This is a genomic window from Pseudoalteromonas sp. P1-30, from assembly GCF_001400005.1.
GTDB lineage: Bacteria > Pseudomonadota > Gammaproteobacteria > Enterobacterales > Alteromonadaceae > Pseudoalteromonas > Pseudoalteromonas atlantica.
Genome location: NZ_LKBC01000001.1, coordinates 748,597 through 791,192 on the forward strand (window position 1 = coordinate 748,597; position 42,596 = coordinate 791,192).

A 42,596-nucleotide genomic window follows, 5' to 3' on the forward strand; every position below is an offset into this window, starting at 1 on the left:
AACGCAGATAGCGACACATTTAGCCCCTGAAAATGATTAAGTATTAATATGGGTTGGTATTATTACTTAAATAACGCCTTAAGCGCCGCTTTATTTTTTACAATATGCGCATTAATAGTGTTAACTTCTTCTAAAGAAATCGTTTTTTTGCTCATCATAAAATGCACATTATTTACGTTAATAGGCGCTACTTGCTCAACGGGTAAAATAGCCGTGTATTTATTAGCAAAATGGTGCGCCACTAACGAATCGTCTACTACAAAATCTACCCGCTTTTTATTTAATAAAGCAAAGCGTTTATCGGCATCGCTGGTAAGTACTATTTGCTTGTTATATTTATCGCTTAACGTTTTAAACGTGTGCCCTAAAAAGCTGCCGCGATTAACGCCGGCTGTTAAGCCTTTTTTAAATAACTGCTCTAACGAACTAATATTTGCCGAGCCAGCATGTTTATACAACAACATTACTTCTTCGCGATAAGGCAAACTAAAGTGGGCGTAAGCTTGGCGCTCACGGGTTTTACTTGCTGCAAACATTAAATCTACACGGCCGTGTTTTAGCTCTTCTAAGGCGCGTAAGGAGTTAGGTAATAACGTAAAATTTATACAAAAAGGGGAGTCTTTAAAAATGGTTTTAATTATATCTATTTCAACACCCGTTAACGTATTGTTTTTTAGTACCACATACGGCGGCCAGTAGCGCTCGTTGGTGCCTACATTAATGGTTTTATCGCATGCTTGGGCTTTAGCGCTAAATAACCCCAAACACGTTACCCACACCAATAAAAACACACGCGTACAGCTCAAAACATTCATTCAAACAGCGCCTTAAGTGCCGCTTTATTTTTAGTTATATGCGCGTTAATAATTTTAACCTCATCAGGCGTTACTGTTCTTTTGCTTAGCATTAAGTGTATTTGGTCTTTATTAATAGCGGGTACGGTAGGCGCTTTCATTAAGCTGTTACCACGCTTACTTAAATAATTGCCTACTAGCTCATCTTCTATTGCGTAATCTATACGCTGTTTATTAAGCATTTCAAAGCGCTTACTGGTTGCGCTGGTGTATTCTATTTGTTTTTTATGGCTTTTTTTATACTGCTCAAACTCTTCGCCGTAATAACTACCAAAGTTAGCGCCTATGGTTAAACCTTGGTTAAAAATATCAGCTAAGTTTTTAACCTTGTGTTGATTGTTTTTGTTTTCGTATAAACGCATTACCTCGGTGCGGTAGGCCTTTGTATAGTGAACGTATTTAGCGCGCTCACTGGTGTAACTTGCCGCCCAGCCTATGTCTATTCGGCCATGGCGCAGCTCGGTAAAAGCCCGTTTAGAGTTAGGCAGCATTTTTATTTCAAAACAAAAAGGCGAGTCTTTAAAAATAATAGTTAACGCATCCACCTCTTTACCCTGCAACTGGCCGCTAATGCCCATTACATACGGCGGCCAAAAAGCATCATGCGAGGCAACGCTAAGCGTTCTTTCGCAGGCAAGCACACCCCAAGAGGTACTAAACAACACACACAATAATAAGGTTATTAATTTATTCATTAAGTCTCTGAGGTAAGCTTTTTTTGTACGTTATTAAAACAGTATAACCTAGCAAAATAATATAATGGTGAAGGAATCATTAAAGTTGTAAAAAAATGTATATAAAAAGGAGAGGGTTTTACGATTGGAGAAATGATTAGTGCAAAATTCAATATAGTAAAAGCTGACTTCACAGTTGCGGCTACCTCACCCTGCATATAGTTTGCAGTTTATATACATACTAAGTAGTTATTCAGTGCAGGTGTTACGCAATCATAAAGACAGAAGGAGGATCTAGTTTAAAAAACTAAATCCTCAATACTTTTAGCATTCCTAAAACTTTTAGAGCCTTGCATGACATGATATGCCCATGCTTTTGTATTTTCTTGACTAGTGTGTTCTGGGTATAGCATTTGTAAAGTCATTTCAGTAGCTAATGTAGTTTCGCCCAACCAAGTAACTTTATCTAAAGAAAGAGTACCATCTAGATCTATTGGCTCATTGTTATAGCGGTTTCCACTTTCAACGGATATAAAAAACGCCATCCTAGCCAGTATATTAGGTGTTACTTTTGTTCTGCCCTTTAATCGTCTTAAAAATTCATCTGTTTCTTTGGTTAGCTTCATGCCTCTGTTAGGTAAAATCATATTGCGCTCACCTCTTCTTTTTCCCAAAAATATCCCGTTGAAACAGAAGATGTTTTTGTGACTTGATCAAAACTAATGTCATATTTACAAGAAATAGAATCTTTCATTTGGCCAATATATTGTTCATTTACTTCAGTATCGGTGGATAAAATAATGACCTGTTCAGAAGCATTCGGAAAATAATGTTGAACAAGCTTATCTCTATGATTTGAATCGAGCCTGCCTAAAGGTGTATCTATAACTACAGGTAATTTTTTACCAGAAACACTAGCAAGTGCATCCAACATAGCAATAGCAAAAATTTGCTTTTCACCTGCAGAAAATCCATTTTTATCGATGTTATTGCCGAAGTCATCTACCAAAACGACATTATAGCTATGAGGGTCAATACTAATATTTAGTTTAACATCTTCTTTTCTATTAAGTTTTTTATAAGATTCTATAAACTTAGTTTCAATTTCTGTCAGTTTTAATTTAACCAGTTCATTCGAAAACTCATCAAGTAAAGTAATAGTTCTACTTGCTCTTATAGCAGAATCTTCTTCGCCAAACGCTGTTTTCATTTCTTTTTGAAGCTTAACTAATTTGCTTGTTAAATCTTGAGCACTTTTAAACAGAGTTTTTGCGTCAAATAAAATCGCCTTATACTCTTTAACAAAAGTGCTTTTCTCTTTCTCTAAAACCCTTAATTTGTCAAAAGAAACTTGCAATTGTTCCTGCTCAGGAGCTCTTGATACATTTATTGAAGCATTTTCAATTGTGCTTTGTAGCTTTACTAACTCTAGTTTTAACTCTTTAGCATTTTGTGAAGAAATAAGTGCTTGCTGATTTACTTGTGCATGGAGTAATGCGCTTTGTTGTTCACTTAAATCAAAACTTATCAAGTTAGCCCCAGGTTGACTGTAGTCATCGGCGGCCTCTAATAATTGAGCTTTTAAAGCAAAAAAATCTTTTGAGCTATATTGATTTAAAAAGCCATCAAGCTGATTTTTAAAAGCTACTTTTTTGGCCGAGTCTTGCGTCTTTGTTATTTCATTAAGCAAAGTAGTTAGGGTTTTTTGCGCTAAGCTCAAAGCATAATCGCCTTCAAGTTCATGCTGTAAGCGGCTTTCAAGTACTGCTTTATTTTGAATATTAAGATCTATTGATTTCTGAGTATTTTCGCGGCTAGATGCCCAAGCTCCTCCTCCAGATAATAACTCCTGCTCTGCTAAAGTTATTTTGCTGTTGAGTTCTGTAATGCTGTTAAATATTAAGTCAGCTTCATTTCGCTTTAAAAGAGCTTTTGATAGTAATTCATCTTTCTCAGCTTCTAATTCATGATATTGCTCTTTTAATTTTTCTTCACTTGCTGCTATACCAGCTTTGCGCAGATAAATTCTTAAATCTTCTTTTAAACGAGTAACTATATCTAAGCCAAGTAAACGTTTTATTGCATGCTGTAAAATTATGCCTGAGTTATCTTCAGCAAGCTCAGCTATTTTCTCACCATCGAAAAAGACTAAATCAGCTATTCCCGCAGGGATCAACTCTATTAAGAATGCTTGAGCTTGCTCATAGTTAAGCTCAAACTTTTCTACACCATCTTCTACAATAACAAGTTCGTCAATTTTACCGTATTGCCACTGACGTTTTACGCAATAACTATAGCAAACACCTTGCCTTACATAATCAAACTCAAGCTCTAAATATGCTCTTTTATTATCAGTTTTACCGTCACTGTTATTAATAAGTTTTTGTAGTTCTCCAATAAATGCAGGATTTGAAAGGTTGCCTGAAAAAGCTTGTCTCCCTAGTAGGGCGAATCTTATTGCAGTCAAAATACTTGTCTTACCTGCGCCGTTTAAGCCGCCGAACAGAATAATGGGTTTATGTTTTTGAGGTTTTAAATCAATTTCATGTCTACCTGCAAATACTCTAAAGTTATTTAAACGTAGCTTATTAATAATCATTTTTATAAATCACTGTTTATAAGCGAGTCAATTCCGTCTAACTCAGCTTGAATTTCATTTATATCTTGTAGTAACGAATATTGTAAAACTTTCTCTGATTCGCGCTTTTGCTTTGCTTCATCTACACTGCCCCAGTCTTGGCGTAATATTTTATCTAAACGATTAAAAATGCCTTGGCGCTTGCCTAAACCAGATACACTGAGCTCTAAATCAATTAGCTTTTTAACTAGCTCGGCATCCACCTGATGAACGTGAGCCATATGATCTATCATTTCAGATTCAACATTAGTAAAGGTATTACCATCATCTTCCAAAAATTCAACAGGCCCATTGGGATATACACGTTTATAAATTTTAGGTAAGTCGTCGGCCCAGTCGGGTGTTAGCGGATCATTTCGCCATTGGTGACGTATTTCATGGAGTTCGGCTTCTGTAATTAATGAAACTTCACGGCCTTGCTCATTAATTTCTTTTTCCATGGTTAGTAGGTGTTCTAACCACTCTTTACGTAGGTGTAAAAAGTAAGGCCCATGAATAAACTCGATGTCTTTTTCTTCTTGCATACCGTGTTTAACGCTCACTTTACCGTCGCGTCTTCTGTTTTGGCGGTACAATCCTTTTACACTGGGCTCAGTAGTTGAGTGCAAAAAGTTTCTAAAAGAGGCCAAAGGTTGTAACCAAGTTTCACCGTTAGCTATAAGTCCATCAATTGCTTTATCCTTAGTAACAACAGTGCAGCTCCAACAACCAAAACGAGATTTACCACACCCAGGTGATGAGGCTGTTTCAACCAATGGGCACTCGCCACTAGTTGAGTTCGTACTATCATAAAGCTCCACTAAAGCGATATTGGAAGTACCCCAAGGTGTTTCCCAAGGGCCTAGTTCTTCATATTGCCCTGGCGCAATTTGTTGTCCTAACAGATGCCAAACCTCTTGTACTTGCCAATCTTTTATTGGAGCATACCGGCGATAATGAGGGTCGGTTTCATCAAAATACTCTTTGCCTGAATGATACTTTTCTAATATATCTTCACGGTTTTTACTTTCTTGAGAGCGAGAACCAATAACAACGATAGGAGCTTGTTCAGCGCTAAACTCAGTTTTAGCAAAGTCTTTAAAAGGGTTTAGTTTTATTTTTTCAGTACACCAACGGTTTAGCTTTAAATTAGGTGCAGGGTAACCACGCCCAAGTAAACGAGACCAAAATGTATCACTGGCCTTAGGGGTAATAATACGAGTTTCTATTGGCAAGTCAGTGATGCTAGCTGCCCTTTGCAATGTATTTAAAGCATGCAGTGCTTTTTGTAAGTAAATAGGCACTTCAGCTAAGGTATCGCAAAATACAACGTAAACTTTATTAGTACGTTGTTCAGGGCTTAAACCAAGTAGAGCTAAATACACAAGCGTTAATATAGCGGTTGAATCTTTACCGCCGCTAAAAGCTACAACCCAAGGTTGGTTTTCACGCATGTATAAATATTGAATCTCTGCAAGTTGCTCCTTTAAAGGGCGCTCGGCAAAGATTTGGTCTTCGATAAAATCCATGTAGTCATGGATATCGTCATAATTTTGAAATTCAAACATGATTACTACTAAACTCTTCTTCTAGTTTTTTATCATTGCCTTCAAGTTGTAAATCAAGAGCCTGCCTTAAAATATTAGCAGTGAGTTTAATATTACTAGAAGCTTTGGACAATTTTCCGTGGTGCAATGCTCTATTGTCCCATATAGGGTTGCTCTTTCGCCAATCTATTTTGCTTAACTTTTGCAGAACGTGCTGCCAATCTCTAGGGTGCTGAGCAATTAACGACTTACCCATACGCCCTAACGCATGCAAACCAATGCCATGAGCATGAATATACTCTTGCCTAAAATTAGCAGGAGAGAGCTCTTTATTATGTACTTGTTGCCATTCAGTTATAACGCCAAAACACGCTTGCCAAAAACTAACGGCAATTTGTAAATCACCATCTTCAAAATGTGACTTTGCATTTTTACTGAGGAGTATTTGGCTTGCTTGTTTAATACTACTTAAAGTGAATAACTTGGCACTTTTGGGCGAAACAGTCGATTGTTCCATTTCAGTAAAACCCACAAAAGGCTTTATCTCTGTTGCTAGGTAACGTGCAACACCTGCAGACGAATCCCTAAAATCATATAACGCACTAATTGAAGGGCTAGGCTTTACAGCATACTTATTTAAATCGGCAAACATTTGTTGGCTACGCTTCAAGCCTTCATCAACAAAAAATAACACAGATATATTATCTTGACCTAGCTCAGGCATTTCTTTTAATGCTTCTTCAATCGCGGCACGTCGATGTTGTCCATCATTAATCAGTATTTCAGCGTCCATAGGAACTTGTAATACACCTAAGTCGTGAGCTCCTTCATGAGGTATAAACCGCACTTCAGTACCAACAGATGCGGTTAGCGATGAAAACACATATTCTTTTGGGTTATCAACTAAATAACGAACCATTTCAGGGAGCCGTGTCCGATTTAAGGTACGTTGTGCCCGCAGTTCTGCAGGCACTTCTTCTTCATCAAATAAAAATATTTTAGGAATAATTCTAAGTGGGCAAGTAGCAATATAAAAAGGGCGACCTGCTTGTTGTCCTCTTACTGCTGGGAATGAATAGCAATATTTGTTTTCAAACATAATTAAATCTAGTTTGTTATTTTTAGCAAAGTATAACACTTTGAATGGTAACTTATAATCATTTGTTTGTTAAAAATAACAAAGCTTTTATTCATTCAGTTTGCATTAACTTTTTATTTGGGTGTTTGTTCCTTTTTCGACTTTGAATTATTTATAGTTATGATTTAATGAATAATAATCTAAAAAGGATATTTAAATGCCAACTAAAACAGATGTAAATAAAAATACTATTGAACTAAATCTTGATATGCCAACAGACGTTATTAGTCTTGGAAACAATCAACTTTTTCAGATTGACGCAAAAGCTTCTTTTGAACTAAAGATTAGTGGTTTTTTAAAAAATATAAAGTTGAAAAGTGAAGATGATAGTGAGCTCTTTTATGAGCGTGCTCATAATGCAATTACTATTTGCGGTGCTAGGGGGACTGGTAAATCTACATTTATAAGAAATATTTTAGATGATTTGGCTAATGACAAGGATGGTGAAAATTTAGTTTTACCAGTAATAGACCCTACTTTAGTATCTTCTAAAGAAAATGTTCTTGTACTAATAATATCATTGATCAAAACAAAGATAGACAAGTCCTTCCCTAATACAAATATCTCTAACGAAAAATATTCAATATGGCAAAAAACATTAACGGATTTAGCCGGTGGATTGTGTCAAATAGATGGTATAGGTGCTCAGACAAACTATGGGGATGAATGGGAAGATAAAAATTATGTTTTAGAGTCTGGCCTACAAAAAGCAAAGCAAGGTCTTAGCTTAGAAGTTGCTTTGAATCAGTTTATCAAATCGTCACTTGAACTAATGGGGAAAGAGGCTCTTGTTATTACATTTGATGATATTGATACTCAATTTGAAAGAGGATGGCCGGTCTTAGAAACTGTAAGAAAATACTTAACACACAAGCAATTAATAATAATAATTTCTGGTGATATTGATTTGTATAGAACTCTTATTAGAAGAGCTGTATTAGAATCCATAGGTGACACTGTTCTGAATTATGATAGACCAAATAATAAATTTCATAATCATCAAAATACTTGGGAAAGTGATCCTTTAATACAGAAAATTGATCGATTAGAAGAACAATATTTATTAAAAGTTCTTAAACCTGAGAATCGTATTCATATGAAGAGTCTACGTAAAATGGTTGAGGAAAAAGGTGACTCTTTGTCTTTTCAAGTTACTGCAGGACAGGGTAATAGTGAGAGTTTGCAAAGTTATCTTAATAAAATTTTTAATAAAATCTTAGGTAGAAATAATAAGAATCAGATTTATATCGATGCGATTCTCAGCTTGCCAGCTAGAACTATTTGGCAATTTCTAAAAACGACTCAAGAGCTCACTAAAGAGCAAAGTTACGAAGAGTTAAGAAATGCTCTTACAAATGTCAATCATAGACTGACGGATATATTTTCTTCAGCCCTATTATCACAAAATATTGATACAGATGGATTAATGAGCTCAACTTCATTTGAAAATAGAGTTTTTAATGCTTACTGGCATTGGCTAAGTGCAAATAAGCTACAGAACAAGCTAGAGCCATACTTACCAACATATGAACACTTTAATCAAAATCAGTTAGCAATTACTTTTTCATCTTTGACGGCTCTTACTAAGTATATATCGCCGAAAAGTTTTATAGCTTGCTCTTTAAGAAATAGTTCGGTTAATTTTATATTTCAATTCATTCCTAACATGGATAAAGAGCTGTTTGAATATCTAAACACTCAAAACTCACCGGAGCTATACGATTTTAGCTTACGTGCATCCTCTATTATTTCTCACTTATCGAGTAGCATGAGAGTATTGGCTATTAGTGTTCCGGATAACCAAAGTTTTACAATAAATAGTGCCTTGAAAAGGGTTTGGGGATACAAACCATCAAAAGACCCCAAGGGCAAAGAAAAACGAGTCATTCTAAAAGACTTTGTTGCAAAGATAGACTTTGAGAAGAGTCGCATTGAGGCACAGAAAAATATTTATCTTAGAGAGTATTGGAAAGTAATCGAATTACAAAATGATAAGTTATCTGGGCAAAAAGGTATTTTCAATAGGTTATCAGACTTACCTTCAACATTTGGTGGGCTTCCTAATTTAGTTCACTTACTGACTGTGAAAACAAACACTAGTCAAGGTGAACGAAAAAGCTATATTTGTTTTCCTTTGTTGATTGCTAGTATCGCTGAAATTTTAATAGTCGAAACAGAAGACGAGATTACAGAAAAATTAAAAGATCTTGTAGATAAAGAAATATTACCAAAGCCGGTGTTTCTTGATGATGAAGCAAGTCTAATTGACGATGGAGAGGAAGACGAGCTTGACTTCGATACAGAAGGAAAAAATACGTGGGGCCAATTTTTTGAAGCTTTAAGTATATGGATTGCTGAAACTAAAAAAAGGTTCCAAACAATTTCAGTTTCTCAACAAACTTTAGAGAGCGCCTTAAAAAGATATTATAAAAATGCGGATTCAATGTGCCAAGAGAATAGAAAGTTAGATCCCTACTTGGGTAACCTCTTACATCGTCATTTAATTGCTTTTTTAAGTGCATTACACTTTGAAGAGAATAAGCATTCACTTAATTCTAAAAAGTTAAATAGTAAATCCAATCCGACCTCGGACCGTGTATTTATCGAAAATCTTGGGAAAGATGAGTTAGAGAAGCAGAGCTCCTTAGATTTAAGCGAATACCCACTATTAGATGTTTTTTTATCATGTCCGTTGATTGGCGTCTTTTTATATCCATACTCTGAAAAGAAAGTCGTTCATTATCAAGGCATTAATTGGTTTAATACTCATGTGGCCCAATTTTATTCTTACACTGGTGCTAACCAAGAAAAACTAGATTACAAGTCTGCAATAACTGCAACATGGAAGAATAGTGATAATGAAGTAAGTTTCCATGGTCTGTGGGATATTCTCAATAGCGTACCACTTAACACTAGTGAAAAATTTAAGAATGTAGCAAGTATATTTAAAGAGGTCACAGTAAATAAAGAAGCGACTTCAAAACAAAAGCAAGATGATGAAAACGCAGTCGCTAATAAAAACGAATCCGATAATCAAAATGAAAACAACATACCAGACGATAATGAAAACAACACACTAGGCGATAAAAAATAATGCCTCAAGAGTTACTTAGAGAAAGTTTTCGAAACTCCGAAGCTCTAAGGCTTTATACTGAGAATGGCTTTATTTTACCAAGTCAGCTAAGTCAATTATTGTTTCAGGGGGTACATCGTCGAAATGCTAAACGACCGGATTACTTAATAAAAAATAGACAAAGCTTATTATTGAATACAAAAGGTAGTAGCCTATCAGACTTCCTACTTAAGGTATTAAGCAAGTTAGCTTCTCGATATGTAGAGCCAACTACAAATGGTCAACTTCTTGTAAAAACAGATTTATTTAGCGAGTGGCAAGAGTTAATCACAGAGGTACCGCCAATAATAGCGGTTGCCGAGTCTTTAAGAGAAAGATATGGTTCACCAAATATATTTAGCCGTACGGAATTACTTGATTACATTGAAAAAGTAATATCACCACAAGTTAGATATAGCGTACTACCTTCAATTAAAGATCCTAGATTAGATGAGTTGATAGAGCGGCTCCAGTTAGATGACTTACATGTTCATTTAAGCGGTTCAACAGAAATAGAGCAAGTGTGGAGAGTTGCACTTGAAAAGCCAAAAACATTTGCTAACACCCTGTTATGGGCAAAAGATAATAACTTAGTTAAAGAGCAGTATATTGCCGATGAATTGGGATTTAATCAAAGAAAACAGTTTAAACGATTAAGAACGGCTAAGCTTTTAAGGGGGGCATTATTAAAAAAAGTCTTTAGCCCTGATGAGAGTATTAATATTGTGAGTATTAATATGGCTGGAAGTTTTAATGCAATTGATACAGTCGAGCAAGATGGGTTAAAGGCTTTTGTACAGTTTAAAAACTTATTGAGTCATATAGATAAAAAAAATAAAACTCCATTAGCTGAGGAAACTTTATTTTTAATACTAATTTTTGACTACTTAAGTTCGCATAGAGACGATGATGAGTTTGCTCAAGCTCTTTATTATTATCTACTGCTAAAGTGTCAATTTATGCGATTAATTGTGCAGCAAACTCAAAATATAGGTTTTGAACAGTTTCAAAAAATTACTTTTAATCAGATGCGGCGCTCGGCCGAAGTTGAATTTGTTTCTCGTTTCCATCAATTTTCCTATAAAGAAAAAAGTGATATAGCTTTATTGGAGGGTCGTTATGCACCCAGTCTAAAACTAGAAGATAATATAGCTACGTTAAAGTCTATTTTAAAAGATTTTGATAAATTCAATAGTGAAAAAAAATCTAACTCGGCTAATAATACTGTTCCTTATGGTTTACTTGATTTACTGAGCTCTGCTCAGCAAAGTAGAGGGAGTCTTAAGCTTGGCTTACTTGCTCATTTTATAAAGAAACCAGATAGCAGATTGATAAAGCTAAAAAAAAGAGAGCATGATTTTGGCTGGACATGTAGGCAGTTCTCTCTAAGAAATGAAATAGAAAAAACTCGTCGAGCTATGGTTGCATTGACAAATAGGTATAGCGGGTTGAATGAATTTTTATTTGGCTTTGATGCGGCGTCTAATGAGTTAGATGCAGGACCTGAAACATTTGCACCTGTGTTTAGACGACTTAGAGCTGATGGTTATCACAATTTTACTTTTCATGCAGGTGAAGATTTTGTTCATCTATTATCGGGGATCAGAACTGTCGCCGAAGCAATCGACTTCTTAGAGCTAAAAACAGGTAATCGAATTGGTCACGGAACGGCAATTGGAATAAATCCAACACTTTGGCGTGACAGAATTGGTAGTACCCTTGTTATGAAGCAAGGAGAGAGATTGGACGACTTAGTATTTTCATATCGTATATTGTGTGAAAGTAATATTGAAGGACGCATATTGCATTTAATGGAAGGCGAAATTCGTAAACTTTCAGCAAAAATATATAAAAAAGGATATTCGGCACAAGATCTTTATGATGCTTGGAAATTACGCTACTTAGACCCTATTTTAGCTTTTGAATTAAAACGTGCGTGCAACAGTTACCTACGAGATGACATCCGCAAGGAGTTAGCGCATATTGAAACCATTAAAGCTGAGCGAGAAGTTGCTTTCGAGATATTCGAAAAATATCATGGTATTAATAACACGAACTATGTTTATGAATATGAAGAATTGATAGAAGTTGATCTTACTTGCCCTTGCGAAAAAGCATTTACATATGAAGTTTTTCGTATGCTACAAAAATATGTATTAGGTAAAATTAATCGTCGCCACATGGCTATTGAGTCCCTCCCAACAAGTAACGTACGAATTAGTTTTTATGAAAATCACAGTGAGCACCATATCTTTGATTGGTTAGGTGTAACCGAAGAAAAAGGCATGGAAGTGCCCGTTGTATTAGGTTCTGATGACCCTGGTATATTTTCAACAAATCTGCGTAATGAATATGCACATATTCTTATCGAGTTGGATAAACGTTTACCTCCTATGGATGCAATTGCAAAGTTAGAGCAAATAGTGCGTAACGGCAAAATCTGGCGTTTTAAAAAATTGAGCTATTAAAATGAAAAATGAAAAAGTAAAATATAAGAACTCACCCCAATGGCATGATTTTACAAATTATAAAACCTTTGAACGCCAATGTAGCAATTACTCTGATTATTTAAATAGTTACGTTAACTGGTTTGCTAAAAAAAGTAACGTTTGTCGTTTTGCAATGAAACAAGGGTTATTTTTAGCCATGTTCGCAGGCTCGTTATTTTGTATAAATAAATTTGAAGGCAGTTATGACGGTATTGAATTATGGCTTTTAGTATCGTTACCATGCTTAATTTTAACTATTAGTTTACTCCCTGACTTTGTTACAGATAGAGGCGTTATCAAGTCAAAATCTAACTGGTGTTTTATCACAATTTATTTTGTGCCAGCTTTATTAAAAGAACTGGAGTTAAATTGGGAAGCCTGTGTTATTCCTTTACTAGGTATTGGCTTAGGGATGACATTTATATTCTACTTAATAAATAGATTAGAGGGTTACACACGTGCGTGGTCGCGTTACAGGACAGCACAATATAAAGTATCTTTAATTAGCTGCCAAAAACAAACAGGATTACTCACTGAAAAACAAGCACTTTATCGTTTGCACCACGTAATAAATAGTGAAGTTGAATCACGCCATAAAGAGATTATTAGCGACTTACATTTTTTTGGTGATAAAGTTAATGGCTTGATCGGTAAACAAGCAAGCTTGTAGATATTTAAGGATGAATATGTCAAAAATGACGATTGTTGAGGCGGCAAAGGAGGCTCTTTATTTATTAGGAGCAGCAAGTAGCCTAAAACAAATTTATAGTAAGATTATGGAGCGTTCATTTTATAAGTTCGGTGCAAAAGATCCACTTGCTGTTTTGCGAGTTCAAATAGAAAGGCATTGTGAGCAAACATCGTGGTCTTGCGAAGCAAAAAATAAATTTTTTATAAAAGATGAAAAAGGTCTGTATTCGTTAGTTAGCTATAAACAGAAAATGCCTGTACCCGACCAAATAGCAGAAAGTGCTTTAGATAATTTGAGTTTAGTTAAAGAGCTCGCCAAAAAACTAAAACAGACAACAATTAACCATATTATTGATCATCTATATAGCTTAGAACCTGAAGAATTTGAACTATTTTGCCAGCGGTTCTTAGATAGGTATGGATTCGAGGATATGATAGTTACTCAACGCGGCCGTGACGGCGGAATAGATGTTCACGGTTACTTAGAAGTAGGAATTTCACAATTGCATGTTGCAGCGCAATGTAAACGTTATAAGCGCACTAATAGAGTGTCGCGTCCTGATATTTCACAGTTTAGGGGGGACATTCAGGGCGAGTACCAGCAAGGCATTTTTATAACCACTAGTGAATTTACAAAAGAAGCTCAAGATATAGCCTTCAAGAGAGGTTGTGTGCCTATTGTGTTAATTGACGGGCAAACACTTGCTGAGATAATGATTGACCGCGAAATTGGAGTAACAAGAAGTAATATTCCAATTTATGATTTTGAGATTGATTTAGTTTGAATTTGATACACGAAAACTCAAGGAATAAATATGTTTTTTAAGACAACGGTTTGGAGTTCGGGAAAGCCTAATAACATTACTGGTGCTGGTTTTGGCATAAGAATCCCAAAAGAAATTAAAGAAAATATTTTTAGTGAGCAATGGGGCCACGTATTAATCAAAACTAATAATAACTCCTTTAAAGTTGATATTACACCAGGCTTTTGGAACAAGTGTAATGAGCTGCGAAATCCACAAATAGGACTATGGTTAATTGAAAATAAATTAAACCATTGGAAAAGTGGTTTTCCTTCTGAGGTAGGGGTAGAGTACCTTGGCAGTCAAGACTTTAAGTTAACTACAATATAGTCTAGGAGTTAGGTTTTTTAGTACCAAAAAACCTATCCCCATTTAATTCCACACCCCAATAGTCAAACACCTTAAGTAAAATAGGCCAGTTGGGCCACTCTGCTTTGGTTACTCCTTTGAGCATATCGGCTAATTTTTTATCAAAGCGTTGTTGGCTTTTGTATTCACTACTGCTTTTTTGTAAATAATCTATTTTGTTATAAAAGGGCTGGTAGGGGTAAGCCTCGCCGTAGTAAAAATAGTCTATATCTTGCTCTAGCATTTTGACTTTTATTCGCTCAGTGAGCAGTGGCAGCTTTTTATTAAAGTCATCGTATTTTAAAAATGTCACTTTGCCTGAGCGCATATGTATTTTTACTAAATCTACGTCGTCTATATCGCCATACAATTGCACGGCACAGCCTATGTAAACACGCAGTATTGCGGGGAGTTGGTTTAAGTAACGAGTGGGTAAAATATATGAGTGGTTGTCGTGTAACTCACCGAGCTGAATTTGCTCAAAGGCTTGGTAACAGTAATTGCCAATATTAGCAGGCTCTGCAATCGAGAAAAGCAGTTGCTTTGCTTGCTCTAATGCTTGGTTGTAATCGCTAAAATGTACTTTTAAATCTCGCGTCAGCCTTGCAGGCATATGGCTTTTAGCTTGACGTTTACCAAATAGGCTAAGTGCAAAATAAACCAGTAAATCATGTTTTCGTTTTTGTTTCGCTTGCTCAAATTCATTTTGTTCATAGTAATTTTGCAGCAAGCTAAATGCTTTGTTGTGGCTGACAAAGTATTTGCGCAATGTTGTACTTTGTTCAAACTCATCGTTTGCAGGTAAACGGCCTAAGTGCAGGCAATGTTGCCAAAAATCATCAAGCAGAGTTTTGTGTTTTTCAAACAAGGTTTTTTGCTGGGCTTTGGGTAAAGCTTTTGGCTGCGGCCTTTGGGTTATATGTTGCCAATTATAATTTTGAAATTGCAGCTCTAAATGATGTGCCTCTTCTAATTGCGGGCATTTAAAAATAGCAATTATGCCTTGCCCCAACGCCATTGTTTTAACGTTAAGGGCTTGCTCTATGTAGGCTCTTATTTGGGCTTGGCTATAGTATTTTTGAAAGGTGTTCCATTTAGTGATTACGCCGTCTTTATATTGTTTGAAGTGTTCTTGCTTAGTTTCGTTAGCAAGCATTACTGATACTAAAAGGAGTTTTTGTGTGTACTGATAGGCTGCTTTTAATGTGTCTTTTCGCTCTTGTTGATCTTCAATTACATTGAGTACAAAGCCCAAATTAACAATATCACTTTTTTGTTTATTTCCGTTTGGCCTGTGTACTGGGTCCCATGCGTTAATATTTAACCCGTGTGCTTCTAGTTCTGTTGCGTCATCGGCTAGGCCGCAGCCGTAATCGAGTATTGAATAATCACCATTTAAATAACCGTGCTTTGCTAGTTTTTGAAAAGGCGCAGAAAGCCTATCACGATTTATAGCTGTTAAATGTCGCTTTATTGTTTGTGCTTCATTTTCAACTATAGGCTCTGGTAACTCAGCTACTTTGTGTAATCTGCCTTGCTCATCAAGTTTAAAGCCTTTGCGCTTTATTGAGTTTTCCCATTGCTGTTTAAAACCAATACTCTTGGTGTTTTGGTACAGGTCTATTCGCTCACCTTCGTCGGTAATATCTTTAAATACTTGGTAGAGCGGGTAACTTGGTAGTACAAAGGTTTCTTTACGGTGCAAAATAGGCGGATTATTTGAGCTACTGTAGTTTGTTGTTTTTATTGTTAGCTCATCTGCGTCAATTGTATAACTGGTATGGAGTGCGGGGTATGCGTATTCATCAAAATCTGGGTAATTAAGTAAGGTAAATTTTAAATCACGCTTGTAAAGTTTAATTATGTTCCAAGTTTGCTGTACATCAAGCCTGTTTATTGTATTTATTATAAAGCTTAATAATTCAGGTGCTAGTGCTTCTTGTAATGAGCTTTTATGTAAATAAATGGCAGTTGGTAGTGATTTACCATGTTTAAGGTTCTTTATGAAAGCGCGATATTTTAGAAAACTTAGCTTTGGCGAAGAGTTAGTATCCATCAAAGTTACTCAAACCTTTAAAATAATTTTAATATACCTAACGGTAATACCAACAACAAATTTAAAGGCTAATGCAAGGAGCGCTCTGCTGTGACAATACTTGAAGTTGAATTAATAATAAGTAATAGCAGACCTTATTTGAAAATAACGCCCCTTGGTTGCCATCGCCAACGCGATATAAGGAAATAAAAACACAGAGCGCGAGCAAGCTTCGCGCCTACGTCGAGTGCTAACGGCAAAGCTTGGTGTAACCTTGTAGACGCGCATTGCTTTCGTTTAAAAGCAGGGCTTTTACGGTGTTGATTTATTAAGTAATGAGAAGCTGCGCTTCTAACGTGAGCAAGCTTCGTCTACAAGAAAAATTAATCATCGACCATTTAGCTTGAGCCAACTATGTGGCTAATTTTTCCTAAACCGTAAGTACTAATGACGCAAAACAAGGGCAATATTTAATGCGCTGCCAACCTTAAATAGGTACACTTATTTGAGGTGTTATTTAAAGGAGTGAATAATGATTAAATGGATTTTAGTTTTGCTTAGTTTTATTTCAACGTACTCTTATGCAGGCGAGGCCTACACGCAAAGTAAGTGCGAAAGCATAGAAAAGGAGCGTGAATCTATTCGTTCTCAATTTAGGCAGGGTTATAGCATTAAAAAAGGTGGGCGATTAACTGCTCGCGACAAAGTGTTATTTACCCAATTGGCAAAGCACTGTAATAAACTTAAAAAAAGTAATAACTCATACCGCCCGCATGCTACACATTCGGCGAACACCAACTGGTTACTCAATCAAAAGGTATCAAACATGACCTTGCACAGTGCCAGCTATAAAAACAAAGCTAAGCTTGAGGCGTGGTCTAAATTTTATAGATTGCCTAAGCGGTGTCGTAAAAAAGGGATGGAGACAAGCGATTTTGTTTGGTGTAGCGAGTATAGAGTAGCGCAAAAGCAAGTATTTGAGACCCAATGGCAGGGGCGCCCGTAACTATGTTTAATACTAAGCTTCGCATAGTATTTATGTTTGTTGTAATGCTTATTGCCTCAGCGCTTATTGCTAATCATTTTACAGGGCGGGTGTTTAATTATCACGACCCGATAGGTGAAGTTAAGCGTATTTATAACGATTTAAACGTAACTCAGCCAAGTAAGCCTTTAGTTAAAGTACAACCCGTAAACTCTATAAAAACGCCGGCGGGCAGCAGCTCTTTTGTCCCTGCGCGTAATCACTCGCCTCAAGCAGATAAAACACAATGTACAGATGTATCATTAGGCGACGTAAAATATAAGCGTAACGGTGATATATACACTTGGACCGACAAGGCGGGTATTGCACATTTTAGCGATACCAAGCCTAACTTTGCTGTAGCAACGTATGAGAGTAATTTTTCTGAGCCACTGGATTATTTTGACCTTAATTTAAACACGCCAAATTTACCGCCTTCATTTAACCAAAAGCTACAAGTAAAACTCAATACAGTATTTAAGGTGTATGGACAAATTATTGGTGCGCATGCTCTAAAAAAGGTAAAACTAAACTTAACGGTATTACCTAACCGTAGGGCTTATAGCGCCGCTATTAGGAACAATGGCGGCAACCCAGAAAATACAGCAGGAATGTATTTTCATGCAACTAACTCTGCGTTTATTAATTTTAGTGGCGAACAAAACACCATGAGAACGGCAGTACACGAAGCCGTACATGCCATTAATAAAGCAGTTTTAGGGTACACGCCTAGGTGGTTAAATGAAGGGCTTGCTGAGTATTTTGAGTTTACCCATAACAATATGCAAACTGCTATTGTAGAGCCAAATCAAACCTGGGTACGTAATAATAAGCTTACTAAAAACGTGTTTAGACTTAATCGGTTAACGGGGTTAAATAATACGTGGCAAAAAGACGACAGCAGTATGCTTTACGCTAGTAGCTGGGCTGCAATTTATTTTTTAATGGATACCCAATCAGGCAGAGTATTACTTAAAAATATTATGCTGGCAGAGCAGAAAAACCCCTGTAACAAGCTTTCGAAAGATCAATTAAACGCGATGTTATTTAAACAGTTTCCTGCGTTTAATCATGACTATTCAAAATGGTTAAAAACGCCATTTAAGCCACATAATTTTTAGCTTGTTTTGTTAGACGCGCAACTTGTTGGCGTTCAAAAGCTGGGCTTTACGGTGATAATTTATAAGTAATGAGAAGCTGCGCCTCTAACGCGAGCAAGCTTCGCCCCTACGGTAAACTTGAATGCCGCTACCCAAAACTCATTACGTCTCTATTTAAATAATATTGCAATCATATTAAATACCGCTAAACTAATCATTAGTTTATTAATGACCGATTAGGTAGTCATTTATGAGATCTGAACAAGCATTAAAGCTGGCGCGTCGCTTGGGTGATTTAATTCGTCAGCATCGTACTTTACTTTATACCCAGAGCACGTTCGCTAAGATGATTGGTGTATCTCGCTCCACGGTACAAAAGCTTGAACAAGGAGAGGTAGTAAAAAGCGATATATTGTTTGAAGCCCTTGTTGTTCTTCAATTGCAAGGCTCATTGCTGGATGAAATTAACGAGCTAGCCGCAGATGTGGGCGGTTATAATGCAAGACAGCGTAAAAGCAATAAAACTCAGGTGATTAATGATGACTTCTGAAGCTTATGTATTTATTGACGGTTTAGAAGACAGCCCCATAATTTGTGGTTTTTTTAAGTTAAATACACAAACTGGCCGAGGTGAGTTTAATTATGGTAAAAGTTACCTTGCGCGCTCTGATGCGTTTGCGCCCCTTGGTTGCCAACGCCAACGCGACATAGGGAACTAAAAATACAGAGCGCGAGCAAGCTTCGCGCCTACATCGAGTGCTAACAGAAAATCTTGAAGTCTACAAGCGCGATATAAAATCGCGCCTACGCACCACATCCACGTCAGCGTAAAATTTAACTTTGTAGGCGCGCATTGGTTCTGTTCAAAAGTGATTATGTCACCAGTGATAAGTGACCAATTAACCCCCGTATTTTCTCTGTGTAGCGCTAAGCGCCTCTGTGCCCTCGGTGGTGAAAAACAAGTTAAGCCAATTATTCACAAAGAGGTTAAGAGACGCTGCGCTTTTAGAGCTAGAGCATAAGTGATTTAATAAATGATCACATAAGTAAGAATTCGCTCTACAAAACAGTATTTTAATTTAGTGGTAGACGCGCATTGGTTCTGTTCAAAAGTGATTATGTCACCACCGAGAAGAGCAGGAGAAGTGACTTACTTATTCCTGTGTTTTCTCCGTGTAGGCGAAGCGCCTCTGTGCCCTTTGTGGTGCAATTAACTAGTAGCTGCGGCTTTATATGCCGCGAAAAACTTCATACCAAACGCGAGGTACGCTCCTGTCATTTTGTGCGAGCAAGTTTCGCGCCTACATGTTAGTGCCTTTCTTGATGTAATCTTTGCATCTTTTAGCAAATTAAAGCTGCTGTGTGTGGTTTTGATTATGCGGTTATTTACTTTGGGTAATTTTATTTAAGTTTTAGTAACAATACCCGCAAACTTTTTGGTTGAGGTGTGGTCATAAAAAGAGTTGCTTTTTACAGTTTGTTACAAATAAATAACGTACTGCCTGGTTGCAAAAAGAGCGTGTAGCTATTGCTAGCATTATAATGTGGCGCGCTGAGCTTACCGGTGGTTCATTAAATATTAACATTGATAAAATTGTTCTTTTAATTTGCACTGTCTAGTATTAAAGATTGACAGTACACACCCAAACAAAACATAATATTAACATTGGCTACACTTAAAAAGCATTTCACTTAATTGTATTGCGTAAATTGGTTGAAGGAGGGAAGTATTATGAACAAATTACTCATTGCATGCGCTATCACTGCTGCAACTTTGTACGTGTTTAAAAACGATTTGACCGCCTTGGCTCAAAATAATCTACCCAACTCAATAACTAACACCACGTCTGTGCAGCCTGCTCAACCTCTGGTGGTAGATATACAAGCAATGCAAAGTAGCCACGATGTAACTAATAAAGAAGGCACTGCACTTACCGAGCAAATAGTGATTACTCCCCAAGAAGTGGGTGAATACTCTGAGCTAGAAAGCGCTGCTCAAATTCAAAGTACGCTTGATTTAGCACAGTCAGAGCAAGTGTTTTTAGATAAAGTGCAAAGCAGCTTTGCTGAAAAGTCGCTATTTTTATACAGCTTTGAGTGTAAGCAAAACGATTGTAATGCAGGCATTGTGGCAACCGACGGGCAACCTAAACACGAAGACATAGCCGGCGTGTTAGCGCATTTATCGGCGTCTGAAGAGTTTGCTAATCACTCTGTGCAATTAGCGGGTGTAGCGGTTAATAACGATGGTATTTTACAATACGATTTAAATATTAAAAACATGCCCCCCGAATAATACTAAGCGTAATAATAGTTAATTACTTTAAGCCGCCAAACTTGGCGCTAGCTGTGTTACAAATACAAAGATGCTAAAAGTACAGCAATGTACAACTAGCTAGTTATAACAACTAAACAACGCATTTTTTGTAGCAATAAAACGTTTTCCCATTCTTAAAATAATTAAGCGAACTAATACAACTCTATACTTTTAAACGACAAAGCGGCCTTGTGGCCGCTTTTTTGTGCTGGAAATTGAGTAATGGCAGTTTTAACTTTAAATAGCGTATTTGCTGCGTTAAAAATTATTTGTATAGAGCAATAATATCAAGCTTATTTATTCGGCTATTCTTTTGTTTGCATGTTTTTAGCGCGCTCTTCTGCCTCGATTAAGGCTTGTGATTTAGGCGCTTTCTTTTTTTCCTCAATCACGGGCTTTTTATCTGAATTTGGGTCCCAGCTTTCATCTAGCGAAAGGTTTGCAAATGGGTTGCTAGAATCACTTTGCTTGGGCGTACTTTCAGGCTCTGGTTGCGCTGGCTTTTCTTGGGCTGGCTGTGGTTCGTGAGCTGTTGATATTGGCGTATCTAACGTGGGTTCGTTATTTGGTTTTGCTGAAACTGTAGCTTGTGCAGACTCTTTACTTGGTTTTAAAGGCGCATCTGGATTGTAGGTGCGAATTTCGGGCTCTTTAAAGTCGTGTTCGCTATTTAACGTGGTTTGTTCAAGCTCGCTGTTTTTATCGGCTGTATGCAGCTGCGCGTTGGTATTAGGCTCATTGATAGGGTTACTAGGCGCAGCCGGTTCGTTTATAAGAGTAGACTCTTGTGGTTTTACTTCTTCAACGGGCTCTGCTTTTGGCTGTTCTACTGCGGCGGCTTTGTGCTTACGCGTGCGCTTAACCGAAGGCGCGTCTGGGTTAAACTCTCTTACCTCGGGCTCTGCAAAGCCTTTTGCATTTTGAATACGCGCTAATGTATTTTTTGCGGCAGCTTCAAACTCTGCGGTGTTTGGCTCTGGCGCTACTTTTTTAGGTTCAAGTGCCGGTGCATCTTCTTCTGGTTTAGCTTGTTCAGGCTCAGCCTCTGTGGCTTGCGTATTGGCAGGCAATGGCTCGTTAATTGCCTCGTTATTTGGTGCATTAGAGCTTGCAGGCTCTGGCTCGCTCGGGGCCGAAACCGTTGGCACAACTGGTTTTGAAAGCTCATCACTTGGGGCTGGAGCCGTTTTGGGTGGTGCTGCTTGCGCTGCGCTTTTGTTGTTATTTTTTGGGGCTGTAGCCGGTGGAGCAACAGGCGGCTCGGGCTTATTTTGTTTAGCGCGGCGTAAACGTATAACCACCATGGCGCCAATTAATACCACAATAAGCAGTAGCAAACTTGGTAGCAATAATGAACTTGGTGGCTCTGCAACTGGCGCCGGTATAAGTACAGGTGCGGGTTTGGGCGTTGTATTAACCGTTGGCTGCTCTTTTTTAGGCTCTTTTTTAGGCGCTGCTTTTGGGGCGGTTTCAGTGGCCAGCGGCTGCGCTTGGCTAGTTGTAGGTATTAACTCTCTGTTATTAGACTCAAGTTCACCCTTAGGTGTGCTTGGCGCATCCTTTACTGTATCAATTGGCGCAGTCTCTGGCTCGTTAGTTTCTGAGCTTTGCTGGCTTATTTGATTTGTAGGCTGAGTGCTTGTAGTGGCTTTGCTTGCGCTTTGTTTTATAGCTTTTTCGGCCGCAGTTATTTGCTCAAGCAGTTGTTGTTCTTGCTCGGGGGTAAGAGCAAGTGGTTGTGGCGCTTGTTCAACAACTGGCGGCTCTGCAGGTTTTGGTTTTGTTTGTACTTGCTTGGGTTTATTACAGTTTCTTTTAAAATCGCGTGCGGCGCTGCGGTATTTGGCACTGGCTTTATTATTACTGTACTGCTGCATTTCTTGCTTAATTAAAATACACATGGCTTCGTTATAGGCAGCACTTTGGCTGCTGTAAAATAAAGCAAAGCAAAAAATAAGTTGAGAGAGTCTAATAATCATAAAACACGGCGCTTAAGTATCAATAGTTTGATTTTAAGCGCAAAATTAAAATATATCTAGGCACTAAGGGCGACTAAATCGCGGCGTGAGGTTTGTAACCTAGTGAGATAAGTAAAAACCACCCAGCAACACGCTCTAGTTAATCAATCACCATTAGGCTGCGGTACTCGTCGTAGGCAAATTGGTCGGTCATGCCACTTATGTAATCTTGAATTAGCCTACAGCGATAGTAAAACTCGTAAGCGGCAAAGTGATCGGGCTCTTCTTGCATGGCATCTATGGCGTGCTGATAACTATTTAAGTGCTTTTTAGAGAGCTTTTTAACCAAACGCGATTCGATTAATAATCGTGAGTCGCCACTTAATGCGCGTTTAAAATCGTCGCTGTTAAGTTGTAGCAGTGGTTTATAACAATCGAGCAGGCCGTTAATTATGCGATAGCCTTGTAGTTCGAGTTTTTCTACCTCTTTGTGAGAAAATACATGCTTAAGCGCCACCTGCTTAAGGGTTTTAGTAACGGCATGTAAGTGGCTGTTATCTTCTAATAGTGCTTGGTTAAAGTCGCCGTGGTAAATAGGCTCAATGTGCTCTATAAAACGCTTAGCGGCGTGGTTTACAAGCGGGTGAAGTAAGGCCACGCGTAGGTAAATAAAAAATTCGCTATTAAAGTTGTAAGGCTGCGCGTTGGCGCGCTCTAGTGCGTAATCTACCGCTTTATCTACAAAATTTAGGTGTTCGGTGTCGTCAATGGTTAGGTTTATAAGGGCTTTTTTATATTCACTTTTTAGCTGCTGACAAAGTAGCTCGGTGGTTATTATGTCTTTTTCTACGGCGTCTTCTATGTCGGCTAAGCAATACGAAATATCGTCGGCGGCTTCCATAATGTAACTTGCCGGATGGCGGCAGTATGGCTCTATAACCAGCTCGTTTTGCAGTGCCTCTACAAAGGTTTTTTCGCTGTAGTAGTAACCTACTTTTTTCATTAAGTAGTTTTTATTTTGCGGTATGTCTTTTGAGTTTAATCCCGCGGGGCGGGTGTACTTTAAAATGCCCGCGCTTTGGCAATAAGTTAAGTTTAACCCCAGTAGCGAATGAATTATGCGTATGCCTTGGGCGTTGCCTTCAAAATTACAAATATCGTGCGCTAGGTGCTTAAAAATAACCCCTATGCCGGTATTTTGTTCTTGGCAGCGCGCTGGTGTAACACTTGCTAAATTGTTATTAAACCAGTGATTTATGGCAGCTTCGCCAAAATGTCCAAAGGGAGGGTTGCCTATATCGTGCATTAGGCAGGCCATTTCTACTAGGCTTTCTAGTGGGCGTTCTAGTCCTTTTAAGCCAAACTCGGTTTGTTGCTCAAAGCTTAAATTTGCAAAAATACGCTGTACTATAAAACGGCCAACCTGCTGTACTTCTAGTGAGTGAGTTAAGCGCGAGCGCACCGCAGCGTTTCGCTCTAGCGGAAAAACCTGGGTTTTTTGCTGCAACCTACGAATAGCTGCACTGTTAATTATACGACCGCGATCGCTTTCCATCGCCATTTGTAAATTTGCAGTCGTGCGATACATGCGCGCTGGGGTTATTTTTTTACTAAAGTCGATAGTCATCGGAGTCCTTGCTTAGTGGTGACGACTTGCAAAGTAAATGCGCGTTGTCATTCGTTTTAAATACTTACTTGTTAATATATACATCTAGACGAGTTAGGTACAGGTGCTTGTATCATTTAAGGCCTGGCAATTGTATTATAAAGCTATATTTTTCAGTATTTAACGCATTTTAATGTAGGCGAGTATTTGTAATGAAGTATGTATTTTTAAAGGCGATGATGTTGGCTCTTTTAGTGTTAACCAGCCAAGCGGCATATGCGGCAAAAGAGCAAACCGTTGTACTTATATCAATAGATGGCATGCGTTGGGATTATATAGAAAAACACGGCGCGCCTAATTTAAAAGCAATGGCTGCTAAGGGTGTACGCGCGCAAAAGCTAATGCCTGTTTACCCAACAAAAACGTTTCCAAATCATATTTCTATTATTACAGGGTTGCTGCCGGTAAATCATGGCATTGTAGATAATAATTTTTGTGATAAAGCCCGTAAAAACGAGTGCTACAGCATGGGTAAAGGCATGCGCGATAGCACGTGGGTAAATGGCATTCCACTTTGGAATTTAGCAAAAATGCAGGGGCTAAAGTCGGCTACTTATTTTTGGCCAGAGTCGGATGCGCGCTTTAACGGTATGACGCCCGACTATTACTTTCATTATTCTAAATACAGTGAGTACCAAGGCCGTGTTGATCAAATAGTACAGTGGCTAAGCTTACCTAAAGCGCAGCGCCCACGTTTTGTGGCAAGTTATTTTTCGCTTGTTGATAGCATGGGCCACGAGTTTGGCCCAGACGCACCGCAAACTCGCGATGCGGTAAAACAATTAGATGAACTAATGGGCCAATTACAAACCCGTTTAAGCAAGCTAGAGCAAGAGATTAACCTTGTTATTGTATCCGATCACGGTATGGCGCATGTAAACCCAGAGCAAAGTATTGATGTTTCTACATTGCCTAAAAACGATAATTTTATAGTTAAAAATACCGGCCCGCGGTTACTTATTTATGCAAAGCCTGCTGTAACAAGCGAGCAAATTGCAACTTACAAACAACGTTTGCAACAAGCCGCAAACGGGCGTTATACGGTATTAAACGACGAGCAATTAGCTGGGTATCATTATAATAAAGGCACTCGGGTGGGTGATATTGTTGTGCAAACTAATGCGCCAGCGGTATTTACTAACGAAGGCAAAGCAATGTACTTAGGTACTCATGGCTATGCCTATACCGATGATATGGCGGCTACGTTAATTGCTGTAGGGCCTGCTTTTAAACAAGGGCTAAGCCTTGAAAAGGTAAATAATCTTGATATTTACCCGGTACTTGCCAAAGTAATGGGGCTTAAGCTTTTAAGTAAAGTAGATGGTGACGGTAAAACGTTAATGCCTGCTATAAAACAAAAAATAGTAGTGCATTAATTAGCTGCGCACTTTTAGGCTTTTAGTGACTTAACCTTGAAAGATCAACAAACCTTAAGCCAAATAAAAAAGAGCGCAAATGCGCTCTAAAGGGAAATAATTATAAGTGGGCTAAATACAGCCTGCTTTAAATCACTTACTTAAAGTTAGCAATGCTTGTTTTAGTGTCGGTAACCGTACGAATAGCATACGCTTGGTTAGTTACACCAAAAGGTAAGCCATTTACGCTCCAATTAGGGTTAGAGAAGTAATCGTACTGCGTTGCGCTACCGTAAACGTGCGGGTAGGCCATAATGCTGGCAAATTCGTTTTGTACGCCGTGGCCCATTCCATCAACATACACACCGCCCGATGTATCGCCTTGTTTACGTGAGTGCGCTAGGCCTTGGTTATGGCCAAGTTCGTGTACAAACGTAGTAGCACCACAGTCAATAGCAGTAATAGAGTACATACGGTCGCTCATTGAGCTGTATAAATTACCGTTAGTGCCTTGGCCAACCCAAGCTAAACCACACGAAATTAAACCATTACCCGCACTTTGGCCGGTACCAAGTACGGCAACCATGTCGGCTTTCCAGCTAGTGCGTAAACCATCTACGTAGCTGCTGTTAGTTACTGCATCTAACCAATCTTCAGACGGTGTAATTGCGTAATCGCCTAGGTTTTCTGTGCCGGCTAAACGCAGTGTAATGTCTACCCCATTTTGGCTATAAACCTGGTTACTAAAGGCGATCAGCTGGTTTATTTTAGTATTTATGTTACTCGTAGCTGCGGCCGATTGGTCGGTATATAAAATACCAATATCAATCGTTACTGCCTGTGCTGCACTGGTTGCAAATAGCGCGCTGGCAATGGCTGCCGTAGTGATTAGTTTTTTCATTTTTATATTTCCTTACTTATGTAGTGGTTGGAAGTTTTACTGCTGATTGATTTAGTTGGGTTACTGCGTGTTGGGTTGTTCAGTTTTTTTTGGGGCAAACATATCTATGGTTTTATCTGTTTTTGGTGTGGGCGCATCTACGTGATGTTCTATGTGGTTTTGGTACAAGTCGCGTTTTGCTGCAATCCAACCATATTTCCCTTTACTTTCAAAAACGTAATTGCCGCTAGGTGCGGTAAATTGCCCATAAATTGCATCGTTTCCTACGGTCATAACCGTGGTGTGTAGTTGTCCGTTGGCACCAATAACTTGGCCAAATATGCTTTTATCGCCATTACTCGCCTCCGATAACGAGGTGATTTCGGCGCTGTAGGTTTCAACGGTTTGCGGGATTGAAATATCAAACGAGTCGCCAGTTTCAAGGGTTTGTAACGTATTTAGGTCGAACTCTATGTAGGCTTCGTTGTTTAAATCGCTTGGTAGTACGTTGGCGTTGGTAAGTACCTCTTTAGCTTTTTCAGATACCTTGTTTATAGCCTCAAACTGGTTGCTTTTCGCTGGTGCCTCAATGGTTTTAGGTTTTACGTTAACGGGATCTTTACTCATATCAATGGGCTGTGGTGCTTTTTTATTTGCTGCAAATTGAGAGTCAACGGGCACTATATCCACTGCAACAGGCGCCGTTACCTGCTGAGGTTTTTCGGTATTAAATAGCAGCTGATAAATAGCAAATGCAGATAGACCAAGGGCAACAATTATTAAAATAGCGCGTTTCATTTGTTTCTCTTACGGGGTTTTTGGTTAACTAATTGTTACGTTTTATATCATATAGATAATTAGATCAAGTTAGTGGTGGTAGTATAAAAGTGCTAATTATTTATATTGTAAATGATTGTAAATAAACAATTTACCTATAATGGGTTTGGTTTATTGAGCTAAAAAGGATGGGTTTTTATAGGGTTTTAGCGGGGTGCAAGCGTAAGCGAATAATTGTTTTTGTTTTTAATTTGGCAATGAAGGCTGTGATCTTTATAGGTAAAAAAAATTTTAAAATAATGAATATTTTTCACGCTTAATAGCGTAAACGCTAATTGCAAAGCGTAAATAGGCAACGTATGTTGTGGGCTTAAAAATCTAAAATTAAGAGGGATTTTATGACGTTTTCCGATCAGCTGCTTAATCGAGCAACCGCAGGGTTGGTGGCTGTTATTATTGGTTTTTCAAGTTCTATTGCGCTTATTTATCAAGTTGTTATAACCCTTGGCGGCACGCCCGATTTAGTCGCAAGCTGGCTTTTAATGCTAGGGCTGGTAATGGGCATAACCACTATTGGGTTGTCGTATTATTATAAAGTGCCCGTTTTAATTGCATGGTCTACCACTGGGGCGGCTTTACTTATTTCCAGCGCACAGGGCTACCATTTAGGCGAAGCCATTGGTGCATTTATGTTTGCCGCTACATTGGTTTTTGTGTCGGGGGTTACCGGTTGGTTTGAAAAAATAATGAACCGCATACCGAGCGAACTTGCCTGTGCCATGCTGGCAGGCGTATTGGTCACCTTTGGTATAGATGTATTTAATTTTATGAATGAGCTACCACTGGTTATAGGTCTAATGGTGCTTATGTATTTTTTAGGAAAACGATTTTTTGCGCGTTTTGCCATGCTTAGCGTTTTAGTTGCAGGCGTGCTACTGGCGTGGCAAATGGGGCATATTGATACTGGCGCTATTCATTGGAAAATAAGTGAATTTGCATACATAGCGCCGGTGTTTAACTTGCAAGCGTGTATAAGTATTGGCTTACCGCTTTATATTGTAACGATGACCTCACAAAACTTACCGGGTATTGCTGTACTAAAGGCTCATAATTATAAAGCGCCTATTTCGGCTACGCTTAACGTAACTGGTTTTATTAATATTTTAACAGCCCCGTTTGGTACGTACTCTATTAATTTAGCCGCTATTACTGCTGCTATTTGTATGAGCGACGAGGCCGATAAAAGCCCCGATAAACGCTATTGGGCAAGTATTGCAGCAGGCGTATTTTATATTGTTATGGCACTTTGCGCGGCAACGCTTGTTGGTTTAGTGGCAAGTTTACCGCAGGCATTAATTTTAGCCTTAGCGGGTATTGCGTTGTTTGGCACCATTGCTAATAGCTTGCAGCAAGCTTTAAGCTCAGCTCAATACACAGAGGCTGCAATAGTTACGTTTTTGGTAACCGCATCTGATTTAACCATGCTCTCGGTGGGCTCTGCGTTTTGGGGAATAATTGCCGGCGTTTGTACGTTGATGATCACCCGTAAAAGTTAAAGAAAAACGTTAACGAATAGGTTTAACAGGTAAAAGCGTTGCTTTTAAAACGCCAGCAAGCTGTGCGTCTACAAGGTAATTTACCTCGGTGTTAATTTTGTCAGTAGGCGGGAAGCTTGCTCGCGCAAAATGTGAGTTTTTTCTCTAAAAGAGAAGCGCCTCTAAGCCTCTTTGTGATTTATTGATCTTTAATACAAAAATGCACAAAGAGAAGGGAAAGAGGATTAAATGAGAAGTGAAAGTTGTAGGCGCGAAGCTTGCTCGCGCAAAATAGTGGCTATGGCATTTAATAAATGCTTACCTTACAATTAAAAAAGCGGTGTTAAAATTTAACACCGCTTTTTTACGTTAAGATGCGTTTAAAGCATTGGTTTTAGCACATCATATAAAGCGTTAATGTGATCGTCTCTGTCGTTTAAAGCGGCTATATAACGGTACTTTTCGCCGCCTGCGTTTTCAAAAATTTCGCGGTTTTCTTCTTCAAGCTCTTCGAGTGTTTCTAAGCAGTCGGCGCTAAAAGCAGGGCTTAAAATTGCAACGTCGGTAATGTTTTCATCAGGTAAAGATGCAAGCGTGGCGTCGGTGTATGGCTTTAACCATTCGGCTTTACCAAAGCGGCTTTGAAAAGTGCTAATTACTTTATCTTTATCAAGGCCTAGTTTTTCAACCACTAAACGCGTGGTTTGCAAACATAGGCAGTGGTAAGGATCGCCTCTATCTAAAAATAGCTTTGGCATACCGTGATATGAAAAAACTAATTTTTGTGGCATGCCGTTTTTTTCTAAATCTTCACTTATGCTGCTAGCTAATGAATCAATGTAAGCGGTGTTTTTGTGATAACCATTTACAAAGTGTAGCTCTGGCACCCAGCGCCATTTTTGCAATACTCTTGATACGGCATCAAATGTTGAGCCGGTGGTAGGGCTTGAATATTGCGGGTAAAGCGGTAGTACAATTATGCGCGTTAGGCCTTTATCGCGAAGCTCTTCAAGTCCCGCCTCTATTGAAGGGTTACCGTAACGCATGGCCATAACAACTTCGGTATTGGTGTAACCTTGCTCTTGGAGTAGCGCGTTTAGTTTGTCGCGTTGCAGGCGGGTAATATGTGTTAGCGGCGAGCCGTTTTCGGTCCAAATGCTTTCGTATAGTTTTGCTGAGCGCTTAGGGCGAATACGCAAAATTATACCGTGCAGTATTATCATCCACACTAAACGTGGAATTTCTACAATGCGCGGATCGGATAAAAATTCACGTAAGTAGGTACGCAGTGCCGCAGGGGTGGGCGCGTCTGGACTGCCTAAGTTGGTAAGTAAAATGCCCGTTTTTTGATTAAAACGTCCGTCGTGGGGATTGTCAGTGACTGCAGAAAATCGCGACACGCTGTGCTCCTTAAAGCAATGTGATACCAATTCGCAATAATACTTAATCATTTTGCGGGGCTAAACGTGTCGCTACCAGCGTTAAGCAATTCTCATTTAGAACAACTAAATAGCGAATTTTTTTGCCTAGCTATCTACACGTTTTTCCACCCTCAAAATAAATTACTTAATTAAGCGGATTGGTATTAAACAGTTTAAAATTTATACCCAGATTAACAGGTACCTGTTTGAATTAGTTTAGCTTATTTACGGTAATTGTAACGAAAAAAGCCACAGTTTAGATCACTCATTTAGCGCTTTTTACCATTATTCTAAATGGGGTCGGTTTTTTGGCTTCTAGTTGCTGTAGTTTTTCGATGGATTTTTTACCAAACACATGGCCTTTAGGTAACAACATAATACCGCTGTGGCTGTGTAACGTATGGCCTAAAATCATATTGGCTTTTAGCTCTTGAGCGCTGCATATAATAATAGAGCCGGCATTATTAAGTTGCTCATTTAATTTGCTATGGCTTGCTTCGAGTGCGCGCACAATTTTAGGGTGGTAAAAAGTGCCACTGTACATTTTAACGCTTTCGAGCGCATCGCTGTGGCGCTCTTTGTCTGTGGGGCTTTGGCTTTGTTCAAATGCGTTCCAATAATCGCGAGCAACGCTAAGCACCATAGCGCCAATAGGAATGTCGTTTGCTGCTAATCCTTTTGGTAAACCGTTGCCGTTAAAGCGCTCATATTGATGATAAATTGCATCAGATACATCATGTAAATGTATAGCAGGCATAAGCATTAATTGTGCTGTGCTAGGGTGCGTATAAAAGGCTTTGCGCTGTTGCTCGCTTAGCCGACTCACTGGCTTTTTATAGAGCTCTGGGTCCATAGCAAGCAAACCTATTTGCGCTAAGTAACCCGCCATGGGGGCTAAATCTATACTTTTTTGCGAGAGGTTTAAGTACAGTGCTATTTGGGTGCAGGTGTCGGCAATTTTTTGCGCTTTGTTGCCATCTAAGTATGGGTTGGCGTTTATAAAATTATAAAGTAGCTCTACGGTGGCTTTGTGTTCGTGTTTTTCGCGCTCGTTGGCATCTTCTAGCTGTTTAAGTACCTGCTTAATTTGTTTTGTACGCTTTTCTACTCGTTGCTCTAACGAGTTATTTAATTCGAGAAGTTCTTTGTTTTGCTGTTTTACTTGCTGCTCGAGTTGCTTGTTTTGTTTTTTTAGCTGAAATTTTTCGATGCTGTCGTTTATGCTGCGCAAAAGCATATCGTTTTGCCATGGCTTTTGAATGTAGCCGTTAATTTGCGCCAGATTAACAGCTGCTAGGGTAGTTTCTATTTCGGCGTAGCCGGTTAATAAAATACGTTGTGTTTCGGGGGCTTTGTTACGGGCTTGCTCTAAAAATTGCGCGCCATTCATGGTGGGCATTTTCATGTCGCTAATAATTAAGCTAAATTCGTGGCTGTTTAAAAGCTCAAGCGCTTGCACTGGGCTTTTGCAGGTCATAAAACTAAAGTTATTATTTTTTAATAAGGAGGTTAGTGAGCGCAGAACAATTTCGTCGTCATCAACACAAAGTACATCTACGGCAGTGATTGAATGTGCAGCGTCTGCTGGTTTGGTCATAGTGCTACCTTTTAAAATAATAAGCATAGCCTAAAAATTGCCCCTAGTTTGCATAATTACGTATGGCAAACTAAACGTTATACATGGATGCGTATTTATGGAGCGAATAGGATGAGCACTTTAACCGACGACTACAAACAAGCTTTTTTAGATGAGCAGCAAAAGCGCATAGCCGCAGAGCAACTGCTTGCCGATAAAAGCCAATTGTTAGTTGTGTTAAATGGCGAACTAACCAAAAACGTTGCTGAGCTGTCTTTGTATCAGCAAATGTTTGTTCAGGCCGACAAAATGGCAAGTGTGGGTGTTTTGTCTTGCAGTATTGCGCATGAAATAAATAACCCGCTTTCGTATGTAATTAGTAATATAGAAAGCTTGCAATATGTTAGCCCTCTTTTATCAAAATCTCTTCACTATAACGAGCAGTTTTTAAACGGCCAATTAAATGCAGGGCAATTTAAAAACGTGTTGGTTGATCTAAAAAAACAATACCAACTGGCATGGAATGGACACGAAATTTACTCGCAGTTGAGCGAAAGCCTAGATGGTTTAAAGCGCATAAAGCAAACCGTGCATAATTTATTAAACCTTAGCCAATTTACAAGTACCCATAACAAGCAATATTTAGATGTAAGCGAGGTTGCAGGCTCTGCTTTAGGCGTGTTGCAAGGGCAGCTTAAATACTGCGAAATAAAAACCAATTTTGAGCAAGTGCCGCTTATTTGGGGGGAGCTGTCGTCTATTCATCAAATTTTTGTTGAGCTGTTATTAAATGCTCAACAAGCGTGCGAACATGAATTAGAAAAAGGCACCATTATTGAACTAAGCGTAACGCAGCAAAATGAGGGGGTATGTATAAAAGTGAAAGATAACGGTTGTGGAATGGATGAAAATACCCAAGCGCACCTTTTTAAGCCTTTTTTTACTACACATAAAACAGCCCACTCATTAGGAATAGGAATGACCGTTGTTAACTTTATTTTGCAAGATCACGGCGGAAAAATAGAAGTTAGCAGTACTTTAGGAACAGGTACTACCATTTGTTGTTGGTTACCCGTAAAAGCACAAGAAAGCGTGATAAACTCATTGTAAATAAAGTGTTAATTTAATTTAAGGTTGAAATTAAAATCCTTAATTGTATGCGTTTTAAACAAGTTTGAGTGTTATTTTTTAGTATTTACATTTTTTTGCATAGTTAGACCTATTATTTAGTTTTTTTCATTTCTTTTTATTTGCATATGTTGCTAGGATGTTCCCCAGTGCGATGCGTTACATCGCAATAACAAATATTAAAGAACACACTAAACAGGGTCGTCACCATGTCAACATACCGTTTAAATACATTAGCTGCCGCTGTTGCGTTTGCCGTAAGCGCACCAAGCATCGTAAGCGCTCAAGAAGCACCTGTTGAGGCTGCACAAAATATCGAACAAATTTCTGTATTAGGGTCGCGCGTTTCTAACCGCACCTCTACTGAGTCTTCGTCACCTATTGATTTAATAGACGCTGATGATTTAAACAAAGGCGGCTTTACAGAACTAGGGCAGAGTCTGCAAGCTACTGCCCCGTCGTTTAACTTTTCTCGTACGCAAGTATCTGATGGCTCTGATTTATTTAGACCAGCAACGCTGCGCGGTTTACAGCCAGATCAAACGTTAGTGTTAGTTAACGGTAAGCGCCGCCATAATCAATCTATTTTTGGCCTTAACGGCACTGTAGGTGCAGGCGCAGCCGGCACCGACATGAACGCCATTCCGCTAACTGCGCTTAAAGGTGTAGAAGTACTACGTGATGGCGCAGCAGCTAAATATGGCTCTGACGCGATAGCTGGCGTAATTAACTTATCGCTTAATAATTCAACTGGCGTAACAACGGGTTACGTACAGTACGGCGGCACCAGTGAAGGCGACGGCGATACGCTTTCTGCAGGTTTAAACCGTGGTTTTGACTTAGGTAACGAAGGCGGCTTTATTAATTTATCGCTTGAGTATCGTGATGCCGATGGCACTAACCGTGCAGAGCGCGATACCGGTGGGTCGTTAAATGTTGAGCCAGGCACGCTGAGTGAAGATGTACGTTGGGGCCAAGGTAACTCAGAAAGTGAATTTACCTCGTTGTTTTACAACATGGCTTTGCCAATGGGCGACAGCGAATTGTACTCATTTGGTGGCTATTCTGAGCGTACCGCGCTGGGTAATGGTTTTTACCGTAACTTTAACGAAGCGTCTAAAAATGTAACGCAAGTATACAGCGATGGCTTTTTACCCCGCATTTATAACGAAGCTGAAGATATTTCAGTAGCGGTTGGTTTTAGAGGCGATATAAACCCAGATTGGGGATACGATGTATCGGCAGTGTATGGCGAAAACCAATACGACTTTACCTCACGTAATACTATAAATGCCTCTTATGCGGCGGAGTACGTATTTAACAACCCAGATGCAAGCGATGCCGATATAGCAGCAAATGCAGGCCCAAGCGGCGGTTACTCTGGTGGTTTTAGATTTGATCAAACAACAGTTAATGCTGATTTTAACGGCATCGTTGATATTGGCCGCAATGAGCCTTTATATGTAACTATTGGTGCAGAATACCGTAAAGAAAACTACGAAATAGTCCCTGGCGATGAAGCCTCTTACGCATGTGGTTTAGCAAATACCGATGCTTCGTACCCTTCAGTAAACGATCCTGATCAATTTGCTGAGTGTGGTTTTCAGGCTTATAACGGTTTGCGCCCAGAGGCAACAAACAAGAGCGATCGCCACAGCTACGCGTTTTATGTAGATGTAGAAACCATGGTTACTGATGCATGGAACGTAAGTGGTGCGCTGCGCTATGAAGACTTTTCAGATGCGGGCGATGATTTAATTGGCAAATTAGCAACACGTTATGAATTTAACGATGACTTTGCAGTACGTGGTGCGGTTTCTACTGGTTTTAGAGCGCCATCGCTTCAGCAAAGTGGTTATACCGCATTTACAACTAACCTAGGCTCAGACGGCACACTTACTCAGTCGTTCACTGCAAATACGGGGACTGCTTTTCCAAGTGCGTTAGGTGTAGATAGCCTAGAGCTTGAAACCTCAACTAACTACAGTGCTGGTTTTGTTTACGATGTAACAAGTGAGCTTTCGTTAACGGTTGATTTTTACCGCGTAGAAATTAAAGACCGTATTACGCTTGGTAGTTTACTTTCTGCAGAGGATGTTGCCTTTAGCGATGAAGCCGTAGCCGCGCTTCAAGCAACCGGCGCAGTGCAAGCTAACTACTTTTCAAACTCTGTAGATTCAACTACACAAGGTGTTGATATTATTGCCTCTTACCGTACTGATGTAGAGGGCGGTAATTTTGGAGTAACCTTTGCGGGTAACTTAAACGACACTAAAATTGATAACGTGAACGCAGAAGAAGGTATTCCTGAGTCGGTGGCGTTTGATGATTTACAACGTAGCTTTTTTACCGACGGCCAGCCAGGTGAGCGCGCAACTTTAACGTTTGACTATGAGCGTGATGCGTATGAAACAACGCTTCGCTTTAATTACTTTGGCGAAACAGACGTTAAATACTTTGGTAATGACCACATCCCTTTACCAGGTGAGCTTTCGCCTACGGGGTCGTTTAAACCAACTAGTACAGTTGAATCAGCAGTACTAGTGGATTTAAACGTTAGCTACCAAATTAACGAAATATTTAACGTATCGGTAGGGGCTGATAATATTTTTGATGAAACCCCAGATGAGCTAGGTGATGACGAAGTGCTTAACTTTATTACCAACGGCGCGTTTAAATACCCTGTACGTGCATTGCCTTACGGCTTTGACGGGCGTACTTATTATGCAAAAGTAAGCTTTGAATTTTAATTATTTGAGCTAAAACTTGTTACTAAGCGCAGTTATTTACTGCGCTTTTTTTATGTTTATTTATTATGAAAAAGAGCGTTAAAACACTTGCAAGGTTGAAAATTAGGCATACAATCGCCACTTCTTAAGGTTCTTATTGTTATAAATAGTTAGGAAATAAAATGGCTAAAGAATCGAAAACCAAAGCCGCAAATAATAGTGCGGTAGACACCGGCCGAGGTGTTATTAATCATAATGCGCTGGCGGCGCTAGTAACCTCTAAAGTGTTTAAACCTCAAGTGGTTAAAGCTAAAAAAGGGAAAGGCTCGTTTAAGCGCAATAACAAACACGTAGGACGAGAGTCTTATTTAATCGCGGCTTAAATAGCACCGATCAAATAAGACTTTTAACTGCCTACTTTTTGCCAAGCATACGCGTAAGGGTGTTGTCTTTATCAATAATATGGTGCTTTAAAGCGCCCACAATATGTAAGCCTAACGCGATAAGAAGCGCATTTGCTGTAATACCGTGAACGGTTTTTCCTATCTCTGCTAAGCCTTGGTTAAAAGCGAGGCTTTTTTGTGGGTTTTCTGGATTGGGGTTGTGCGGTATAAGCTCTAGCCCGAACATCTCTACGCCATGCCCACCAAAGCCCGACATAATCAGCCCCGAAATAGGCATAAGTAACATGCTTATTATAAGAACGTAATGCACAATTTTAGCTAACACTTGCTCATAATTTGGGTGTTTAACATCGTGCTTTGGCCAGCCATTTACAATGCGCCATGTTACTCTTAATAACGCAAAAGCAAGCAGCATTACGCCAAATGATTTGTGCCAACTCATTAGAAAAAACGCTTTAAAGTTTTCCATATATAGGCCTGAGCCTAATAACCCAATAATTAAAATAGCTACAATCCAATGCAGGCTTATGGTGGTGTTGCTTAACGTACTTGTTGTATCTTTTGTAAGTTTCATCGTGGTTATTCCTAACTTAAAAAGTGGCGCTTAGTTGCGTGTACAATTGAATAATCTACATTAATGCAGCTAGCTTAAACTATAGAGGGTTAAAGTAGGGTTAACGAAACTTATTTTTTAAATTTAAAAGGATAAACCCGCAACGTGAAGTGAAAGTTCTAGGCGCGAAGCTTGCTCGCGCAAGATGATAGTTGCTTCTCTAAAAGCGAAGCGCCTCTATACCTCTTTATGATTTATTGATCTTTAATAAAAAAATGCACAAAGAGAAGAGAAAGAGGAGTAAATGAGAAGTGAAAGCTGTAGGCGCGAAACTTGCTCGCGCAAGATGCTAGTTACTTCTCTAAAAGCGACGCGCCTCTGAGCCTCTTTGTGATTAATTGAGCTTTAATACAAAAATGCACAAAGAGAAGGGATAGAGAAGTAAATGAGTAGCCAAAGTTATCTGTATATCACCACCGAGTACACCGAGGCGCTTCGCGCTACACAGAGAAAACACCCGTAACGCTTAGTCACTTCTCTTGGTATTCTCCTTCGCTTCTCGGTGGTGAAACAATCACTTTATATCTCGGTTAAGGCGTTGCTTTTAAACGCCAGCAAGGTGCGCCTCTACAAGGTAATTTACCTCGGAGTTAATTTTGTCGGTAGGCGCGAAGCTTGCTTGCGCAAAATGCTAATTACTTCTCTAAAAGCGACGCGCCTCTTAACCTCTTTGTGAATGCATTGGCTTTATTTACGAGCTATGGCGCATCTAACAATCTAAGGAACCTTCTTTTAAATTATTGGCGATGGTTTGAGATGGGTTTTCGCCAAATAACTGCGTGTAATCTTTAGTAAATTGCCCTGCGTGCCAAAACCCCCAATTGGCCGCTATGATTGATATAGGCTTAGTTTGACCAACCACTTTTAGCTCGCGCCTTACATTGTTAAGTCGAGTTAAACGCAAAAACCTAAGCGGGTTAATACCTAAAATGCTTTCGAAACTGTACTGCAACGTGCGCCTACTAACAAAAGTAAGCTCGCAAAGCTCTGTAATAGTAATAGTTTTTTGTGGGTTGGCTGCCACGTACTCTTTTACTTTGTCGACCACCGCTTTACGGTGTTTGTAGCTTGGGGCTATGTTTTGCTGCGGGTTATCGGCTTGCAGTAAATGCAGTGCTAGCATACTAAGCATATCTTGCTGTGACTCTGGTTTAAGCCCAAAGCCTTTACAGGCAACCATACTGTTAATAATTTGCCTTGCTGTTTGCAGCGATGAGTCACTAACCGTTAAACGAGCAGATTGTGTAGATGATAGGTTTTTAATTGTTACGCCTTGTAACTGCGCCATGTACTCAATGGAATGCCAATCAATAACCAAACCGTAAATATCAAATTGCTCAGGGGTAATTAGCTCAAAGTCGCTGCTGCTGGTACGGCACATAAATTGATTGCTCGCTACATCAAGGCCATTAATTTTGCTTTGCTGCGACTGACTCGGTATGCCAAGCCAAATAGAGTTAGGGGCTATGTTGCATTGCTGGCGCAGTGCACGCTCGGTGTATTCTTTAAAAGCATGAATATCGTTGTAATTTACGCCTTCTATACAGCCATAAAAGCGGCCATCGCTTACTTGGTCGTACTTTTGCTGCCATTGAGTGAGGTTGTGGGCTTGCTCGTCAATATCGTGCGTGTATACCTTGCTCTTTTGTGGTGCGTTGTTGCTGCCTTGCTGCGCCATATAGGTGATGCTCTTTTAAAGTAAACATATTTTTAGTTTAAGTGAATGCCAAATAAAGGCGTTAACTTACTGAAATAAAATAATAAAACGTGATTTGCCAAAATTCGATAGCCACTTGGTACAAATTAAGCCTTCTTGTGACTATTCAAAATTGATTTATAGCTTATATGAGGCAAGACCTATACCAAGGTTTGTAATATTAGTTATGCGGAGTAAATCATGGGGCATACGTACAGTTATACTTTAGGAACACATACTTATCAATTCAAGAGCTTAGCGCAGTTAATGGCTAAAGCTACGCCGCAGCGCTCGGGCGATAGGTTAGCGGGAGTTATTGCACAATCGGCACAAGAGCGCGCTGTAGCGCAGATGACATTGGCCGAAGTACCGCTAAAAACATTTTTAAACGATGTACTTATTCCCTACGAGCAAGACGAAATTACACGACTTATTATTGACGAGCACGATGCAAACGCTTTTAAGCTTATATCGCACTTAACCGTGGGGGATTTTAGAAACTGGTTATTAAGTGATTTTGCAACGCCTGCGGTACTTGCAAGTGTTAGGCAAGCTATTACCCCTGAAATGGCGGCTGCGGTAAGTAAAATAATGCGTAATCAAGATCTCATACTTGTTGCTAAAAAGTGCCACGTAAAAAGCGCGTTTAGAAACACCATAGGTTTGCCTGGGCATTTATCAACCCGCTTGCAACCTAACCACCCAACCGATGACATAAATGGTATAGCTGCCTGCATGCTCGATGGCCTTTTATACGGCAATGGCGATGCGGTAATTGGCATCAACCCCGCCACCGACAACGTAGCACAAGCCATTAAGTTAATGACGCTGATGGATGATGTAATTCAAAAATACGAAATTCCGACACAAAGCTGTGTGCTTACCCATGTGACTAACACCATAGAATGCATAGAAGCAGGCGCTCCGGTTGATTTGGTGTTTCAGTCAATAGGCGGTACAGAAGCCACAAACTCAAGCTTTGGTTTTAATTTAAATACACTAGCTGAGGCGCAAGATGCTGCGCTGAGCTTAAAGCGTGGCACGGTTGGCAATAATGTAATGTATTTTGAAACCGGACAAGGCAGCTCGCTTTCGGCTAATGCACATCATGGGCTTGACCAACAAACCTGTGAGGCGCGTGCCTATGCTGTAGCACGCAAGTTTAACCCTTTATTAGTTAATACCGTTGTAGGCTTTATTGGCCCCGAGTATTTATTTGATGGTAAAGAAATTACCCGCGCAGGGCTTGAAGATCACTTTTGTGCCAAGCTTTTAGGCATACCTATGGGGTGCGATGTGTGTTACACCAACCACGCCGAGGCCGACCAAAACGATATGGATAACTTACTCACCTTATTAGGCGTGGCGGGTTGCTCGTTTGTAATGGGGATTCCAGGCTCGGACGATATTATGCTTAATTACCAAACTACCTCATTTCATGATGCCTTATATGTGCGCCGGGTTTTAGGCTCGCGCCCAGCGCCCGAGTTTGAAGCGTGGCTTAGCAAAATGAAAATTATGGAAAATACCGCCGAGACTATTTTATCGAACACCTTACCAACTGCCTTTGCTAAGCCATTAAAAGCAGTACAAGGAGGGATGTAATGAAAGCGGTTAAAAGCATAAACACGCAAAGCAGCCACGATCACGATAATGGCAAAGTGGTTGAAAACCCATGGAGCGATTTACGTCGTTTTACCGATGCCCGTATAGGCCTTGGCCGCGCAGGCATTAGTTTACCTACATCTGAAATGCTAGCGTTTCAGCTATCGCATGCTCAGGCGCGCGATGCGGTTAACTTTCCGTTAGATATTAGCGAAATGACAAAAACTCTCAGTGCTATTGATGCGCTTAGCGAGGTTGAAAAACCGCTAAGTGTACAAAGTGAGGCAGTTGATCGTGTTACCTATTTACAGCGCCCCGATTTAGGCCGAAAGCTAAACCAAGCAGGGCGTACAACGCTTTTAAACACTATGCAAAATAGGCAAAGCAGTACTCAGGCACAATACGATTTAGCCATTGTAGTAGTTGATGGGCTTTCGTCGCTGGCGGTACAAAAAAACGCAGCGCCATTTATAAGCGAGCTTTTAAAGCAGCTTCCTACTGAGCCCTCACCTTATAAAATTGCGCCAATTACCCTAGTAGAGCAAGGCCGCGTAGCGATTGGTGATGACATTGGCGAGCTGCTAAATGCACAAGTGGTAATGGTATTAATTGGTGAGCGCCCGGGGCTTAGCTCCCCCGACAGCCTTGGCCTTTATTTAACGTGGGAGCCAAAAACGGGGCTAAATGATGCCTGTCGTAATTGTATTTCTAACATTCGCCCTGCAGGGCTTAGCTACTTTGAGGCTGCCCGAAGAGCCGTATATTTACTGCAAGAGGCCAAAAAGTGCGGGCTTACTGGGGTTAACTTAAAAGACAGAACACAAGACGATGTAATAGAGCATCAGGTTCAAACCACAAATTTTTTAATCGCGGAATAAAACCATAAAAAGAGGTCAATATGTCTAATAACAATAAAGAGTATCTTGCACAAAGGCAGTTAAAAAGTGGCACTGCGGGCTGGTTATTGCTTGCAGGGCTAGGGGTGTCGTATGTAATTTCGGGCGACTTTGCAGGCTGGAACTTTGGCATAGCCGAAGCCGGCTGGGGCGGATTTGCCATTGCTGCCGTGTTAATGGCAATAATGTATTTAACGCTGGTGTTATCGCTTGCTGAAATGTCGGCAGCAATTCCTGCGGCGGGTGGCGGTTACAGTTTTGCACGACAAGCAATGGGCCCAGCTGGGGGTTATTTAACTGGCCTTGCGGTATTAATTGAATATGCATTAGCCCCCGCCGCCATTGTTATATTTATTGGCTCGGCGGTTGAGGCGTTAACGGGTTTTAATGGCCCGTGGGTATATGCACTGTTTTATTTAACGTTTGTGGGTATTCACTTAGCGGGTGTGGGTGAAGCGCTAAAAGTAATGATGGTGATAAGTGGTTTAGCAGTATTGGCTATTATTGCCACCGCCGTGGCGTTAATTGCTAATTTTGACGCGGCTAATTTATTTGATGTTGCGGTAACTAATGCCGCAGGTGCAAATGAATTTTTACCACTTGGTTGGTATGGTGTGTGGGCTGCATTGCCTTTTGCTATGTGGTTATTTTTAGCAGTAGAAGGCGTGCCGCTTGCAGCCGAAGAAGCTAAAAACCCAGCTAAAGATGTACCTAAAGGCATTATTGGCGCTATGTTATTTTTACTGTTTACCGCTTTACTTGTTGTGGTATTAGTTCCTGCTGCCGGTGGTGCAAACGCAATGGGCGCCAGTGCAGTTCCTTTAGTTGATGCGCTTAACGCCACGGGCAATACAAACTTAGCCACTGTGGTAAATATTTTAGGCTTAGCGGGGCTGGTCGCGTCGTTCTTTTCGATTATTTATGGTTATAGTCGTTTAGTGTTTGCGCTTTCGCGTGCGGGCTATTTGCCGCGTTCGTTATCAATTACTACAGAGCGCAAAGTACCCGCGCGTGCGTTAATTGTACCCGCTATTTTTGGGTTTATTGCCTCACTGAGTGGTGAGGGCGATTTAATGCTGGCCATGGCGGTGGTAGGTGCAACGGTATCGTATGCGTTAATGGCGCTGAGCCATATTATGTTACGTATTAAGCAACCTAATTTAGCTCGCCCGTATAAAACGCCAGGTGGCGTGGTTACATCGGGTATTGCGCTAGTGTTATCGCTTATTGCATTAACGGGTGTGTATGCGTTTGACCCTCGTGCATTTTTATACACCGTAGTGCTATTTGTGATTGGTGCAGCTTATTACTTTGGTTATAGCGCTAAGCATTTAGTCGCTAAAAGTGCAGATGAAGAGTTTGCTATGCTTGCCGATGCTGAAGCTGACTTAGCCGCCTCAAATTAAGGGGGTTAACACTAGGGTAAAAGCGTTGCTTTTAAAACGCCAGCAAGCTGCGCGTCTACAGGGGTCATTAAGCTCTGCTGTTAAGGCTCGCTGTAGGCGCGAAGCTTGCTCGCGAAAAATGTTAGTTACTTCTCTAAAAACGAAGCGTCTCTAAACCTCTTTGTGATTTATTGATCTTTAATACAAAAATGCACAAAGAGAAG

The 42,596-nt window shown here is 39.7% G+C and carries 32 protein-coding genes and 1 pseudogene; 18 read left to right on the forward strand and 15 right to left on the reverse strand.

The window, feature by feature from the left end; genetic code table 11:
* Window positions 1-62: 62 nt before the first annotated feature.
* From AN395_RS03305 to dndB, 6 genes are all read right to left on the reverse strand, one after another.
* Window positions 63-815 (reverse strand): ABC transporter substrate-binding protein, encoded by a 753-nt coding sequence (locus AN395_RS03305; protein WP_054982068.1) that lies wholly within the window; start codon window positions 813-815, stop codon window positions 63-65.
* Window positions 812-1,549 carry an ABC transporter substrate-binding protein gene (locus tag AN395_RS03310; RefSeq protein WP_054982069.1) on the reverse strand — a complete coding sequence of 246 codons (738 nt, stop codon included), beginning with the start codon at window positions 1,547-1,549 and terminating at the stop codon, window positions 812-814. The genes AN395_RS03305 and AN395_RS03310 overlap by 4 nt, the downstream gene beginning before the upstream one ends.
* A gap of 278 nt (window positions 1,550-1,827) precedes the next feature.
* The gene (gene dndE, locus AN395_RS03315) at window positions 1,828-2,175 is read right to left on the reverse strand and encodes a DNA sulfur modification protein DndE (protein ID WP_008129581.1); all 348 of its coding nucleotides are present in this window, start codon (window positions 2,173-2,175) and stop codon (window positions 1,828-1,830) included.
* Window positions 2,172-4,127 carry a DNA sulfur modification protein DndD gene (gene dndD / locus AN395_RS03320; protein ID WP_054982070.1) on the reverse strand — a complete coding sequence of 652 codons (1,956 nt, stop codon included), beginning with the start codon at window positions 4,125-4,127 and terminating at the stop codon, window positions 2,172-2,174. Before dndD ends, dndE begins: the two co-directional genes overlap by 4 nt.
* Before the next feature lie 2 nt (window positions 4,128-4,129).
* Window positions 4,130-5,713, reverse strand: coding sequence for a DNA phosphorothioation system sulfurtransferase DndC (dndC, locus tag AN395_RS03325; RefSeq protein WP_054982071.1), 1,584 nt, complete (start codon window positions 5,711-5,713; stop codon window positions 4,130-4,132).
* The gene (gene dndB, locus AN395_RS03330; protein WP_054982124.1) at window positions 5,706-6,791 is read right to left on the reverse strand and encodes a DNA sulfur modification protein DndB; all 1,086 of its coding nucleotides are present in this window, start codon (window positions 6,789-6,791) and stop codon (window positions 5,706-5,708) included. Before dndB ends, dndC begins: the two co-directional genes overlap by 8 nt.
* A gap of 196 nt (window positions 6,792-6,987) precedes the next feature.
* On the opposite strand from dndB, the gene AN395_RS03335 reads away from it, so the two are divergent.
* Genes AN395_RS03335 through AN395_RS03355 form a run of 5 tightly spaced genes read left to right on the forward strand, consistent with a single transcriptional unit; the run spans window position 6,988 to window position 14,254 of the window.
* Window positions 6,988-9,924 (forward strand): hypothetical protein, encoded by a 2,937-nt coding sequence (locus tag AN395_RS03335; protein WP_054982072.1) that lies wholly within the window; start codon window positions 6,988-6,990, stop codon window positions 9,922-9,924.
* Window positions 9,924-12,410: a hypothetical protein gene (locus AN395_RS03340; protein WP_157683945.1), complete on the forward strand. Its 2,487-nt coding sequence runs from the start codon at window positions 9,924-9,926 to the stop codon at window positions 12,408-12,410. Before AN395_RS03335 ends, AN395_RS03340 begins: the two co-directional genes overlap by 1 nt.
* Window position 12,411: 1 nt before the next feature.
* On the forward strand, window positions 12,412-13,101 hold the full coding sequence (locus tag AN395_RS03345) for a hypothetical protein (RefSeq protein WP_054982074.1): 690 nt from the start codon (window positions 12,412-12,414) through the stop codon (window positions 13,099-13,101).
* Window positions 13,102-13,117: 16 nt separating this feature from the next.
* Window positions 13,118-13,906, forward strand: a complete 789-nt coding sequence (locus tag AN395_RS03350) for a restriction endonuclease (RefSeq protein ID WP_235576543.1) — start codon at window positions 13,118-13,120, stop codon at window positions 13,904-13,906.
* A gap of 30 nt (window positions 13,907-13,936) precedes the next feature.
* On the forward strand, window positions 13,937-14,254 hold the full coding sequence (locus AN395_RS03355; protein WP_054982075.1) for a hypothetical protein: 318 nt from the start codon (window positions 13,937-13,939) through the stop codon (window positions 14,252-14,254).
* A gap of 1 nt (window position 14,255) precedes the next feature.
* Here AN395_RS03355 and AN395_RS03360 read toward each other — a convergent pair whose 3' ends face one another.
* Complete coding sequence (locus tag AN395_RS03360) at window positions 14,256-16,328, reverse strand: DNA phosphorothioation-associated putative methyltransferase (RefSeq protein ID WP_054982076.1); 2,073 nt, start codon at window positions 16,326-16,328, stop codon at window positions 14,256-14,258.
* A gap of 511 nt (window positions 16,329-16,839) precedes the next feature.
* Here AN395_RS03360 and AN395_RS03365 point away from each other — a divergent pair.
* The 5 genes and pseudogenes from AN395_RS03365 (at window position 16,840) to AN395_RS03385 (ending at window position 20,727) form a co-directional block, all read left to right on the forward strand.
* Window positions 16,840-17,313 (forward strand): hypothetical protein, encoded by a 474-nt coding sequence (locus AN395_RS03365; RefSeq protein ID WP_054982077.1) that lies wholly within the window; start codon window positions 16,840-16,842, stop codon window positions 17,311-17,313.
* A gap of 2 nt (window positions 17,314-17,315) precedes the next feature.
* Window positions 17,316-18,452 carry a DUF1570 domain-containing protein gene (locus AN395_RS03370; RefSeq protein WP_054982126.1) on the forward strand — a complete coding sequence of 379 codons (1,137 nt, stop codon included), beginning with the start codon at window positions 17,316-17,318 and terminating at the stop codon, window positions 18,450-18,452.
* A gap of 229 nt (window positions 18,453-18,681) precedes the next feature.
* The gene (locus AN395_RS03375) at window positions 18,682-18,981 is read left to right on the forward strand and encodes a helix-turn-helix transcriptional regulator (protein ID WP_004589614.1); all 300 of its coding nucleotides are present in this window, start codon (window positions 18,682-18,684) and stop codon (window positions 18,979-18,981) included.
* A pseudogene (locus AN395_RS03380) lies at window positions 18,971-19,111 on the forward strand (type II toxin-antitoxin system HipA family toxin); the annotation flags it as partial. The gene AN395_RS03375 and the pseudogene AN395_RS03380, both read left to right, overlap by 11 nt.
* 1,052 nt (window positions 19,112-20,163) lie before the next feature.
* The gene (locus AN395_RS03385; protein ID WP_054982079.1) at window positions 20,164-20,727 is read left to right on the forward strand and encodes a hypothetical protein; all 564 of its coding nucleotides are present in this window, start codon (window positions 20,164-20,166) and stop codon (window positions 20,725-20,727) included.
* 326 nt (window positions 20,728-21,053) lie between these two features.
* Here AN395_RS03385 and AN395_RS03390 read toward each other — a convergent pair whose 3' ends face one another.
* Both AN395_RS03390 and dgt read right to left on the reverse strand, forming a co-directional pair.
* Window positions 21,054-22,727: a hypothetical protein gene (locus AN395_RS03390; protein WP_054982080.1), complete on the reverse strand. Its 1,674-nt coding sequence runs from the start codon at window positions 22,725-22,727 to the stop codon at window positions 21,054-21,056.
* 139 nt (window positions 22,728-22,866) lie between these two features.
* Window positions 22,867-24,333: a dGTPase gene (gene dgt / locus AN395_RS03395; protein ID WP_054982081.1), complete on the reverse strand. Its 1,467-nt coding sequence runs from the start codon at window positions 24,331-24,333 to the stop codon at window positions 22,867-22,869.
* A 191-nt stretch (window positions 24,334-24,524) separates the two neighbouring features.
* On the opposite strand from dgt, the gene AN395_RS03400 reads away from it, so the two are divergent.
* The gene (locus AN395_RS03400; RefSeq protein WP_054982082.1) at window positions 24,525-25,748 is read left to right on the forward strand and encodes an alkaline phosphatase family protein; all 1,224 of its coding nucleotides are present in this window, start codon (window positions 24,525-24,527) and stop codon (window positions 25,746-25,748) included.
* A gap of 136 nt (window positions 25,749-25,884) precedes the next feature.
* On the opposite strand, the gene AN395_RS03405 is transcribed toward AN395_RS03400, so the two are convergent.
* The gene (locus AN395_RS03405) at window positions 25,885-26,628 is read right to left on the reverse strand and encodes a zinc-dependent metalloprotease family protein (RefSeq protein ID WP_024032968.1); all 744 of its coding nucleotides are present in this window, start codon (window positions 26,626-26,628) and stop codon (window positions 25,885-25,887) included.
* Between the two features lie 60 nt (window positions 26,629-26,688).
* The gene (locus AN395_RS03410; protein WP_054982083.1) at window positions 26,689-27,405 is read right to left on the reverse strand and encodes a hypothetical protein; all 717 of its coding nucleotides are present in this window, start codon (window positions 27,403-27,405) and stop codon (window positions 26,689-26,691) included.
* Window positions 27,406-27,782: 377 nt separating this feature from the next.
* Between AN395_RS03410 and AN395_RS03415 the strand changes: the two genes are divergently transcribed.
* Window positions 27,783-28,940: a benzoate/H(+) symporter BenE family transporter gene (locus AN395_RS03415; RefSeq protein WP_004589605.1), complete on the forward strand. Its 1,158-nt coding sequence runs from the start codon at window positions 27,783-27,785 to the stop codon at window positions 28,938-28,940.
* 359 nt (window positions 28,941-29,299) lie between these two features.
* On the opposite strand, the gene hemH is transcribed toward AN395_RS03415, so the two are convergent.
* Window positions 29,300-30,319, reverse strand: coding sequence for a ferrochelatase (gene hemH / locus AN395_RS03420; protein ID WP_004589664.1), 1,020 nt, complete (start codon window positions 30,317-30,319; stop codon window positions 29,300-29,302).
* Window positions 30,320-30,605: 286 nt separating this feature from the next.
* Window positions 30,606-31,937: an HD domain-containing phosphohydrolase gene (locus AN395_RS03425; RefSeq protein WP_054982127.1), complete on the reverse strand. Its 1,332-nt coding sequence runs from the start codon at window positions 31,935-31,937 to the stop codon at window positions 30,606-30,608.
* A gap of 111 nt (window positions 31,938-32,048) precedes the next feature.
* Between AN395_RS03425 and AN395_RS03430 the strand changes: the two genes are divergently transcribed.
* The 3 genes from AN395_RS03430 to arfA all read left to right on the forward strand — a co-directional run bounded on the left by AN395_RS03430 (window position 32,049) and on the right by arfA (window position 36,156).
* A complete protein-coding gene (locus tag AN395_RS03430) occupies window positions 32,049-33,026 on the forward strand; it encodes a sensor histidine kinase (RefSeq protein ID WP_054982084.1) in 978 nt (325 codons plus the stop codon).
* 227 nt (window positions 33,027-33,253) lie between these two features.
* Complete coding sequence (locus tag AN395_RS03435; protein ID WP_054982085.1) at window positions 33,254-35,794, forward strand: TonB-dependent siderophore receptor; 2,541 nt, start codon at window positions 33,254-33,256, stop codon at window positions 35,792-35,794.
* Window positions 35,795-35,955: 161 nt separating this feature from the next.
* The gene (arfA, locus tag AN395_RS03440; protein ID WP_054982086.1) at window positions 35,956-36,156 is read left to right on the forward strand and encodes a ribosome alternative rescue factor ArfA; all 201 of its coding nucleotides are present in this window, start codon (window positions 35,956-35,958) and stop codon (window positions 36,154-36,156) included.
* A 31-nt stretch (window positions 36,157-36,187) separates the two neighbouring features.
* Here arfA and AN395_RS03445 read toward each other — a convergent pair whose 3' ends face one another.
* Together AN395_RS03445 and AN395_RS03450 are read right to left on the reverse strand one after the other, a co-directional pair.
* Window positions 36,188-36,751 carry a cytochrome b gene (locus tag AN395_RS03445; RefSeq protein WP_054982087.1) on the reverse strand — a complete coding sequence of 188 codons (564 nt, stop codon included), beginning with the start codon at window positions 36,749-36,751 and terminating at the stop codon, window positions 36,188-36,190.
* A gap of 748 nt (window positions 36,752-37,499) precedes the next feature.
* On the reverse strand, window positions 37,500-38,468 hold the full coding sequence (locus AN395_RS03450; RefSeq protein WP_054982088.1) for a helix-turn-helix domain-containing protein: 969 nt from the start codon (window positions 38,466-38,468) through the stop codon (window positions 37,500-37,502).
* 219 nt (window positions 38,469-38,687) lie between these two features.
* Between AN395_RS03450 and AN395_RS03455 the strand changes: the two genes are divergently transcribed.
* The 3 genes from AN395_RS03455 to eat are packed head-to-tail and all read left to right on the forward strand — an operon-like array spanning window position 38,688 to window position 42,393.
* Entirely contained in the window at window positions 38,688-40,091 is a 1,404-nt protein-coding gene (locus AN395_RS03455; RefSeq protein WP_054982089.1) for an ethanolamine ammonia-lyase subunit EutB, read from the forward strand.
* The gene (gene eutC / locus AN395_RS03460) at window positions 40,091-40,969 is read left to right on the forward strand and encodes an ethanolamine ammonia-lyase subunit EutC (protein WP_054982090.1); all 879 of its coding nucleotides are present in this window, start codon (window positions 40,091-40,093) and stop codon (window positions 40,967-40,969) included. The genes AN395_RS03455 and eutC overlap by 1 nt, the downstream gene beginning before the upstream one ends.
* A 20-nt stretch (window positions 40,970-40,989) precedes the next feature.
* Window positions 40,990-42,393, forward strand: a complete 1,404-nt coding sequence (gene eat, locus AN395_RS03465) for an ethanolamine permease (protein WP_054982091.1) — start codon at window positions 40,990-40,992, stop codon at window positions 42,391-42,393.
* The last annotated feature ends 203 nt before the right edge of the window (window positions 42,394-42,596 follow it).

Bases quoted from the DNA above. Each gene is read 5' to 3' on its own strand.
- dndB (WP_054982124.1), bottom strand. From the start codon at position 6,791: ATGTTTGAAAACAAATATTGCTATTCATTCCCAGCAGTAAGAGGACAA.
- AN395_RS03375 (WP_004589614.1), top strand. From the start codon at position 18,682: ATGAGATCTGAACAAGCATTAAAGCTGGCGCGTCGCTTGGGTGATTTA.
- AN395_RS03305 (WP_054982068.1), bottom strand. From the start codon at position 815: ATGAATGTTTTGAGCTGTACGCGTGTGTTTTTATTGGTGTGGGTAACG.
- AN395_RS03410 (WP_054982083.1), bottom strand. From the start codon at position 27,405: ATGAAACGCGCTATTTTAATAATTGTTGCCCTTGGTCTATCTGCATTT.
- AN395_RS03340 (WP_157683945.1), top strand. From the start codon at position 9,924: ATGCCTCAAGAGTTACTTAGAGAAAGTTTTCGAAACTCCGAAGCTCTA.
- AN395_RS03445 (WP_054982087.1), bottom strand. From the start codon at position 36,751: ATGAAACTTACAAAAGATACAACAAGTACGTTAAGCAACACCACCATA.
- AN395_RS03370 (WP_054982126.1), top strand. From the start codon at position 17,316: ATGTTTAATACTAAGCTTCGCATAGTATTTATGTTTGTTGTAATGCTT.
- dndE (WP_008129581.1), bottom strand. From the start codon at position 2,175: ATGATTTTACCTAACAGAGGCATGAAGCTAACCAAAGAAACAGATGAA.
- AN395_RS03310 (WP_054982069.1), bottom strand. From the start codon at position 1,549: ATGAATAAATTAATAACCTTATTATTGTGTGTGTTGTTTAGTACCTCT.
- AN395_RS03450 (WP_054982088.1), bottom strand. From the start codon at position 38,468: ATGGCGCAGCAAGGCAGCAACAACGCACCACAAAAGAGCAAGGTATAC.
- AN395_RS03345 (WP_054982074.1), top strand. From the start codon at position 12,412: ATGAAAAATGAAAAAGTAAAATATAAGAACTCACCCCAATGGCATGAT.
- AN395_RS03455 (WP_054982089.1), top strand. From the start codon at position 38,688: ATGGGGCATACGTACAGTTATACTTTAGGAACACATACTTATCAATTC.
- AN395_RS03390 (WP_054982080.1), bottom strand. From the start codon at position 22,727: ATGATTATTAGACTCTCTCAACTTATTTTTTGCTTTGCTTTATTTTAC.
- AN395_RS03430 (WP_054982084.1), top strand. From the start codon at position 32,049: ATGAGCACTTTAACCGACGACTACAAACAAGCTTTTTTAGATGAGCAG.
- AN395_RS03335 (WP_054982072.1), top strand. From the start codon at position 6,988: ATGCCAACTAAAACAGATGTAAATAAAAATACTATTGAACTAAATCTT.
- dgt (WP_054982081.1), bottom strand. From the start codon at position 24,333: ATGACTATCGACTTTAGTAAAAAAATAACCCCAGCGCGCATGTATCGC.
- AN395_RS03435 (WP_054982085.1), top strand. From the start codon at position 33,254: ATGTCAACATACCGTTTAAATACATTAGCTGCCGCTGTTGCGTTTGCC.
- AN395_RS03415 (WP_004589605.1), top strand. From the start codon at position 27,783: ATGACGTTTTCCGATCAGCTGCTTAATCGAGCAACCGCAGGGTTGGTG.
- AN395_RS03400 (WP_054982082.1), top strand. From the start codon at position 24,525: ATGAAGTATGTATTTTTAAAGGCGATGATGTTGGCTCTTTTAGTGTTA.
- dndD (WP_054982070.1), bottom strand. From the start codon at position 4,127: ATGATTATTAATAAGCTACGTTTAAATAACTTTAGAGTATTTGCAGGT.
- AN395_RS03355 (WP_054982075.1), top strand. From the start codon at position 13,937: ATGTTTTTTAAGACAACGGTTTGGAGTTCGGGAAAGCCTAATAACATT.
- AN395_RS03360 (WP_054982076.1), bottom strand. From the start codon at position 16,328: ATGGATACTAACTCTTCGCCAAAGCTAAGTTTTCTAAAATATCGCGCT.
- arfA (WP_054982086.1), top strand. From the start codon at position 35,956: ATGGCTAAAGAATCGAAAACCAAAGCCGCAAATAATAGTGCGGTAGAC.
- AN395_RS03385 (WP_054982079.1), top strand. From the start codon at position 20,164: ATGAACAAATTACTCATTGCATGCGCTATCACTGCTGCAACTTTGTAC.
- eutC (WP_054982090.1), top strand. From the start codon at position 40,091: ATGAAAGCGGTTAAAAGCATAAACACGCAAAGCAGCCACGATCACGAT.
- eat (WP_054982091.1), top strand. From the start codon at position 40,990: ATGTCTAATAACAATAAAGAGTATCTTGCACAAAGGCAGTTAAAAAGT.
- AN395_RS03350 (WP_235576543.1), top strand. From the start codon at position 13,118: ATGTCAAAAATGACGATTGTTGAGGCGGCAAAGGAGGCTCTTTATTTA.
- AN395_RS03425 (WP_054982127.1), bottom strand. From the start codon at position 31,937: ATGACCAAACCAGCAGACGCTGCACATTCAATCACTGCCGTAGATGTA.
- AN395_RS03365 (WP_054982077.1), top strand. From the start codon at position 16,840: ATGATTAAATGGATTTTAGTTTTGCTTAGTTTTATTTCAACGTACTCT.
- dndC (WP_054982071.1), bottom strand. From the start codon at position 5,713: ATGTTTGAATTTCAAAATTATGACGATATCCATGACTACATGGATTTT.
- AN395_RS03405 (WP_024032968.1), bottom strand. From the start codon at position 26,628: ATGAAAAAACTAATCACTACGGCAGCCATTGCCAGCGCGCTATTTGCA.